The 56,568-nt window shown below is 67.0% G+C and carries 48 protein-coding genes and 1 tRNA gene (1 of these 49 cut by a window edge); 25 read left to right on the forward strand and 24 right to left on the reverse strand.

Going from position 1 to position 56,568, the window contains the following annotated elements; all coding sequences use genetic code 11:
• Nucleotides 1–880: the 3' end of a heavy metal translocating P-type ATPase gene (locus tag ACN6PJ_RS04975; RefSeq protein WP_427994790.1), read on the forward strand. 1,598 nt of this gene lie to the left of the window's left edge; the window shows 880 of its 2,478 coding nt (coding positions 1,599–2,478); its start codon lies beyond the left edge, outside the window; its stop codon occupies nt 878–880.
• 27 nt (nt 881–907) lie between these two features.
• Here the strand turns inward: ACN6PJ_RS04975 and ACN6PJ_RS04980 are convergent, their stop codons facing one another.
• Nucleotides 908–2,446 (reverse strand): argininosuccinate lyase, encoded by a 1,539-nt coding sequence (locus ACN6PJ_RS04980; RefSeq protein WP_427994791.1) that lies wholly within the window; start codon nt 2,444–2,446, stop codon nt 908–910.
• Nucleotides 2,447–2,683: 237 nt separating this feature from the next.
• Here ACN6PJ_RS04980 and ACN6PJ_RS04985 point away from each other — a divergent pair, with 237 nt between their 5' ends.
• Together ACN6PJ_RS04985 and ACN6PJ_RS04990 are read left to right on the forward strand one after the other, a co-directional pair.
• Nucleotides 2,684–3,892, forward strand: a complete 1,209-nt coding sequence (locus ACN6PJ_RS04985) for a benzoate/H(+) symporter BenE family transporter (protein ID WP_427994792.1) — start codon at nt 2,684–2,686, stop codon at nt 3,890–3,892.
• Nucleotides 3,893–3,935: 43 nt separating this feature from the next.
• Nucleotides 3,936–5,234 (forward strand): serine hydroxymethyltransferase, encoded by a 1,299-nt coding sequence (locus ACN6PJ_RS04990; protein WP_427994793.1) that lies wholly within the window; start codon nt 3,936–3,938, stop codon nt 5,232–5,234.
• Here the strand turns inward: ACN6PJ_RS04990 and ACN6PJ_RS04995 are convergent.
• From ACN6PJ_RS04995 to ACN6PJ_RS05005, 3 genes are all read right to left on the reverse strand, one after another.
• Entirely contained in the window at nt 5,228–6,763 is a 1,536-nt protein-coding gene (locus ACN6PJ_RS04995) for a PLP-dependent aminotransferase family protein (protein WP_427994794.1), read from the reverse strand. The two genes, ACN6PJ_RS04990 and ACN6PJ_RS04995, sit on opposite strands and share 7 nt — an antisense overlap.
• 87 nt (nt 6,764–6,850) lie before the next feature.
• Nucleotides 6,851–7,678 carry a YggS family pyridoxal phosphate-dependent enzyme gene (locus ACN6PJ_RS05000; RefSeq protein ID WP_427994795.1) on the reverse strand — a complete coding sequence of 276 codons (828 nt, stop codon included), beginning with the start codon at nt 7,676–7,678 and terminating at the stop codon, nt 6,851–6,853.
• 123 nt (nt 7,679–7,801) lie between these two features.
• Nucleotides 7,802–8,668 carry an AraC family transcriptional regulator gene (locus ACN6PJ_RS05005; RefSeq protein WP_427994796.1) on the reverse strand — a complete coding sequence of 289 codons (867 nt, stop codon included), beginning with the start codon at nt 8,666–8,668 and terminating at the stop codon, nt 7,802–7,804.
• Between the two features lie 121 nt (nt 8,669–8,789).
• Between ACN6PJ_RS05005 and ACN6PJ_RS05010 the strand changes: the two genes are divergently transcribed.
• Entirely contained in the window at nt 8,790–9,335 is a 546-nt protein-coding gene (locus ACN6PJ_RS05010) for a carboxymuconolactone decarboxylase family protein (RefSeq protein ID WP_427994797.1), read from the forward strand.
• Here ACN6PJ_RS05010 and ptsJ read toward each other — a convergent pair.
• Together ptsJ and ACN6PJ_RS05020 are read right to left on the reverse strand one after the other, a co-directional pair.
• Nucleotides 9,332–10,627 carry a transcriptional regulator PtsJ gene (gene ptsJ, locus ACN6PJ_RS05015; protein ID WP_427994798.1) on the reverse strand — a complete coding sequence of 432 codons (1,296 nt, stop codon included), beginning with the start codon at nt 10,625–10,627 and terminating at the stop codon, nt 9,332–9,334. The genes ACN6PJ_RS05010 and ptsJ overlap by 4 nt on opposite strands.
• Before the next feature lie 98 nt (nt 10,628–10,725).
• A complete protein-coding gene (locus ACN6PJ_RS05020; protein ID WP_427994799.1) occupies nt 10,726–11,805 on the reverse strand; it encodes a sensor histidine kinase in 1,080 nt (359 codons plus the stop codon).
• Nucleotides 11,806–11,933: 128 nt separating this feature from the next.
• Between ACN6PJ_RS05020 and ACN6PJ_RS05025 the strand changes: the two genes are divergently transcribed.
• Nucleotides 11,934–12,620, forward strand: a complete 687-nt coding sequence (locus ACN6PJ_RS05025; RefSeq protein WP_427994800.1) for a LytR/AlgR family response regulator transcription factor — start codon at nt 11,934–11,936, stop codon at nt 12,618–12,620.
• Between the two features lie 7 nt (nt 12,621–12,627).
• On the opposite strand, the gene ACN6PJ_RS05030 is transcribed toward ACN6PJ_RS05025, so the two are convergent.
• The 3 genes from ACN6PJ_RS05030 to ACN6PJ_RS05040 form a co-directional block, all read right to left on the reverse strand.
• Entirely contained in the window at nt 12,628–18,846 is a 6,219-nt protein-coding gene (locus tag ACN6PJ_RS05030) for an autotransporter outer membrane beta-barrel domain-containing protein (protein ID WP_427994801.1), read from the reverse strand.
• Nucleotides 18,847–19,168: 322 nt separating this feature from the next.
• Complete coding sequence (locus ACN6PJ_RS05035) at nt 19,169–21,526, reverse strand: mechanosensitive ion channel domain-containing protein (RefSeq protein ID WP_427994802.1); 2,358 nt, start codon at nt 21,524–21,526, stop codon at nt 19,169–19,171.
• 249 nt (nt 21,527–21,775) lie between these two features.
• Nucleotides 21,776–22,216 carry a hypothetical protein gene (locus ACN6PJ_RS05040; RefSeq protein WP_427994803.1) on the reverse strand — a complete coding sequence of 147 codons (441 nt, stop codon included), beginning with the start codon at nt 22,214–22,216 and terminating at the stop codon, nt 21,776–21,778.
• A 370-nt stretch (nt 22,217–22,586) separates the two neighbouring features.
• Between ACN6PJ_RS05040 and ACN6PJ_RS05045 the strand changes: the two genes are divergently transcribed.
• The gene (locus ACN6PJ_RS05045; protein ID WP_427994804.1) at nt 22,587–23,714 is read left to right on the forward strand and encodes an AraC family transcriptional regulator ligand-binding domain-containing protein; all 1,128 of its coding nucleotides are present in this window, start codon (nt 22,587–22,589) and stop codon (nt 23,712–23,714) included.
• Between the two features lie 38 nt (nt 23,715–23,752).
• On the opposite strand, the gene ACN6PJ_RS05050 is transcribed toward ACN6PJ_RS05045, so the two are convergent.
• The 8 genes from ACN6PJ_RS05050 to ACN6PJ_RS05085 form a co-directional block, all read right to left on the reverse strand.
• The gene (locus ACN6PJ_RS05050; RefSeq protein WP_427994805.1) at nt 23,753–24,547 is read right to left on the reverse strand and encodes an SDR family NAD(P)-dependent oxidoreductase; all 795 of its coding nucleotides are present in this window, start codon (nt 24,545–24,547) and stop codon (nt 23,753–23,755) included.
• A gap of 20 nt (nt 24,548–24,567) precedes the next feature.
• A complete protein-coding gene (locus ACN6PJ_RS05055; RefSeq protein ID WP_427994806.1) occupies nt 24,568–25,074 on the reverse strand; it encodes a 2,4'-dihydroxyacetophenone dioxygenase family protein in 507 nt (168 codons plus the stop codon).
• 28 nt (nt 25,075–25,102) lie between these two features.
• Entirely contained in the window at nt 25,103–26,122 is a 1,020-nt protein-coding gene (locus ACN6PJ_RS05060) for a substrate-binding domain-containing protein (RefSeq protein ID WP_427994807.1), read from the reverse strand.
• 62 nt (nt 26,123–26,184) lie between these two features.
• The gene (locus ACN6PJ_RS05065) at nt 26,185–26,715 is read right to left on the reverse strand and encodes a VOC family protein (protein WP_427994808.1); all 531 of its coding nucleotides are present in this window, start codon (nt 26,713–26,715) and stop codon (nt 26,185–26,187) included.
• Nucleotides 26,716–26,727: 12 nt separating this feature from the next.
• Nucleotides 26,728–27,492, reverse strand: coding sequence for an SDR family NAD(P)-dependent oxidoreductase (locus tag ACN6PJ_RS05070; protein ID WP_427994809.1), 765 nt, complete (start codon nt 27,490–27,492; stop codon nt 26,728–26,730).
• 58 nt (nt 27,493–27,550) lie between these two features.
• The gene (locus ACN6PJ_RS05075; protein ID WP_427994810.1) at nt 27,551–28,510 is read right to left on the reverse strand and encodes a Bug family tripartite tricarboxylate transporter substrate binding protein; all 960 of its coding nucleotides are present in this window, start codon (nt 28,508–28,510) and stop codon (nt 27,551–27,553) included.
• 64 nt (nt 28,511–28,574) lie between these two features.
• Nucleotides 28,575–29,015, reverse strand: a complete 441-nt coding sequence (locus ACN6PJ_RS05080) for an ester cyclase (RefSeq protein ID WP_427994811.1) — start codon at nt 29,013–29,015, stop codon at nt 28,575–28,577.
• Nucleotides 29,016–29,231: 216 nt separating this feature from the next.
• Nucleotides 29,232–30,314 carry a flavodoxin family protein gene (locus ACN6PJ_RS05085; protein ID WP_427994812.1) on the reverse strand — a complete coding sequence of 361 codons (1,083 nt, stop codon included), beginning with the start codon at nt 30,312–30,314 and terminating at the stop codon, nt 29,232–29,234.
• 217 nt (nt 30,315–30,531) lie between these two features.
• Here ACN6PJ_RS05085 and ACN6PJ_RS05090 point away from each other — a divergent pair, with 217 nt between their 5' ends.
• The 4 genes from ACN6PJ_RS05090 to ACN6PJ_RS05105 all read left to right on the forward strand — a co-directional run bounded on the left by ACN6PJ_RS05090 (nt 30,532) and on the right by ACN6PJ_RS05105 (nt 34,203).
• Nucleotides 30,532–31,365 (forward strand): alpha/beta fold hydrolase, encoded by an 834-nt coding sequence (locus tag ACN6PJ_RS05090; RefSeq protein ID WP_427994813.1) that lies wholly within the window; start codon nt 30,532–30,534, stop codon nt 31,363–31,365.
• Nucleotides 31,366–31,392: 27 nt separating this feature from the next.
• Nucleotides 31,393–32,310, forward strand: a complete 918-nt coding sequence (locus tag ACN6PJ_RS05095; protein WP_427994814.1) for an MBL fold metallo-hydrolase — start codon at nt 31,393–31,395, stop codon at nt 32,308–32,310.
• Between the two features lie 67 nt (nt 32,311–32,377).
• Entirely contained in the window at nt 32,378–33,127 is a 750-nt protein-coding gene (locus ACN6PJ_RS05100; protein ID WP_427994815.1) for an SDR family NAD(P)-dependent oxidoreductase, read from the forward strand.
• Nucleotides 33,128–33,240: 113 nt separating this feature from the next.
• Nucleotides 33,241–34,203, forward strand: a complete 963-nt coding sequence (locus ACN6PJ_RS05105; protein ID WP_427994816.1) for a GNAT family N-acetyltransferase — start codon at nt 33,241–33,243, stop codon at nt 34,201–34,203.
• 50 nt (nt 34,204–34,253) lie between these two features.
• Here ACN6PJ_RS05105 and ACN6PJ_RS05110 read toward each other — a convergent pair whose 3' ends face one another.
• Nucleotides 34,254–35,207, reverse strand: coding sequence for a DUF72 domain-containing protein (locus ACN6PJ_RS05110; protein WP_427994817.1), 954 nt, complete (start codon nt 35,205–35,207; stop codon nt 34,254–34,256).
• Between the two features lie 909 nt (nt 35,208–36,116).
• On the opposite strand from ACN6PJ_RS05110, the gene ACN6PJ_RS05115 reads away from it, so the two are divergent.
• Nucleotides 36,117–37,391, forward strand: coding sequence for a hypothetical protein (locus ACN6PJ_RS05115; protein ID WP_427994818.1), 1,275 nt, complete (start codon nt 36,117–36,119; stop codon nt 37,389–37,391).
• A complete protein-coding gene (locus ACN6PJ_RS05120; protein WP_427994819.1) occupies nt 37,388–38,185 on the forward strand; it encodes a hypothetical protein in 798 nt (265 codons plus the stop codon). The genes ACN6PJ_RS05115 and ACN6PJ_RS05120 overlap by 4 nt, the downstream gene beginning before the upstream one ends.
• A gap of 632 nt (nt 38,186–38,817) precedes the next feature.
• Here ACN6PJ_RS05120 and ACN6PJ_RS05125 read toward each other — a convergent pair.
• A tRNA-Gly gene (locus ACN6PJ_RS05125) sits at nt 38,818–38,891 on the reverse strand.
• A gap of 159 nt (nt 38,892–39,050) precedes the next feature.
• On the opposite strand from ACN6PJ_RS05125, the gene trmB reads away from it, so the two are divergent.
• The 5 genes from trmB (at nt 39,051) to lysM (ending at nt 42,143) form a co-directional block, all read left to right on the forward strand.
• Nucleotides 39,051–39,884 carry a tRNA (guanosine(46)-N7)-methyltransferase TrmB gene (trmB, locus tag ACN6PJ_RS05130; protein ID WP_427994820.1) on the forward strand — a complete coding sequence of 278 codons (834 nt, stop codon included), beginning with the start codon at nt 39,051–39,053 and terminating at the stop codon, nt 39,882–39,884.
• Nucleotides 39,884–40,822: a prolyl aminopeptidase gene (gene pip / locus ACN6PJ_RS05135; protein ID WP_427994821.1), complete on the forward strand. Its 939-nt coding sequence runs from the start codon at nt 39,884–39,886 to the stop codon at nt 40,820–40,822. The genes trmB and pip overlap by 1 nt, the downstream gene beginning before the upstream one ends.
• A 17-nt stretch (nt 40,823–40,839) precedes the next feature.
• Nucleotides 40,840–41,040 carry a sulfur carrier protein ThiS gene (gene thiS / locus ACN6PJ_RS05140; protein ID WP_427994822.1) on the forward strand — a complete coding sequence of 67 codons (201 nt, stop codon included), beginning with the start codon at nt 40,840–40,842 and terminating at the stop codon, nt 41,038–41,040.
• Between the two features lie 295 nt (nt 41,041–41,335).
• Complete coding sequence (locus tag ACN6PJ_RS05145) at nt 41,336–41,653, forward strand: hypothetical protein (protein WP_427994823.1); 318 nt, start codon at nt 41,336–41,338, stop codon at nt 41,651–41,653.
• 43 nt (nt 41,654–41,696) lie between these two features.
• The gene (gene lysM, locus ACN6PJ_RS05150; RefSeq protein ID WP_427994824.1) at nt 41,697–42,143 is read left to right on the forward strand and encodes a peptidoglycan-binding protein LysM; all 447 of its coding nucleotides are present in this window, start codon (nt 41,697–41,699) and stop codon (nt 42,141–42,143) included.
• Between the two features lie 329 nt (nt 42,144–42,472).
• On the opposite strand, the gene ffh is transcribed toward lysM, so the two are convergent.
• Nucleotides 42,473–43,879 (reverse strand): signal recognition particle protein, encoded by a 1,407-nt coding sequence (ffh, locus tag ACN6PJ_RS05155; protein ID WP_427994825.1) that lies wholly within the window; start codon nt 43,877–43,879, stop codon nt 42,473–42,475.
• Between the two features lie 106 nt (nt 43,880–43,985).
• On the opposite strand from ffh, the gene ACN6PJ_RS05160 reads away from it, so the two are divergent.
• From ACN6PJ_RS05160 to ACN6PJ_RS05175, 4 genes are all read left to right on the forward strand, one after another.
• Nucleotides 43,986–44,828: a cytochrome C assembly family protein gene (locus ACN6PJ_RS05160; protein ID WP_427994826.1), complete on the forward strand. Its 843-nt coding sequence runs from the start codon at nt 43,986–43,988 to the stop codon at nt 44,826–44,828.
• A 1-nt stretch (nt 44,829) separates the two neighbouring features.
• Nucleotides 44,830–45,093 (forward strand): PP0621 family protein, encoded by a 264-nt coding sequence (locus tag ACN6PJ_RS05165; protein WP_427994827.1) that lies wholly within the window; start codon nt 44,830–44,832, stop codon nt 45,091–45,093.
• Between the two features lie 75 nt (nt 45,094–45,168).
• On the forward strand, nt 45,169–45,747 hold the full coding sequence (gene ampD / locus ACN6PJ_RS05170) for a 1,6-anhydro-N-acetylmuramyl-L-alanine amidase AmpD (RefSeq protein ID WP_427994828.1): 579 nt from the start codon (nt 45,169–45,171) through the stop codon (nt 45,745–45,747).
• A 17-nt stretch (nt 45,748–45,764) separates the two neighbouring features.
• Nucleotides 45,765–46,385: a glutathione S-transferase family protein gene (locus tag ACN6PJ_RS05175; RefSeq protein ID WP_427994829.1), complete on the forward strand. Its 621-nt coding sequence runs from the start codon at nt 45,765–45,767 to the stop codon at nt 46,383–46,385.
• 19 nt (nt 46,386–46,404) lie between these two features.
• On the opposite strand, the gene ACN6PJ_RS05180 is transcribed toward ACN6PJ_RS05175, so the two are convergent.
• Nucleotides 46,405–47,223, reverse strand: a complete 819-nt coding sequence (locus ACN6PJ_RS05180; RefSeq protein WP_427994830.1) for an IclR family transcriptional regulator — start codon at nt 47,221–47,223, stop codon at nt 46,405–46,407.
• Between the two features lie 311 nt (nt 47,224–47,534).
• Here ACN6PJ_RS05180 and ACN6PJ_RS05185 point away from each other — a divergent pair, with 311 nt between their 5' ends.
• The 4 genes from ACN6PJ_RS05185 to ACN6PJ_RS05200 are packed head-to-tail and all read left to right on the forward strand — an operon-like array spanning nt 47,535 to nt 51,689.
• Complete coding sequence (locus ACN6PJ_RS05185; protein ID WP_427994831.1) at nt 47,535–48,542, forward strand: 2-dehydro-3-deoxygalactonokinase; 1,008 nt, start codon at nt 47,535–47,537, stop codon at nt 48,540–48,542.
• Between the two features lie 9 nt (nt 48,543–48,551).
• A complete protein-coding gene (locus tag ACN6PJ_RS05190; protein ID WP_427994832.1) occupies nt 48,552–49,205 on the forward strand; it encodes a 2-dehydro-3-deoxy-6-phosphogalactonate aldolase in 654 nt (217 codons plus the stop codon).
• On the forward strand, nt 49,202–50,350 hold the full coding sequence (gene dgoD / locus ACN6PJ_RS05195; RefSeq protein WP_427994833.1) for a galactonate dehydratase: 1,149 nt from the start codon (nt 49,202–49,204) through the stop codon (nt 50,348–50,350). Before ACN6PJ_RS05190 ends, dgoD begins: the two co-directional genes overlap by 4 nt.
• 28 nt (nt 50,351–50,378) lie before the next feature.
• Nucleotides 50,379–51,689, forward strand: a complete 1,311-nt coding sequence (locus ACN6PJ_RS05200; protein WP_427994834.1) for an MFS transporter — start codon at nt 50,379–50,381, stop codon at nt 51,687–51,689.
• A 66-nt stretch (nt 51,690–51,755) separates the two neighbouring features.
• On the opposite strand, the gene ACN6PJ_RS05205 is transcribed toward ACN6PJ_RS05200, so the two are convergent.
• From ACN6PJ_RS05205 to hydA, 3 genes are all read right to left on the reverse strand, one after another.
• Entirely contained in the window at nt 51,756–53,357 is a 1,602-nt protein-coding gene (locus ACN6PJ_RS05205; RefSeq protein WP_427994835.1) for an ABC transporter substrate-binding protein, read from the reverse strand.
• Between the two features lie 72 nt (nt 53,358–53,429).
• Entirely contained in the window at nt 53,430–54,869 is a 1,440-nt protein-coding gene (locus ACN6PJ_RS05210) for an amidohydrolase family protein (RefSeq protein WP_427994836.1), read from the reverse strand.
• Nucleotides 54,870–54,890: 21 nt separating this feature from the next.
• Nucleotides 54,891–56,363 carry a dihydropyrimidinase gene (gene hydA, locus ACN6PJ_RS05215; protein ID WP_427994837.1) on the reverse strand — a complete coding sequence of 491 codons (1,473 nt, stop codon included), beginning with the start codon at nt 56,361–56,363 and terminating at the stop codon, nt 54,891–54,893.
• Nucleotides 56,364–56,568: the final 205 nt, after the last annotated feature.

Raw genomic sequence — 56,568 nt, forward strand, 5'->3', positions numbered from 1 at the left:
CGCGGTGCTGGGCAAGGTCGCGACGGTCGAGGCCAAGTCCGAGCACCCGATCGCGCAGGCCATCGTGGAGGCCGCCCGCGAGCAAGGCATCGCCCTGGGCGCGATCGCGGCATTCGAATCCGTCACGGGCTTCGGGGTGAAGGCCATCGTGGACGACGCCCGGGTCGAGATCGGCGCCGACCGCTACATGCGCAAGCTCGGCCTGGACGTGGACGCGTTCAGTTCGGATGCCGCCCGGCTGGGCGACGAAGGCAAGACGCCGCTGTATGCCGCGATCGACGGCCGGCTGGCCGCCATGATCGCCGTGGCCGACCCCATCAAGGAAACCACTGCCGCGGCCATACGCGCCCTGCACGACCTGGGCCTGAAGGTCGCCATGATCACCGGCGACAACCGCCGCACCGGCGAGGCCATCGCGCGCCAGCTCGGCATCGATGAAGTGGTCGCGGAAGTGCTGCCCGACGGCAAGGTCGCGGCCGTGCAGCGGCTGAAGCAGCAATACGGCCCGATCGCATACGTGGGCGACGGCATCAACGACGCGCCGGCGCTGGCCGAGGCCGACGTGGGCATGGCCATCGGCACGGGCACGGACATCGCCATCGAGGCCGCCGACGTCGTGCTGATGTCCGGCGACCTGGGCGGCGTGCCCAACGCCATAGCCCTGTCCAAGGCCACGCTGCGCAACATCAAGCAGAACCTGTTCTGGGCGTTCGCCTACAACGTGGCGCTGATCCCGGTGGCGGCGGGCCTGCTGTACCCGGTCAACGGCAGCCTGCTGTCTCCGGTGTTCGCGGCAGGCGCGATGGCCCTGTCCAGCGTGTTCGTGCTCAGCAACGCGCTTCGGCTGCGCCGCTTCGCGCCGCCCTTCGCGGCCGCCTGAGGCCGGGGCCCGGGGCCCCGGCGCTCCTTACTGGCTTTTTTCCTTCGGCGCGCTGGCCACCAGCGCGTCGAATTGCTTGTCCAGCTCGGCCATCGAGTCGCGGATATGGGCGCGGCGCGCCTTGATCCAGGCGTCCTGCGACGCGAGCTGCGCGCGCGCCTCCTTGATCATGCGGTCCATCTCCGCCGGCTGCGGGCCGCCGCTGGTGGCGCGGTTCTTCACGATGGCCACCGGATCCAGCGTGGAGCGGAACTCCGCCTCGCTCATCGGCAGATCGGCGCCGTACTTCGAATCCTTCATCGCGTCCGCGTAAATGCGCCGCGCCTGTTCGTAGGGGAAGTCCAGCGGCTTGATATTGTTGGCCTTGGCGTAGCTCACGACCTCGGACGCGAAATGGTGCCCGTCGCGAAACGGCAGCTTGTATTTGCGCATCAGCACGTCCGCCAGCTCCTGCGACGCCGTCCAGTCGCTATTCAGCTCCTCCAGCGCGCGGTCGGGGTTGATGACCATGGCCTTCAGCACCCGGTTCCAGCGCTTCAGCGCAGAGATCCCGGCGTCCACCATCGCGGAGTTCTGCTTCACGTCCTTGGGATCGCTCATGCCCGGCGTGATGTTGTGCGTCTGGATGACCGGCCCCATGGCCAGGGTCACGGCGGTGGACGCGTCGCTGCGGGTGTCGTTCAACAGCCCGGGATTGCGCTTTTGCGGCATGGCGCTGGACACGTAGGTATTGCCGCCGCCTTCCTCCAGCAGGATCCACGGACGCGGCTGGGCGTACTGGGTCATCACGTCTTCGACGAAATTCCCCGTGCGCAGCGCGATGCTCGTGACGATGGAGCCCACCTCGACGGGCTGGTCCATCGACGAAATCTGCGAGGCGTCGTAGGCGTTGTCGACCAGCGCCTCGAACCCCAGGTATTGCGCCATGCGCTTACGGTCCAGCGGCCAGCTGGTGCCGTTGAGCACCGTGGTGCCCATCGGCGAACGGTCGATGCGCGCGTAGGCCTCGCGGATGCGCTGGGCGTCGCGCGCCAGGCCGGCTGCCTGCCCCAGCAGGTAGTGCCCATAGCTGTTCGGCTGCGCCGCCACGCCGTTGGTGTAGTTCGGCACGATGGTGCCCGCGTGCTTGGCGGCCAGTTCCACCAGCGTGGTCGACGTGGCATTGAGCTGGTCGGCCAGTTCCAGGAGCTTGTCGCGCAGGATCGCGCTGCGGTAGGTGGCGTGCATGTCCTGGCTGGATCGGCCCGCGTGCAGCAGCGTCACGTCCTCGCCCGCCGCCTTGATCAGCAGCGGCTCGAAGGTAATGACGCTGGACGGGCGCTTGGCGCCGGGCTGATTGCCGTCGGCGATCACCTTGGCCACGCCCGCGGCCAGGCGCGGCGCCATGGACTTGTCCAGCAAGCCCTCGTCCGTGTTGATAACGGCGGTGGCCTTATTGATCTCGCCCAGCCAGAAGAACGGATCGCGCGGCGCCGGCGCCGCGCCCTGCGCCTGCTGGGCCGACGCCGCCTGGGCGCCGAGCGACAGGGCAAGGGCCGCGCCCAGGGTGGGAAGGAGATGTCTCATGGCGTTCTCGTTATGGAATGGGAAAACGCAGTGTATCGGCGCGGCCGCCGGCGGAACATACCGGATTTCACGGAGAGGCCGGGCCAGGGTTAGGGCTGGATCCAGGTCCCGGGTGCCCCAAAAGCGGTCTGGCCGTCCCATCGAATGTGGCATGAACGAACCGGCCGCCCCGGTCCTAGACTCCCCGTTCGCCCCGCTGGTCGTTCAGCCGGGCTTCAGACGAACGCGGAGTTACCCATGAGCGCATCGCCGGCCGGCCTTCGACCCGCCGATTTTTTTTCCCCCACCGTCGCCGCCCTGATCTCGGTACTGGTGAACTACGGGGGCACCTTCGTCCTGGTGTTCCAGGCCGCCGAGCTTGCCCGGCTGTCGCCGGCCCAGACCGCGTCCTGGGTATGGGCGGTATCCATCGGCGTCGGCGTCACGGGCGCGCTGCTGAGCTTGCGCTACAAAGCGCCCATCATCACGGCGTGGTCGACGCCCGGCGTGGCCTTTCTGGCCACCGTGATGCCCTTCACGCCCTACGGCGAAGTCATCGGGGCGTACGTCATCTCGGCGCTGGGTTTCATCGTGCTGGGTCTGTCCGGCGCCTTCGATAAGCTCGTCCGCATGATTCCGGGCGGTATTGCCGCCGGCCTGCTGGCCGGCATCCTGCTGCAATTCGGCGTCAACGCCTTCGGCGGCGCCAGCATGGACCCGGTGCTGGTCATCGTGCTGGTGATCTCCTATGCGCTGCTCAAGCGCTACACCTCGCGTTTCGCCGTGGTCGGAATTCTCGTCGTCGGCGTAGGCCTGCTCATCGCGCAGGGCAGGATCGATTTCTCGGCCATCCACCTGAGCCTGGCCGCGCCCGTGTTCGAAATGCCCCGGTTCTCGCTGCAGGCCCTGCTCGGGGTGGCGCTGCCGCTCTTCGTCATCACGCTGACCGGGCAGTACATGCCGGGCATGCTGGTGCTGCGCAACGACGGCTACCGGATCAGCGCCAACCCCATCCTTGCCGTGACGGGCCTCGGGTCGCTCGTCATGGCGCCGTTCGGCGCGCATGCCTTCAACGTGGCCGCCATCACCGCGGCGATCTGCACGGGCAGGGACGCGCACGAGGACCCCGCCAAGCGTTACGTGGCGGGCCTGGCCTGCGGAATGTTCTACATCCTGGTGGGCACCTTCGGCGTCACGCTGGCGACCTTGTTCATGGTGCTGCCCAAGGCGTTCATCACGACGCTGGCCGGGCTGGCGCTATTGGGCGCCATCGGTGGCAGTCTGGCCAACGCCATGGCCGACGCCCGCACCCGCGAAACTGCGCTCATCACCTTCCTGGCCACTGCCGCCAATGTGACGATGCTGGGCGTGGGCGGCGCGTTCTGGGGCCTGGCGGCCGGCCTGACGGCGCACGTGCTGATCCACGGCGGCCAGCCGCGGCTGGCCGACAACCCCGCCAAGCCCTAGCGCCCTCTTTTCCCCATATCTTCCCGAAACAGGAGCCACCACCGTGACCGAACCTGCCCTCCCCGACGGGCTCGCGCAGCCCGTCGTCAGCCCCTTTCCCCTGCAACAGGCGGATCCCGACATCTGGGCCGCCATCGACGCCGAGCGGCATCGCCAAATGCGCTCGATCGAACTGATCGCCTCCGAGAACTTCGTCAGCCGGGCCGTGCTCGACGTCCAGGGGTCGGTGCTGACCAACAAGTATGCGGAGGGCTACCCGGGCCGCCGCTATTACGGCGGCTGTCTTAACGTGGACGTCGCCGAGCGCATCGCGATCGAACGGGCGCAACGCCTCTTCGGCGCGCGGCACGCCAATGTGCAGCCGCACTCCGGCAGCCAGGCGAACCAGGCGGTCTACCTCGCCCTGCTGGCCCCGGAAGACAAGATCCTCGGCCTGGACCTGAGGGCCGGCGGGCACCTGACCCATGGCGCCAAGGTCAATCTGTCCGGGCGCTGGTTCCAGGCCCTGAGCTATGGCGTCGATCCGCGGACGCAGCGGGTGGACATGGACGAGGTCGAGAGCATCGCGCGCAAGGAGCGGCCCCGGCTCATCGTGGCGGGCGGGTCGGCCTATGCCCGCACGTACGACTTCGCGCGTTTCCGCGCCATTGCGGACGAAGTGGGCGCCATTTTCATGGCCGACATGGCGCATTTCGCCGGGCTGGTCGCCGGCGGCGTGTATCCATCGCCCGTGCCTCACGCCCACGTCACGACCACCACCACGCACAAGACGCTGCGCGGTCCGCGCGGCGGCATGATCCTGACGAACGACGGCGATATCGCCCGGAAGATCGATTCCGCCGTCTTTCCGGGCCTGCAAGGCGGACCGCTGATGCACATCGTGGCGGCGAAGGCCGTGGCCCTGGGCGAAGCGCTGCAGCCCTCGTTCCGAGCCTACGCCCGCGCGGTGGTCGACAATGCGCAGACGCTCTGCCGCCGCCTGGCGGAGGGCGGGTTGTCCATCGTTTCGGGCGGCACGGACTGCCACCTTGGCGTGGTCGATCTGCGGCCTTGGGGGCTGGCGGGCAATGTCGCCGAACAGGCGCTGGAGCGGGTCGGCATCACGCTGAACAAGAATGCCGTCCCCCACGACGAAGCCAATCCGACGGTCACTTCCGGCATCCGCGTCGGCAGCGCCGCCTGCACCTCGCGTGGCATGGGCGCCGATGAATTCCAGGAAATCGGCGACATGATCCTGGCGCTGCTGGGTGGCCTGCGGGCCGGCACGGCGGACCCTCGCGCGGAAAACGCCATCCGCGAAGGCGCGGCTGGACTGGCAAGGCGCTTTCCCCTGCCCTACTGAGACCGCCCCGCCCGGCGGCCCCGGCCCGGCGACGGCCTGCTGCCCAGCGCGTTGGCCAGGCGCAGCATGGCGGCCTCGATCTCGTAGGTCGTCAGCGCCGCGTAGCCCAGCAGCCAGCCTTGCCGCTGCGGCGCGCCGGCGTACAGCCAGCCCAGCCCCGCCAGCTTCACGCCGGCCGCCGCTGCCAGGCGGATGGTTTCCTCTTCCGACCATCCGCGTTCCAGCAGGCAGGGCACCTGCAATCCGCCCGGCGGCCGGATGGCCGTCGCGACGCCTCCGAGATGCCTGCCTATCGACTCGAAAAGCGCCTCCCTGCGCCCGGCGTAGAGCTTGCGCATCGCCCGGACGTGGGCGTTGTAGTGGCCGTCCTCCATGAAGCGCGCCAGCGTCAGCTGCAGGATCTGCGGGGTATGGCCGTCCATGATGCTGCGCGCGCGGGAAAAGGCGCCCATCAGCTCGCGCGGCAGCGCCATGTACCCCATCCGCAGGCCGGGATAGAGCGTCTTGCTGAAGGTGCCGAGATAGATCGTCCGCTGGTGCCGGTCCAGGCCTTGCACGCACGCGGTCGGCAGGCCGTCATAGTGGAATTCGCTGTCGTAGTCGTCCTCGATGATCCACTTCCCGTGCGCGGCCGCCCAGCCCGTCAGATCCAGCCGGCGCGCCAGCGACAGCGTGGCGCCCGTCGGATATTGGTGCGAGGGCGTGACGTAGACGCAGTTCGCGCCGCTGCGGTCCGCCCGCAGCAAGTCCGTGCGGATGCCCTGGGCGTCCACGTCGATGGGCACGATCCGGACCTCCGCCGACTCGAAGGCCTTCCTGGCGCCGAAGTAGCCGGGATTCTCCATCAGGATGGGCTTGCCCGCGTCCACCAGCAGTTGCGCGCACAGGTACAAGGCCTGCCGCGTGCTGCTCAGGACCAGGATCTGTTCCGGCGCAACCTTGGCTCCGCGCTCCAGGTTCAGGTAGGCGGCGATGGCCCTGCGCAACGGCTCGGCGCCTTGGGGGTCGCCATGGAGCAGCACACTGGCGCGGAAGTCCCTCAACACCTGGCGCTGCAGGCGCTCCCAGACGTCGACAGGGAAGTTCCGGGTTTCCGGCAGGCCGGTGGCGAATGCCTTGATCGTTTGCTGGTCGGCGATCCCGCCGCTGTCCAGGATCATCCTGCCGCGCCGGCTAAGGCCCGCGCCCGGCTCCGCGGCGCTGTGTGCCGGATCCGGGCGCGCCCGCCGGCGCGCCGCGCCGCGCAACTGCGCGCCCACCGAATCGGACACGTAGCTGCCCGAGCCTTCGCGGCGCACGATGTAGCCGTCCCGATGCAACTGCACGTAGGCATTCTCGACGGTATCGCGGGCAACGCCCAGCGACTTGGACAGGACCCGGGTCGCGGGCAACTTCACGCCTGGGCCCAGCGCGGCATCGAGTATCAGCGCGCGCAGCGCCCGCTGGATGCGCTGGTTCAGGTCCAAGCGCTGGAAATCCGCGTCGTTCAAGCGGATCTTCAGCGTCTCTAGCTCGAAAGTCTTGGCCATGCGGTCTGCCCAGTAGGATCAAACTAGCCGGTAAGGACCGGCCATTCTATCCATGGGCCCGCGCCGGCGATACCCCCCTTGCGGCCTTCAGGCCGCCGATCCCGCGCTCGGCTCCGCCGGCCAATAAAACGAATCGGGCGTGTTGCGGGCGCCGAAGATCGCCTGCCCGACGCGGACCACGGTAGCCCCTTCCTCGATGGCGATCTCGTAGTCGCCGGACATGCCCATCGACAGCTCGTCCAGGCCGACGCCGTCCGGGGCTGCCTGACGCAGCCGGTCGCGCAGCGCGCGCAGCAGAATGAAGCACTGCCGCACGCGCGCGGCTTCCGCGGAGAACACCGCCAGCGTCATCAGCCCGCGCACGCGCAGCGCCGCAAAGGCGGGCAGTTCCCGCAGGAAGGCCGCCGTTTCGTCCGGATGCAGGCCGTACTTGCTGGCCTCGCCGGAGGTATTGACCTGCACGAATACATCCAGCGATCGCCCTTCGGCCTGCAGCCTGCGGTCGAGCGCCTCGGCCACCCTCAGACTGTCCAGCGCCTGGAACTCCGCGGCGTAGCGCGCCACCAGCTTGGCCTTGTTGGTCTGCAGGTGGCCGATCACCGACCACTTCAAGTCGGCCAGGTCGGCCATGGCTTCCCACTTCCGCGACACTTCCTGCAGTTTGTTTTCGCCGAGGTAGCGGCACCCCGCCTCGTAGGCGAGCCGGATGCGCGCCTCTTCCACGGTCTTGCTGACCGGCAGCAGGCGCACACTCGCGGGATCGCGCCCGGCGCGTTGGCATGCCGCCGCGATGCGCGCATGCACCGTGTCCAGGTTGCGGCGGAAGTCCTCGACCGTTTCGGCCTTCGGCCAGCGGCCGTGCTGGTCATGCTGCGTCTGGGTGTCGCCGCCCAGGTCCTGGATGTCTTCGCTCATGCCTGTACCTCGCGTAGAAGCGGAACGCGGGAGGAACGCGATCCGCGCCCTTCCCTATTTTGTCATAGGTCAAACAATATAATGACCTATCAATATGAACGCAACCCGTGCGAGCGCGCCGCGCTAGTCCCGGGCGGCCAGCCATACGCGCGGGGAGGCTCCCAAACGCTGCCTGAACACCTTGGACAGGGAAGACGCGCTGGCGAAACCCAGCTCCGCCGCGACCTGCTTCACCGGCCTGCCCGAACGCATCATGGATGCCGCAAGACTCAAGCGCCAGTCCGTCAGATAAGCCGCCGGCGTGGCGCCGGTGGCTTGCTTGAACGCCGCCGCGAAGGCGCTGCGCGACATGCCCGCGACCTCCGCCATTTTCTCAAGCGGCCATTCGTCGCAAGGCGAGCGGTGCACCGCCACCAGCGCCCTCGCCAGGCGCGGGTCCGACAGGCCCATGATCAGCCCGCTCGTCACGCCGGCCTCCTCGGGATGATCCACGATCCACCTGAGGAGCTGGATCAGCACGACCTCGAACAGCCGGTCGGCCAGCAGGCGCGAGCCGCAGCGCACGTGATCGGCTTCGGCGAACAGCAGGTCCAGCGCCGGCCGCAGACCATCGACCGCGTCCAGCGGCACGCGGATGAAAGGCGGCAGCGACTGCACCAGAGGGTTGCGTTCGCCGCCGTCGAAGTCGAGCGCCGCGCAGGTGAAGTCGGGGCCGTCCACGGGCGGATTCACGAATTCATGGCGCAAGGCGCGCGGATAGAACAGCAAGGTCGGCTCTTCCAGGCGCAGGCGCGGCACGGCGGTTTCGCCAGGGCGGTGCCGCAGCTCCATCGCGCCGCGGCGCAGCACGTGCAGGAAACCGCGCCCCGGCACCGCCTCGAAAGCCTGGGCGCCGCAGAGCGCGCCCGTATGGAACAGGGTGGCCCGCACGCGGAAGCGATCCAGGAGCGCCGACAGCCGGTCTACCTGGGGAATGGCTGGATCGTTCATGTTTTGGACGAATAGACATTTTTTATGGAAATTAAAGCACTTATCGTCCAGGAATACTACGTACGATTCCAATCAACCACCCGACACGGATGGCCTCTTCCTCATTCCAGGAGTTACCGACATGTCCCGAGTCCCTCTTATCGATGCCGGCACCGCCACCGCCGACCGCCAGGCCTTGCTGGCGCAAATCCACGGCGCCTTCGGCGCCACGCCCAACATGTTCCGGGCCGTCGCCAACTCTCCGGCGGCGCTCCGGAGCATGTGGGGCGCGTTCGGCGCGCTGGGCGCGGGCGTCATACCCGCCAAGCTGGGCGAGCAGATCGCCGTGGCCGTGGCCGACCGCAATGCCTGCGAATACTGCCTTGCGGCCCACACCGCGCTGGGCCGCAAGGCCGGCGCCAGCGCCGAGGAAATGTCCGCCGCCCAGGCCGGCAACGCCGCCGATCCCAAGACCGCCGCTGCCCTGCGTTTCGCGCTGCAACTGGTGGAAGCCCGCGGCCAGGTGAGCGACGCCGACGTGCAGGCCGTGCGCGCCGCGGGATTCAACGACCAGGAGATCGTGGAGATGCTTGCGCACGTGGCGCTGAACCTGTTCACCAACTATGTCAATGTGGCGTTCGCCGTGCCGGTGGATTTCCCGGCGGTGAGGCTGCGGCGCGCCGCCTAGCCCAGGCTGGCCCGGATATCGCGCGCCAGGTCCTGGCACTGGCTGGGCTGGAGACCGGATACGGTGATGCGCAGGCCCCTGACGGGGTCCTGGACGCCGAAGGCGTCGCCATTGCGCACCAGCCAGCCCCGCTGGGCCAGGGCCAGGGCCGCGGCGTGGCCGTCGGTGTCCAGCGGAATCCAGAGATTGAGGCCATCGCCCGGCGCCGCGCAAGGAACGCCGTGCTTGCGCAGCGCCTCCTCCAGCGCCTGCCGGCGCCGGGCGTAGTCCTCTCGGGCTCGCGCGATCTGACTGGCGACCTCGGGCCGGCCCAGCGTGACCTCCACCATGTCCTGCAACAGATGGCTGACCCAGCCCGTGCCGGAGGCGAGCCGCAGCCGCAGCTGCCGGGACGTCGCGGGATCGCTGGCGACCATGGCCACGCGCACGTCCGGCCCCAGCGCCTTGGTCAGCGACCTGACCAGCGCCCAGCGTTGCCCGCCCGCCGGCAGCGCCGAGCGGTAGTCCACGCACGACAACAACGCGAAATGATCGTCCGCGATCACCATGGCGTGGGGATGCTTCGCCAGCACGCGCGCCAGCGCCCGCGCGCGCTTCGCGCTCAGGCTGCAGCCGGTCGGATTGTGCGCGCGCGGCGTCAGGATGACCGCCCGCGCGCCCTTGCCCAGCGCGTCCTCCAGGGCCTGGACCTGCATCCCTTCGGCGTCGACCGGCACGCCGACCGCCTGCAGGCCCGCAATGCGCAGCATATTGATGCTGCTGAGAAAGCAGGGGTGTTCGACCGCCACCTTGTCGCCCGGCACCAGGTGCGAGCCGAGCAGCCGTTCAATGGCGTCCACCGCGCCATGGGTAAGGTTGACCTCGAACGGCGCGGGGCAATCGGGCGCGAACCAGGCCCGCGCATAGGCTTCCAGGCCTGGGTTGACGGTGGGTTCGCCGTAAAGCCGGGGCACGTAGGGCCGGATGGCAAGCGCGGCGGTGAGGTCCGGCAGCCAGGCCCGGCCTGGATTGCCGCTGGCCAGATCCACGAGCGGCGAACCGGCCAGCGCGCCCTCCTGTTCGCCGGGGCTGGACGGTTCGCGGATGAGGGTGCCCAGCCGCCCCTGCGTCACGGCGATGCCCGCGGACGCCAGGCGCTTATAGGCCGCGGCGACGGTGTTGCGGTTGATGTCCAGTTCGGCCGCAAGGTCGCGCACGGGGGGCAGCGCCTGCCCCGGCCGCAGCTGCCCCGATTGCAGCAGCGCGCGCACGCAGTCGAAGATCTCGGCGGCGGTCTTTCCTTGTATTTTCATATCGTCCCAAGACAATGCCGTTCCAGGCGAAGGCAGCCCTGAGGCCTGATCGAGCCAATGCGCGAGTTTGACACGATTGCATGGCCGAAGAAAGCGCGCTACAGGGCGTCCGGGCTACCCTTGAGCCTGATCTCCGCCACGGTCCTCTCGCCCCGCTGCTCCAGCGAGAACGCGTACCTGTCCGCGTAGCGCAGCGCCAGCCGGCGGCAGAGGTTCCCCAGCCCGCCGCCGCCCTTGGCGAGATCGAAGGGCGCCTGCAATTGCCCGGGGTTGTCGACCTCGATGATCAGCTCATCGCCCGCCAGCCGGGTGCGGATCCGGATCTGGAACCTGTCGTGCTGGGACCGCATGCCGTGCTTGATGGCGTTCTCCGCAAGGCCCTGCAACGTCATGCGGGGGATATTGATTTCCAGGGTGGCCGGATCGATCTGGCAACGGCATTCCAGCCGCTTGTCGAAGCGCAAGGCCTGGATGCGGATGTAGGCCTGGGCGGCCTCGATTTCCTCCTCCAGCCTGGACAGCCCGCGCCCGCGCCTGTCCAGCGAATAGCGCAGGTAGCCGGCCAGGCTGCGCGTCATGTCCTCGGCGATGCCGGGCCGCTCGGCGATCTCCGCGACGATGGTATTGAGCGCGTTGAAGAGGAAGTGCGGCTCGATCTGCGACTGCAGGTGTTCGAGCTCCAGCCTCAGGGAACGCGTTTCCGCCCGCATCTTGGATATGCGCTCGGTGCGCGCCGCAAGCTCCGCCGAAACGCCGAAATAGATCAATGTCCAGATGGACAGGATCCCCATGTAGTAGATGAAACCCAGCCGGTATTGATTGCCGGGAACCACCCTGATGGCTTCCGACGCGAACAGGCCGTGAATGGCGTAGGCGATCAGCGCCAGCAGCGCGGACGCGGCCAGGCACAGCAGCACCGCGCAGGCCAGGACCAGCAGAGGCGCGTCGGCCTTGTCCGAACGCCGGCCATGCAGCACCGCGGCCGCGCTGGTCATCGCGAACGCCAGCGGCTCCAGGCCCAGCGTGAGCCAGAACGCTACGACCGCATTGCCGAACACCGCCAGGCGGATGAAGAACCCCACGAACGCCAGGAACATCCATCCCACGATCTGGGCGCGCCAGAACCCGGGCGCGGAATCGCCCTGGCTGAGTTCCTGGCTGACGGATGTGAAGATCATGGACACCCCCTCCCGAAGCCGTATTCCCGCGGCGAACAGGGTTCACCGGACACCGCATATGGCCTTATATTTACCCGCGTGCTGGACCGGAAAACTATACCCGCCTCGTCCGGGCGGCTGGGAGGAAAATGCTGCGCGTGCTGATCGTCGACGATGAAGCCCCCGCGCGGCGCTATCTGCGCCGCCTGCTCGAAGCCGCGGGCGAGGTCCAGGTCGCGGGCGAAGCCTCCACCATCGAGGAGGCGCAGACCCTGCTGCGGCAGCTTCGTCCCGACGCAGTGTTCCTGGATATCGAACTGACGTCCGGCAGCGGATTCGACCTCCTGCATGGCCCCGGCCCCGCGCCGGCGGTAGTGTTCGTCACCGCGCACGACGATTACGCCGCGCGCGCCTTCGACGTCGAAGCGGTCGACTACCTGCTCAAGCCCGTGCGCCCCGACAGGCTGGTCCAGGCGTTGGCGCGGCTGCGCCCCCGCACCGCGGGCTACCTGTCCATGCGGACGAAGGCCGGCACGAAACTCATCAAGGTCCAGGAGCTGACGCTCGCGCAGGCCCAGGGAGACTACGTGCTTCTGTGCGGCGCCGACCGCGCGAACGAGCTGATGCACATCACGCTCAAACGGCTCGCGGCGCAGCTTCCGTGCCCGCCCTTCTGCGCCCTGTCCCGGTCTATCATCATCAATCTCGAACATATCTCCCATCTGTCGCAGCTTTCCGGCTCCCAGACCGAAGTGGCGTTCATCAATGACGTCGCGCCCGTCGTCCTGGGCCGCGTCGCATCGCTGCGCCTGCGGCGGGCCGTGGCGCGGTCCTGAGCGGCGCTCAGAACGGCACCATCACCTTCAGCGTTGCGCTGTTGCTGCGCACGTGCTCGGAGAACTGCCCGTCGTACTGCAGGCGGAAGTCCACGCCGCCCGCGTTCATCACCTGCAGGCCAGCCCCTACCTTGCCGACCACATCGTCGATGGGCAGCGTGGTGCCGAACGATCCGGTGCCCGCCGGGGCGCCGCGCAGGCGCGCGCTCGACGTCCAGTCGTCCTGGGACAAGAAGGAAACGCCCGCGTACAGGAATGGGCGCAGCATCGCCCCGTTCTTCAGTTCCGAGCGGCCGCCGAACTCGATCATGGGCGACACGCCCATGATGAAGCGGTCGCTGCTGTCGACCGACAGGGCCAGCGGATTGGAGCCCGATTCCGTGTATGCGGGCATGCGGCTGTAGCTGAAATCCAGATCCATGTAGGGTTTCACGTACACGTTGCCGTAGGCGAACGTGCGCGCCGCGCGCAGGCGCGCATTGAAACCGTAGACGTCCGGCCGGCTGGTGAGCGTGTCCTGGTAGCCCGCGATGTCGATGTCTCGGTCCATGCGGTAACCGCCGTAGCCGCCGCCAAGCCCGGCGGAAAACACCCACGGCCCCTCCTCCCGCTTGAGCACCACGCCAGCGTAGCCGCTGTCGCCGCTGCCCCGCACGCTGCCGTCGCTGGCGCGCACGTGGCTGTTCTCGTAGGCCACGGAGCCGCCCAGGAACCAGCCGGGGCTGACCTCGCGCTGGCCGCCGAACTGGTACGTGACGGTGTCGTAGTCGAAACCCGCCGTGCCCCGGCTGCCATCCTGGTTCGTGGCGCGGCCGGTGACCTGGCCCCAGAAGCAGTTCTGCTCTCCGGTCAGCGCATCCACGCCGGTGAAGGTCGGGCACGACATCATCGCCCCGGTGAACTGGCCCAGGTTCGCCGCGGATTGCACGGCCGGCGCGATGGTCACGCCCGGAGACAGGTTGGCGACGCTGCCTCCGTACGCGTCGGCGCCCTGGCGCGACGCCAGGTCCAGCTGCGCGAAGAGCGGCGCAAGCGCCGAGTTTCCGCCCGCGTCCCAGATGCGCTGCAGATGGCCGGCGACCTCGCTCTGGTTCCCCTTCAAATCCATCGAAGGCGCATTGAAATTGGCAGACGCGACGCGAATGCGGGTGTCCGGCCCGACCTGGCGCGCCTCATAGTCATAGACCGGGCTGTCCACCGCGGTGAGCGCCCCCTGCGAGTTCCCCCGCACCGTCAGGACCGAAAGCTCGCGATTGGGCAGCAGCGCCTGCGGCAGCACGTCGATGCCTCCCGCCAGGCTGGCATCGCCCTCCACGACCATGCGCGAGGACCGCCATTGATCGAAGTCCACGTCCGCGCGCAGCACGCCGCTGCCGGACTGGGTCAGGCTGCCGCTGACCGTAAGCGTCTGGAACTGGCCGGGCTTCCCGATCACGATCAGCCCGTCGTTGTGAACGTCGGCATTGTAGGTAACGGCATCGGTCGCCACGGCGCCGGCCTGGTTGTTCAGAATGCAGGCGTTGTCGCCGTCGGCATTGCTGCACAGCGTGCTTCCGGCCAGCCTGCCAAAGTTGTTGATGGTCAGCTTGGACCCCGAGGAGGCGCCGTACCCGTTGTAGCGCACGGCCACGTCCGACAGGGCGCCCAGCGAGGCGCCGGCATTTACCGTCAATTGGTTTTCCTTGCCCGCGGCGATCCACACGCCGCTGCCCGATCCCGAACCGCCCTGCACATCTCCGTTGACGGTGACCGTAACCCGATCTACCCAGGCCGCGCCGTCGCTTTGCGCGAAGATGCCCGCCGATCCCGCGCCGGTCGCGTTCAAGGCGCCCCATTGCTCGACGGAGACGGTGCTCGCGGTGCCGTTCTGCCCGGACGCCCCGGCGAATCCGCCCTGCGGGCCGCCGGCAAGCCCCCCGCCGCCGCCGACGGATTGCGCGACGATGCCGTGCGCATTGGCGCCGGTGGTGGTCAGGGAGCCATTGAAGGAAACGTTGACGGTGTTGCCGCCGCCGCCATCGGAGTTGACCGACACCGACTGCCTGTTGAAACCCTGCGGATTGAACTGGATGGCTTGCGATACGTCGCCGATGATGCCCCCGCCCCCGCCGATGGACTGGGCGACGATGCCGTGAGCGCCGGCCCCTCGCGTCGTCACGGTGCCGCTCAGATCGAGGTTCACGCCGCTGGCATTGGCCCCATAGGTGCTATTGCGCTGGCTGCCCAGTTGGAGCGACCCCACGCCGTCCGCCCAGCCAGAGGTCGCGATGCCGCCGCCCGCGCCAATGGACTGCGCGATGACGCCCATCGCCCTGTCGCCGTAGGTGTTCAGGTTCAGGCCCGCTGAAATCGTGACGGGGCTGCCATAGCCGCCTCCGTCGCTATTGCCCGCGACCATCCCGAACTGCAGGCTGCCGGGCGTTGCCGCGGAACCGGCGCTGCCCGCCATGGCGATCCCGCCGCCGCCCCCGATCGATTGCGCGACCAGGCCATAGGCGCTGTCGCCCTTGGTTTCGATATTGGCCCAGCTGCCCGGAGTAATGGTGATGCTTTCTCCGTACTCGTTCGTGCCGCCCAGCAGCAACTGGCCGCTCGCCCGCGGGGATCCGGATCCCGCCATGCCGCCGCCCCCGCCGATGGACTGCAGCACGATGCCCGCCGCGCCGTAGCCGGCGGTGTTGAAAGCATTGCCGCCGTCGTCATTGAGCGCGGCCGTGATGGCGCCTCCCGAACCGCCGTTGCCGCCGCGGCCGCCGACTGCCAGCGTCACATTGGACATGGAAAGGCTGGACGACACCGTGGAGGCGCCGCCCGCGCCGCCGCCCCCGCCAATGGATTGCACCACCGCCGCGTCCGCGTAGTCGCCATAGGTCTGGGTGTATGCGCCCAGGACAGCGGGCGCGCTGCTGCTGCCTATGGCGCCGCCATTACCGCCCGCCCCGCCCGTCCCGCCCACGTAGACGTGGAATTGATAGGTGGTGCCGGAATCGTTCACCGACGGCAGCGGATTGGCCGTGGCGCTGTTGCCGCCCACCGCGCCGCCCAGGCCGCCGGAGCCGCCGATGCTCTGCACCAGCAGACCGTCCGCGTCGGCGCCATAGGTGGTGATCTTGCCGTCGCTTTTCAGGTCGATCGCGCCGCCATTGCCGCCTCCGCCGCCGCCGCGGCCGACTTCCACGGAACCGTTGAAGTCCGTGGTGCTGTCCTCTTGGGTCGCCTGGACTTCCAGGCCCACCTGGCCGCCCTGCGATGCGCCGCCCCCGCCGCCGATGGATTGCACCAGCACGGCGCGCGCGCCATCGCCACTCGTGGTCACGGAGCTGGCCGAATCGATGGTCAGGCTCGCAAGGCCGCCGTCGCCGCCCGAGTTGCCCGTGCCGCCCAGCGCCATCGAGATCGATACATTGGCATCGGTATTGGCGCTGCGGCCCGTGGCCGATCCGACGCCTCCGGCTCCGCCGCCGCCGCCCACGCTCTGCACCAGGATCCCGTTGGCGGAGTCGCCCGCGGTGGTGATGTTGCTGCCGATCATGGCCAGCGTCGCGCTGCCCCCCGTGTTGCCGCTGCCCCCGCTGCCGCCCAGAGACGCCTGCAGCGACCCGCCGATGGAGTCGCCCGTGCCGATGACCGTCGACGTGGCGGACGCGCTGCCGCCCATGCCGCCGCCGCCACCGATGGCCTGCACGATCACGCCCTGCGCGTTCGCGCCCTGCGTCGAGACCCCGGCATTGGTCAGCGTTGCCGTCGCCGAGTTTCCGGCGCCGCCCGAGCCTCCCGTGCCGCCCATGGCGAAACTGACCGCCACGCCGAACGAGACGTCCTCCGCGGGCACCGCGATGGTCATGGCCTGGGCCACCGACGCGCCGCCGGCGCCGCCGCCTCCGCCGATCGATTGCGCGATCACGCCATGCGCGTCGCTTCCGATGGTCTTCACGCTGGCGTTGCTCACGTTGGCCTGCGCCACCCCGCCGGCGCCCCCAGCGCCGCCCGTGCCGCCCACCGCCACCGCCATGGAGAACCCCACGCTGTCATCGTAGGCCGAGGCCGCTCCGCCCGTCCCGCCGCCACCGCCGATCGCCTGCGACACAATGCCATAGGAATGATCGCCGCCGGTGGAGACCGCATATCCGTTCAGATTGGCCGTCGAATTGCCGCCCGCTCCCCCGCCTCCGGCCGTGCCGCCGATCACCGCCACGCCATTGGCCCCGCCCCCGTCCCCTCCCCCGCCGCCAATGGATTGGGCCAGTATGCCCATGGCCGCGGAACCCGAGGTGCCCAGGCTGCCGTCCTGATTGACGGTCACCGTGCCGCCGGCGACCGCGCTTCCGCCCGCGCCGCCCACCGCGATGATGCCGCTGCTGGGCCCCGCCGTGCCGCCGCCTCCGCCAATGGCTTGCGCCGCGATGCCGTGCGCCGAATCGCCGAACGTCGAAATGGCGGTGCGGCTGTCGATATAGACGGCGCCGCTGGCGCCGCCGCTGCCGGCATTGGCCCCGGCATCGCCGAACAGTTCGAAATTGCCGGTGGTGGTGCCACCGATGCCGCCCATCGACTGGCCCAGGATGCCGATCGCATTGGATCCCTGCGTCTTGATCGTGCCGCCGGCCGTATTCGTCGAGGCATCTCCGGTCGTCACCGTGACCGTCCCGCCCGCGCCGCCGACGCCTGCGTTCTCCGGCGTGAAATCGACAAGGCCGCTGCTGGTCAGCACGCCCCCGCCTCCGCCGCCGTAGCTGCGCGCGGCAATGCCATGGGATTGCGCCCCATAGGTCTCGATGGCGGCGCTGCCGCTCATGCCGATCTGAACGGGGCCGCCCTTGCCGCCGTCGGCGCCATTGCTGTCTTCGCGTCCCGCCCCGCCGTTGCCGCCCTGGCTGACCACGCTGACCCCGGGCAGATAATCGCCCGAGGTCGTGATCGACGACCCGTTATTCAGCGTGACGCTCGCCACGTAATTGGATGTGCCGCCCACGCCGGCGATCTCGCCGGTGGTATTGGTGATGGTCTGGGGGCCGTCGCCGCCGTCGCCGCCCAGCCCCACCACCACGATGCCGCCGGACAGGCCGGCCAGCGTGGTCGGCGCCGGCACCGAGTAGCTGGTGACCGAGATCTGGCCGTTATTGACGGCCGCGACCGTGCCGAACCCGCCCCCCGCGCCGCCGTTGTCGCTGCCGTCGCTGGATGTGAATCCGGCATTGCCCTGGCTGGTGGCATACAGCCCGCGCACCCCGTTGGTCAGGAGATTGCTGGTAGCGCCCCCCGGGACTTCGACCTGCACGTCCACCTTCCCGTTGTTCGTGACGATGGTGGCGCCGGCCGGGTTCCCCCCGCCGCCCGTGCCGCCCCAGCCGTTGGCCACGCCGCCGGCGCCGCCGATGGACTCCGCGCCGATGCCCCAGGCATAGCGGCCCGCCTTGTCGGACGATACCGAGACCGAGCCGCTATTGGTGATGTTGACGATGTCGCTGTTCCCGCCGTTGCCGCCCACCTGGTCGCTCGTCGCGGCGCTCATCTGGTCGGCGCCCAAGCCGCCGATGCTGGCCCCGTAGATGCCCGCCCCGCCGTAGGGCAGGCTCATCAACGTGACGCTCCCGTTATTGCCGATGGTGACCGGCGAACCGTTGCCGCCGCTGCCGCCGCTGCCGCCGCCGACGTCGTCCGGCGGCGTGCCTCCCGTGCCGCCCACCGAGGCGCCGTAAATGCCGAATTGGGCGCTGCTGTCGTCCCAAATGCCCGGCGCGGTGCCTTGCGCTGCCTCCGTGGGCGTTCCATTCGCGTCGATCGATTGGTTGTTGGTGATGGTGATCGTGCCGCCCCAGCCACCGAACGTGCCGCCGCCGTCGCCGTCGGGCGAACCGGTGCCGCCTTTCAGGCGCACGAGCAGCACCGCCTGCTGCGGACTGGGGCCCAGGTAGCCATTGTTGACCACGATGTAATTGCCGCCATAGCCGCCGCCGTTGGTGCCGGTGCCCGTGGCGCCGGTGTAATCGACGGTCAGGTTGCCGCTTGCGCTGGCATCCGCGGTGCAGGTGGTGGCCGAGGAAGTCGAGGAATTGGGCGGCGGGCAAGAGACGTCCGCCATTGCCGGCTGGGCCAGGATCAGCCCCACCGCCGTAACCGACATGGAGGAAAGCAGGCTGAAATGCGGCCGCGCCGGCCTGGGGTCCCGTCCGAATGCCGTCGCTACATTCCGGCGCGTCGCCAGGCTGGCCGTCAGCTTCTTCATCGCTAATCCTTTGCGGACAACTCCGGCCATCGCCATCAGCCGGAAGCTGTTTCGGTTCCAATCGAAGAGGTTTCGATTTTTATCACCGCCTCAAAAGACAACGCAGCGTTTTTCGACGAAACGTGTATTCGGCTCGACAAAACGGCGTGCCACCGCCTGCCGAACGGCATCCAAGCCTGCGCTTGAGAGGAATTGTTTCATTTGAACGGCGGGCAGACGTAAGCGGATGCGCCGTCACGCAAGGCCGACGCAGTCGTCTCCCGCCCGTCCCACAGCGCGGGGGCCGCCAAATCCGCCGTCCCCGCGCCTGCCCCGCGTATCGCTACGCGCGCGGCGCGTCGGACTCCTCGCGCGCCTCCAGCTCGTTGCCCAGCACCTCCGCCGAATCCCCGCTGGGCGCTTGCGGCTCCAGGCGGCGGCGCGTGTGCCCGGCCGCGCGGGCATCTTCGCCCTCGTCGGGACGTTCCGCCTGCAACGTCACGTTGGCCGCCGGCGCGAACCCGCGCTTGTCCTGGCCGAAGTACACCACCGTGTGCGGATACGGCAGCTCGATGCCCGCGGCGTCGAAATGCTTCTTCAACAGCCGGTTGTAGCCGCGCTGCACGGCCCACTGCATGCCGGGCGTGGTCTTGATCAGGATCCGGATGGTCACGCCCTTCTCGTTGACCGCCGTGACGCCAGCCACCGTCATCTCTTCCAGGATCTCGGGCCCCAGCACCGTATCGGTCATCAGTTCGGCGAAAGCCGCGCGCAGGTGCACGATCGCATCGTCCACGCTTTCGCGGTGGGCGATGGTGTATTCGCCCAGGTGGTACGAGAAGTCGCGCATGTGGTTGGCCACCACGTCCACCGAGGAGAACGGCACCAGATGGTAGCCGCCGTCCAGCGTGCGGATGCCCACGGAGCGTATCGTCATCTTCTCGACCGTGCCGAACACGCCCGCCACCTGCACCACGTCGTTCTCGTTCATGCCGTTCTCCAGCTGGATGAACACGCCGGTGATGATGTCCTGCACCAGCTTCTGCGCGCCGAAGCCGATGGCCAGGCCCACCACCCCGGCGCCGGCGATCAGCGGACCGACGTCGATGCCGATCTGCGACAGCAGCACCATCAGCGTCATCGTGACGATGACGATCAGCGCGGCGTTGCGAAACAGCGCCAGCAGGGTGCGCTCGCGCGCGCTGGGCAGGCCGCGCCCTTCGCTCTGGCTCAGGCGGTGCTCGATCACGCTGGCGATCACGGTCCATGCCAGCGCCGCGATCAGCAGCACGATAGCGATGTTCAGCACCATCTTGATGGCCGCGCCCCCGGCCTCCGACGCCAGCCAGCTCGACAGGTCGAAGGCGTGCCAGGCGTCGAGGACCAGCAGCACCAGGACGATGCGGATGATCAGGCCGGTCAGCTTCAGCATGGCCGGCACGTAGGCGTTGACCCGCGCCTCCAGCAGCGGCAGGCGCTGCCGCAGGTCATCCGGCAATCTGATCGGCTTGGCCAGCACGGCGTTCAGCAGCAGGATCAGCAGGCTGCCCACGCCGATGACCAGAAGGGTCTGCGCGGTGGCGCGGGCCATGAAGGGCAGCGCGTTGGTCGGATCTATCTGGCTGACGACCAGCAGAATCGTGAAATAGCCGATGCCCAGCACGTGCCACACGCGCGACAGCACGTGCAGGCGCGATCCCATGAACGTGGTGGCGCTGGCCGCGCGGCGGTCCAGGCGTTCGCGCACCGTCTGGCGGTTCCGCCAGATGACGCGCACGGCGTATGCGTAGACCGCCAGCATGATGATCAGGTTGGCCAGCCTGCCCAGGGCGGGCGACAGCGAAGCCGACACCACGGGATCGACCAGGAGCGTGCCGTAGCCGGCCGCCACGACGATGCGCAGCAGCCATGCGTTCCAGTATTTGGCATGCTCGTCGGACATGGGCAGCAGGCGCAGGTGCGGATGCTTCACGGCGAATACCGTGCGGACCGCCACCTTGACGATCTCCACCGACACGAAAGCCTTCAGGAACACGGCTGCCAGCGTATCCAGCACCCCGCGCCCCGGCGTGCCCCAAAGAGCGGCGGCTCCCCCCGCCATGGCGGCAAGCACCACCACGCCCACGTCGATGCCCAGCGCCCCCACGATGGCGCCCGCGCGCCGGTACAGCACGCGCATGGAGGCCGGCGCGCCGCGTTTCGGCGGCGCCTCGGGCGCCCGCCCCTGCTGGGCCACCCAACGGTCGATGCGCGTGTAGACGTACATGGCGATCATCCGCAGCAGGATGAAGGCAATGATGGTGACCGCGGCGGCCAGCGCCAGCGGCAGCAGGGCATTGCCCGCGGTGCCGCGGTCCATGCGCAGGCTGCGTCCCGAGGCCAATGCGCGCATGTCCTCCACGCCCTGCCCCATGTCCGTGGCCAGGCCGGTCAGGAAGCGCTGCACGTCGTCGGCCATGCGTTCCCGCAGTCCGGGCTCCGCCGGCTGCGCGGGACGTGCGGCCGCGGCCGCCGGGCGGGACGCGGCCGGCTTCGCCCCGGACGCCTGCGCCCGCAACTGGTCCACCAGCGCCTTGCGCGCCTCGGGGTTCTCCAGCAGGTCGGCCAGCGCGGCCGGCGTCAGGCCGGAGGCTGGCGCGGCCGACTCTTGCGGCAGCAACGGCACCGCAGCCACGGCCTTGGCCTGCCAGGCGAACGACATGCAACACAGCATCGCCGCCAGCAGCAGGGCCGCCAGCCAGGGCCTTTCCCGCCGGCGCCGCCAAAAGCTGGCGGCATGAGCGTGGGGCAGAAAAGAAATCGATGCTGTCGTCGCGGATCTAACCACTAAAGAGTCTCCTTTACGATCAAGGCCCAGGAAGCGGCGCGCGGCCCGGGTCGCAAGGCCGCCGCAGGTCCGATGATAAAGGCCACCCGCCCGCGGCTCCGATTTCGAGGGAAAAAAAGGGTGTCAGACTGAACCCGCGCGCGTCGAGTTTCTCGACCGGCCGTTCTGGATCGCGGCGAAGAAGAATGCGGTGGTAAGGCCGAACAGAACGAGCCCGTTCACCGCTTCGATGGCCCCCACGAGCCGCCAGTGAGGCGGCAGGAAGGCCGGCGCGTGCCCATAGCTGGTTATCGCCTCCAGCGAATAGAGAATCGCCTCGGCAAGGCTGGGCACGGCGCCGATATGCACGTACAGGAATGCCCAGGCCAGCGCCTCCAGGGCATGGAGGACGGCGGCAAACAAGGCAAAGAGCGCAACGGAGACGCCGAACAGGATTTTGCTTTGGGCCAGATGGGCGGGGGCGGCGGCCAGCATCCGGGCCATCGCCAGAAACGCCGTTACGTGCACGACGATGGTGGCGACGAACAATGGCAGGCCCCACAGCCAGTCATCTTCCCAACTCATGCGATGCCTCCTGGCCCTGGGAGGGGCCGCAGCAGCCGGCTCGACGCGCAAGGCCTCCATTCAAACGAACAGGAAAGTGTAAAGGCGATTTTTGCGAGCGTCTGTTCACCTTTCGGGTTAAACCGCCCCGCGCCCTCCTTGCCTTCGCGGAGAACACGCTACGGGATCTCCCTCGGCAGGCGCTTGCGTTGTGCACAGCACCAAGACCTGTGTCCCCGGCCCGGCCCCTTCCGCCGGTGTTGTAAAACGGCAGCACAGGCAACCGGTTCGCCCGGGCGCCTGTAATATCGACCCACCAAGAAAAACCGGCTTCTGCAAGGCAGAAACATGCCCGCAGATTCACGCAACGACAGGCCAAGGGTAGTCAGAAGTGAATCACGCCGCCACTCATTTGACGCCGCCGCCCGCCCGGCCGGACCTGCATTTTGGAACGCGCGCGCCGCCGGTCATTTCCGTCACCACCTTGGCTGGCATATCGGGGCTGGTGCGACATGCGTTCGGCGAGAAAATCCTGCGGCACGCCAAGCAGGCCGTGATGCTTGATTTCGAACTGATCGAAAACCACGAATGCTTCGTGCCCCAGGCCCTCATGACCGATTTCCTGTGGGAAATCGAGCGGCGCTCCGGCGGCGTGAACCTCGGGCTGTTTTCCGCCCCGCACCTGTCGCTGACGACCTACGGCCGCTGGGGCGAATATGTCCTGGCCGCCGACAGCCTGGGCGAAGCCCTGACCCGGGCGGCCTCCTCCCTGGGCTATCACAGCACCGGCGACCGGATGACACTCTCCGTCGAAGCAGGCGTCGCCCGGGCCAGCTATTTCAACGCCACGCGGGGCCGCCGCGGTTACGTGCACGTGGCGAGCGGCACGGCGGTCGTTTTACTCAGCATTTTGCGCGCCTATCTGGGGCCGGGCTTTCTCCCGGCCTGGATTGAACTGGACATCCCGCGACCGGTGGCCGCGGCCCCGTTCGAGGACGTATACCAGTGCCCGGTCGTGTTCGGGACCAACGCCGTATCCGTCTGCATCGACGCCCGTCTGCTTGAACGCCGCGCCGATGGCCGGCACCAGCCTCGCCTGCTGACGGTCGAGGACGTGGAGCGCGCGATTTTCGAACCCGCCGGCCTGGGCAATTTCCTGGGAGTCGTCGTGGCGCACATCCACGCTCAGGTTCAAGCCGGCTCCGTGTCCATCGACAGCACCGCGCGCGCGCTCGACACCAGCGTGCGCACGCTGCAGCGGGTGCTGCGCCGCGATAGCGGATCCGACTTCCGCGAGCTGGTGAACGTCATCCGCATGCGGCGGGCCAAGGAATTGCTCGCCGGAACCCGCGCCTCGATCACGGAAATCGCGATGGAATTCGGATACTCCAGTCCGGCGAACTTCGCCCGCGCATTCCGCAACGCCGCCGGGCTGGCCCCCCATGAATACCGGCTGAGCCTGGGTTCGTCGCGGGGCAGGCCGCCGGAATCCCTGCCTCGCGGCGGCCCGGACGCTTGACGATGTACCCAGCCGGGCCCGCCGCCAGGCACGGCGGGTTACAGGCTTGCGCCGCCGTCGACGACCATCAGGCACCCGGTCACGTAGGCCGCCTCATCGGAAGCGAGGAACAGCGCCGCGTTCGCGATATCCCAGGGGCTGCCCTGGCGCCCCATGGGGCAGCGGGCGTCCCGGATCCGATGGCCTTCCGCCGCCTCGGCCTCGCCGGCATAGAGCGCATCGGCATGGGGCGTGCGTATCATCCCCGGAACAATGCAATTGCAGCGCACCTGCTCCGCGGCGTACTGGCGCGCGATCACGCGCGTCATGTGGTTAAGCCCCGCCTTTGCCGTGCTGTACGACAGGAACTGCATGGGGCTCCACTTCAGGCTGGCCGTGGAAGAAACGTTGATGATGGAACCTCCCCCGCGGGACCGCATGGACGGCACTATTGCCCGGGACATCGCCATGGCGCCCCGCAGGTTCACCGCCATGACCTGGTCCCAGGCCTCGTCCGTGACCGCCAGCAGGTCGCCCTGGATCTCGATGCCAACGTTATTGTGCAGGACGTCCACGCCGCCGTGGCGGCGCAAGACCTCCTCTACCACTGCCTCTATCCGCGGCGTATCGGTGACGTCGAGCTCGAAAGCTTCCGCCTGACCGCCCTCCTTGCGAATCATGGCGGCCGTCTCCTGCGCCGCGGCAAGGGACCTGTCGGTGCAGACGACCAGGGCGCCCTCCCGCGCGAACCGGATTGCACAGGCGGCACCGTTGCCGACCTGATCCGCGGCGGAAAAGGATTTCTTTAGCGTCCCCGCTCCGGAAACCAGGGCAATCTTGGATGCGAGCCTCATGCTCTCGAGCTCCGTCTGGTTCAGTCGCGCGTAAATTCGGCGCCGCCTTTCGGGCGGATGTAGCGCGGCAGCGGAAGGCCAGCTTTCCTGGCCGCCTGGATGATCGAATCCTCGATCGCGCCGGCGTCCCGTATGTTGGCGAACTCGCCGTCCACGAAGTTGATGTTGGCGCCGAACACGACCATGAACCCTTCCGCGGGCTCGGCCGCGCTCTCCGGCACCGAAAAGGTGTGGACGGAACCGCCGGGCTCGTACAGGTAGCTGCCTGCCGTCTGCGGATCGTCGGGATACTCCAGGTAGTTCCATTCCCCCTTGGTGGTGAAGAAATGCACCACGCCGGTATGGAAGTGCGTGGGCAGGCGCGTACCGGGCGCAAACTTGCCGTACAGCACCCAGACACCGTTCTCGCGATCGAGGAACAACGGGATGATGGAGGATCCCGGCGCGGCGCCGGGAAGCTCGACTCCATCTTCGATATTGACCGTCAGCAGGCGGTCCTGGTGGGTAATGGTGTAAGGCGTTGCCATGGCTACTCCTGGTGTCGAATTCACCGATTCAAGTGGGGGCGGCGGGGCCGCAGGATTCGCGCAATATCAGCTGTGTCTTGATGACAATGCGCTCGTTGTGCGCGGGCGCGGTCTGGCGATCGAGCTGCTTCAGCACCAGTTGCGCCGCGCAGGTTCCGACCACCTCCAGGTCCCAGCTCAATGAGGTGATGGTCGGACTGAAAAGTTGGGACAGATCGGTATCGCCGATGCTGATCACGCTGACATCGCGCGGCACCGAATAGCCCGTGTGGCGGATGGCCTGGAGCGCGCCCGACAGGATTCTCGTTCCCAGGCAGATGAAGGCGGTGGGCCGTTCCGCGTAGGACAGCAGCGACATCGCTTCCGCAAAGGCGAACTGCATCGCCGAATGCTCCGCCCGAATGAAGGCCGGCTCCGGTTCCAGGTTGCGGTCTTCGAACGCCTTGCGGAAGCCGGCGATTCTTTCCTTGCCCGTCCGCAGCTCGGTTCCCGGCGTGAGCAGCGCGATGCGGGTATGGCCCAGGTTCAACAGGTATTGCGTCGCCTGGAGCGCGCCCGAGAAATGGTCGACCAGTATCCCCGCGCAGCTTGCGCCGAAATCCCGGTCCAGCGCCACGACCGGGATCTCGCGGGACAGCTTCTCGATCAGTTCGGCGGATTCCTTCTCGCACGGCCCGAGAATGAGCGCGTCGACGCGACGGCCGCGGAAGATCTCGATCAACGAGTCCTCGCGCTTGCGCTCGTTGTGCGTGCTGGCGACGAGCAGCGAATATCCCTCTGCCTGCAACGCCGCCTCGGTAGCGGTGATAATGCGTGCATACAACGGGTTGGCCAGATCCGAAACGAGAAGGCCGATGACGCCGGACGAGCGCGTGCGCAGGCTGCGGGCGACGGGATCCGGCTTGTATTCCAGTTCGCGGGCGGCCTGTTCGACGGCGGCGATGGCGGCATCGCTGACCCGGCCCGTGCGATTCAACGCGCGCGAGGCCGTGCCCAGGGATACGCCCGCCTTCCTGGCGACGTCACGGATGGTGATTCGGTCTTTCATGGTCGGATCTTTGCCTGTGCCAAAAGGGCCTAACATACACCGTCTTCCGGCCCCGGCCGCGATCAGGTCCGAGGCCGGATCGGCGCGGTTCCATCCCATGTTTCGCTGGCCTTCCTGATTTCGGCGAAGTATTCGCCCTTCCCGCCCTTCATCTCCGAAATTTCGATCATTGCGCTGGGGAGCTCGGGATGAACGAAGTAGGCGAAGCGCCCGCGCAGACCCATCCGCCCGCCATGGCCCTCGACGTACCCGCGTTCCAGCAGACGCGCGGTGAACTCGTCGAAGCGGTCCAAGGTCCAGAACGCAATGTGCTGAGCGCATTCGCCGGCGCGGCTCAGCGAATCCAGATACAGCGAGGGCGCATCGTCGCGCTGCTGGATCAGCTCAATCTGAAGATCGCCGGAATTGGCCAGGGCGATGGACAGCTTGGGCGGCCTGGACTCCCGCCCCTGGTAACGGAACTCGGTCGTGCCCACGTCTTCTTTGTAGAACCATGGCCCCACGCCCAAAACGCCGGACCAGTGCGCCATCGCTTTTTCGATGTCTCGCACCACGTAGCCGACCTGACGGACTCCCCCCAGGAAAATGCTCATCTTTGCTCCCGCTCAGTTCATGTGCGCGCCGCCGTTGATATCCAACGTGGTGCCCGTGATGTAGCTCGCCAGATCGCTGGCGAGAAAGAGACAGCCGCTAGCGACTTCCTGCGGCCGTCCGGCGCGCCGCAACGGCCAGGCCTGCGCAAGTTCGTCCTTGCTTTCGTCGGAGCGGCCGGTACGCGAGAAATCCGTGGTGATCAGCCCCGGCGCGATGGCGTTGGCGCGTATGCCGCAGGGGCCGAATTCCTTGGCAATCGCGCGAACCATGCCCTGGACTCCGGCTTTCGCGGCGCAATAATGCGCGCCGCCGAAGATGCCGCCGCCGTTCTGCGCCGACAGCGACGATATGCAGATGATGCTGCCGGCGCCCCGCCCGGCCATGTACGGCACGGCGGCCTGGCTCAGGTTGAAGACGCCGCTCAGGTTCACGCGCAGGATGCGGTCGAAGTCGCCTTCCGTAATTTCCCGGAAACCGGCCTTCTGCGTGATCGCGGCATTGTTGACGAGTACGTCGATCCGCCCCTCGGACCACTTCGCAACCCGCCGGACAGCGCCGCGGCACTGCCCCGCGTCGCCGACGTCGCACCGCAACGCCAGCAGCCGGGAAGGCGGCGCGCCGATGTCCGCGGCGCTCTGCCGTATGCCTTCCTCGTCCAGGTCGAGGATCGCCACGCGCGCGCCATGTTCCAGGAACAGCCGCGCGGCGGCCTTGCCGATGCCCTTGGGATGGGCCGCGCCCGAGATGATGGCGACGCGGTCTTCGAGCAATGTCATGGAAGTCTCGTGTTCAGGAATGCGGGCGGGAGGCCGCCCGCTACCGATGGAAAGGGCATTACTGCGGTTTGATGCCGGCGTCGCGCGCGATCGCCTTCCATGCATCGATGTCGGCGATGCTGGCCTTTTGATGCGCGGGGCCCGGCACGTACTGCGCGGTAATACCCAGCCCGAGCAGCTTCTCGACCACGTCCGGCTCCTTGAGCACCTTTTCCAGCGTGCCCGACAGCCGGTCGACGATAGCCGCCGGCGTGCCAGCCGGGACGTACATCGCCCAGTTCAGGTCCCGGTCGAAATCGATGCCCTGCTCCTTGTAGCTGCGGATATCGGGCACGCTCGGAGATCTCTTGGTACAGGCGGCCAGCGCCTTGACCTTGTGCTGCGCGATCATCGGCGTGGCGGTCGCCATATCGACGAATCCTAGGTCGACATGGCCTCCGATGACGTCGGTGATGATCTGGGTGGTGCCCTTGTAGGGCACGTGCTGCAACTTCACGTCGCCCTTCTGGACCAGGACCTCTCCGCAGAAATGGCCGGTCGATCCGATCCCCCAGCTGCCGTACTGCACGGGGTCTTTCCGCGACGTCGCCAGCTTCCTGACGCCATCGATATCGTCGGCGGGGAAATCGTTGTTGGCGATGACCATGATCGCCGAGTTGCCGATGGCGCCCAGCGAAGCGAAGCTCTTGATTGGATCGTAGGGCAGGTCCTTGTAGACCGAAGGGGAAAGAATGTGGGTCGTCATCCCGCCGATCGTGATGGTGTAGCCATCCGGAGCCGATCGCGCGACGGAGGCGATGCCTATCGTTCCGCCCGCGCCGGGCTTGTTCTCCACGATGACGGGCTGTTTCAGCTCCGCCGAGAACCGCTCGGCCAGGATGCGGCCCAGCGTATCGCCCCCGCCTCCCGCGGAGAAAGGCAGCAGCATGCGGATGGGACGGCTGGGATAGTCGTCGGCATGGACCGGCGCCGAGACGAGCATGGCGAGCAGCGTCGCTGCGAAGGACAGCGTTTTCATTTTTGTCTCCTCTGAAGTGGCCTCCTGATTCCGGCCCGGTCAGGGGCCGTTCAGGATTGTTTTGCTACATCAACCCGAGCGATCGCAGCTTCGCGTTCTGGCAGGTGTAGGGGCGTTCGCAGATGATCTTGTTGGAATTCGGCGCGAACTCGAAGCTTGCCGCCATGCGTACACGGAACCGGCGTCCGGTGGGCTCATAGGTTTTGCCATCCACGGAGAATGGCCCGGCGTGCGTGCCGGAGAGCCAGAACTCGACCAGGACCGTATCCGTGTCGTCGGCCGCGGCCACCGCGATGATCTCGTTCTTCAGGTCGGGGAAGGATGCGCGCGAAGAATGGAAGTAGCCCATCACCTCGTCCACGCCCTCGAACGTCGCGCCGCTGGAGTGCATTTCGTAACGGGGATGCTCGAAGGTATCGATCACCTTGTCCCATTCCTGGACGCACTCCAGCGCCATGTGATCGATGACGGTCTGGACCCGCGCGGCTTGAAGCTCCTTGCTCATGGTCAGCTTTCTCTCTGATGTGGAAACGTTTCCGCAAATTATGCGGGGCATTTCTTACGAAGAAAGCTAGGGATAACCATAATTTGTGGAAACGATTCCCTTCTGCAATCGCGCGTGCGTGGAATATGCATCGCGTCGCGGGCGGCAGGAGGACGCGCCCTGCCGCTCAGACCAGGAAGATGCCGCTATTTCGGGGCTCGATAAGCCCCCGCGCCTTCATTTCGGCCTGGGATCCCTGATCCCCCGAGCCGGCTCCGTCAGTTCTCCCCGCCGCAGCCGCGGCAGGCAATTGACCATGGCGCGCGCCACGTTGCGCACTTCCTGCCGCACCGCCCCATCCTGGTCCAGCTCATCATGGCTCGTGGCATAGGGGCGGTAATAGCCGATATACCGATCCAGCCGCGAGGCCGCGCCGGCATCGATCAGCCCCATCCAATCGAGCCAGTCGCTCAGGGCGCGCCGTTGTCCTTCGATGCCGGCCACGTCGCCATGCACGACCAGCCCGTAGGCCCGGCCGGCCAAATGCTTGGGGTACGGCCAGCCCGCCAGTTCGACCTGCTTGGCCTTGAGCGGATCCTTGCCGCCGGTCAGTGTCGGATCGGGATTGCCGCCATCGGCGCACACCAGCCGGTCGATCATCAGCTTCAAAGGGCTGGGCGACTGGTACCAATACGTGGGCGCGACCAGAATCACGCCGTGGGCCGCCACCCATTGCTCGTAGATTTCCGCCATGGCATCGTTGTCCTGGCCCAGCGAATGATTCGGATAACAGCTGCAAGGCCAATGGCAGAGCGGCATCGCGGTCGAGACGCAGCCCTTGCAGGGGTGGATCTGGCACTGGTATTCGTACACCAGGCGGCTGAGGTCCAGCATATCGGCGTGCACGCGTGCCGCCTGCAATTCCTCCACTACGATGCGGGCCAGCCGCCAACTCTTGGAGACCTCGCCCGGACAGGTGCCGTCATTGCGCGAAGCGCCGACGATCACCAGGACGCGCGATGGCGTGTCCGGGTCCTGCTGCACCCGCGCGGCGCGCGCCAGCCGGTCGCGCGTTTCCTTCCATTCGACCGACAGGTCGAAACCCGGATCGGAGAATTCCGGCCCCGCCTTCACGGTAACGGGCGACTTGCGGCCCTGTACGTAGGCCTCCCAGGCGATCGCCTCCAGGCGCTCCAGAGCTTCCCGCTCGGCCTTGAAGGCCGGGTCGTAGAAGCGCCGCATGAAGCGCTCACGGAAAGTCTCGCGCGCGAGCGGGCCCGGGTATTGCCCCTTGCGCACCGTTGGCGTCGGGTTTTTCATGCCGGCGCGGCGAAACAGGCGTTCGAGTTCGGCATGTCGATCCTCCCTGTCCAGACAGACACCGCGAGCAGCAAGCGGCGTGCCCGGCCCGGGCGCGCCGCTATTGGTGCGCGCAGCACAACAGAGTGCTTCCGGCGCCGGGCCTACCGCGCGCAAGTCGCCAGACCTACGATGCCTTCACCATCAGCGCAGTCCTCTATCCAACCGGAGCACACTCATGACCAGGCACACCATCACCACCACGGACGGTACGCAGATCTACTACAAAGACTGGGGCGTAGGCCCTGTCGTCACTTTTTCTCACGGCTGGCCGCTGAACGCGGACGCCTGGGACGGGCAGATGCACTTCCTGGCGCAGAACGGCTTTCGCGTCATCGCGCACGACCGCCGCGGGCATGGACGTTCGTCGCAACCCTCGGCCGGCAATGACATGAACGGCTACGCCGACGACCTCGCGCAGCTGATCGAAGCGCTCGATCTCAAGAACATCACGATGGTGGGCCACTCGACCGGCGGCGGCGAAGTGGTGCGCTACATCGGCCGCCACGGCACCGGACGCGTAGCCCGCGCCGTGCTCATCGGCGCGGTGCCGCCGGTGATGCTGAAGTCGGCCGCCAATCCCGAAGGGCTGCCGATCGACGTCTTCGACGGCATCCGCAGCGGCGTGGCGGGAGATCGCTCCCAGTTCTACAAGGACCTGGCCATTCCCTTCTATGGCGCCAACCGCGCCGGCGCCAAGGTCTCGCAAGGCATGCTGGACCAATTCTGGCTGTGGAGCATGCAAAGCGGCCAGAAGAACGCCTATGAATGCGTGAAGGCCTTCTCCGAAACCGACTTCACCGAAGACCTGAAGAAGGTCGACGTGCCGACGCTGTTCATGCATGGAGAAGACGACCAGATCGTGCCCGTGCACGATTCCGCGAAAAAGGCCGCGCGGCTGGTGAAGCACGCCAAGGAAATCTATTACCCCGGCGCTCCGCACGGGCTCACCGCCACCATGCAGGACCGCATCAACGCCGACCTGCTCGCCTTCCTCCGCACCCCGGCCTGACCGCCTCAATTTCCTGGAGATCCCGCCATGCTTGCCATAGACCACGCCTTGCCCCCCAACGTAGAACGGCCCATCGATCTGGTCCCCTCCCGCTACGCGGTGCAGATCGGAGAGATCGATGCGCTGGTGGTCAGCGACGGAGTGCTGCCGCTGCCGACCTCGACGATGGCCACGAATGCCGATCCGGCCGATCTGGCGAACTGGCTTGAACATATGTTCATGCCGCTCGACGCGTTCGATTGGCCCCTGAACGTGATGGTGGCCCGCAGCGGGAACCAGACCATTCTTATCGACGCCGGGCTGGGCGGACAGTTCGCGGGTTTCCCGCGCGCCGGGCAGTTCCCTCAGCGGCTGGAAGCGGCCGGCATCGCGCTGGAGTCCGTGACGGACATCATCATCACCCATATGCATATGGACCACGTGGGCGGGCTGCTCGTGCCCGGCGTCAAAGAACGCCTCAGCCCCGACGTGCGCATCCACGTGTCGGCGACCGAAGTCGAGTTCTGGACCTCTCCCGATTTCTCCCACACCGTCATGCCCAAGCCCGTGCCGGCCGTGCTCCGCTCCACCGCCACCAGCTTCTACAACGAATACCGCGATCAGTTGCGGATCTTCCAGGACAAGCACGAGGTCGCGCCGGGCGTGATCGTCCGCCTCACCGGCGGTCACACCCCGGGGCACAGTGTCGTCGACCTGGTGTCGGGCGGAGAACGGCTGACCTTCGCCGGCGACGCCGTGTTCCCGGTCGGCTTCGACCACCCCGAGTGGCACAACGGCTTCGAGCACGACCCCGTGGAATCGGCCCGCGTCCGCATCGCGCTCTTCCAGGAACTGGCGAAGAACCGCGGGCTGCTGGTGGCCGCCCACCTGCCGTTCCCGTCCGTCGGGCGGGTGGCGATCGACGGCGACGCGTTCCGCTGGGTCCCGGTCATCTGGGACTACTGATCGATACACCGCTCGCGCGGCGGCCGGCTGCGGCAGCGTCGGCCGACGCGCCCATTAAGGAATGCAGATGCAAAAACTCTCAGGCAAGACCGCTGTCATCACCGGCGGCAACAGCGGCATCGGCTTCGCCGCGGCCCAGGCCTTCGTGGCCGAAGGCGCGCGCGTCATCATCGTCGGGCGGCGGCGGCAGGCCGTGGACGAGGCGGTGGCGCGGTTGGGCGCGTCCGCCCTCGGCGTGGTGGGCGACATCGGCGACCTGTCCACCCACGATCGCCTGCTGGCCGAAGTCCGCGCGCGCTTCGGCGCCATCGACGTCTACATGGCCAACGCCGGCATGAACAACATCGAGCCCTCGCTGTCCGTGAGCGCCGACAGCTACGACACCCAGTTCGCCACCAACACGCGGGCCGTGTTCTTCGGCGTGACCAAGGCTTTGCCCCTGATGCGGGACGGCGCCTCCATCATCCTCACCGGTTCCATCGCCAGCGCCAAGGTGCTGGAAAACCACGCGGTCTACGCCGGCTCCAAGGCGGCGATAGGCGCCTTCGCGCGCGCCTGGGCGCTGGAATTCAAGGCAAGAAGGATACGCGTCAACGTGCTGAGCCCGGGCCCCACCGACACCCCCATCCTCGAAAAACTGGGCGTGTCCGAATCGGACCGCCCCGCTTTCGAGCAGGGCATGGCCTCGGCCATCCCCCTGGGACGCCTGGCGCATTCGGACGAGCTGGCGCGCGCCGCCGTATTCCTGGCTTCGGACGACAGCAGTTTCGTCACCGGAGTGGACCTGCGCGTCGATGGCGGGATCGCGCTGACGTAAGGCCGGGCCTACCGTTCGGAAACGCTCGCGCAGCAGCTGGCAGCCGCTTCCCGTGCTGCCAGGCATCCGCTCGCATTCCGTCCTAAAATGGCGGTTTTGCCGAAAGAACCGTCATGGCCATAGCCATGAAGGGCTTTCATCCTTTACAAATAAGTGTGGTGAAGATGAACAAGCCTTTCATTTCGCTGTGCCCAGAAATCACCCGGGCGCACGCGCTGACTCTGATGGATTGGTTGGAAGACGAGCGCGTCACCTGCTATCTGAGTGATTCGCGCCATGTCTCCCGCTTCATCGAGCAAGCCATCGATCGGACCCAGCTGCCGATCTTGACCCATCTATTCAACCAGGGCGGCCGATTCTTCATGGCCTATGACCGGGACGACGTCCCGGTGGGCTTCGTCCGCCTCGTCAAGACCGGCCCGGACTGCGAGATCGTCCTGGTCATCGGAGACTGCGACAACTGGGGCCGAAACCTTGGCGCCAGCACGATCCGCGAAGGCATGAAGCTGGCCTTCCTCGACATGCGGTCCGAGAAGCTCATCGCCAAGATCCATCCGGATAATGCGCGCTCGCTGAAGGCCTTTCTGCGCATCGGCTTTCTGCCTGAAGGCGAAACGCCGACATTGAAGTCACTTTCCATGACTGCAGGGCGCTATCTGCGGCTTCTGCGCGAAGGCGCCGTCGGCGACTCCACCGATATCTACATTACCGAGATCGACAAGGCCCGGCTCAAGAGCCTGATCGAGCTCGAACAAGGCCCCGCTATCGTCGAACTCGAGCACGAGCTCGAGCGGGCCATTGTCGTCAAGCCGCAGCAGGTGGCGCGCAATGTCGTCACGATGAACTCCAGGGCCTTGCTGCAACTGGACGATGAAGAAATGGAAGTGGCCCTGGTCTACCCTGAAGACGCGGATAGCAGCGCGGGGAAGTTTTCCGTGTGCTCCGACGTCGGGGCCGCCATCCTGGGCTATCAGGAGGGAGACGCCATCGACTGGCGGATTTCGGACCGGACCCGCCGGATCGGGATCAGGAAGGTGCTTTACCAGCCGGAAGCCGCAGGGGATTTCCACCTCTGATGGTGTGCGCGCGGCGGCATGCCCAGCGGAGGCAAACGAGCAGGCCGGCCCTACGCCGCAATGGCCTGGGCCAGCATCTGGATGGACAGCGGCGCGCAGCCCTCGGCATCGTTGCTGATCGTCACGTAGGCCGGCTGGCCCGCGCCCGTGATTCCGCGGATCGTGCGCGCCAGCACCGTTCGGGTAGGGAGATCCTCGCTGAGAATGGCATTGAACGGATCGTGCTTTTTCTGCGCGTCGGCATAGCCATACGCGCCGAAAATCCGGTTCAGGTTCCACCGGCAGACCAGCGGCCCCGGCCATAGTGCGCGCAGTATCGGCAGTTGCGCGTCGATGGGCGGCATCTTGCCATGCAGGCCCAGGCAGAAAGTGGCCCCTTGCGCCTTGAGCGTATCGACCAGCGGCCGAACCAGCAGTTCAGGGTCCCGCACTTCCACCGCGACGATCACCGCGCCATGCCCGGACAACGCCTCCCGGACCGCCGCCAGCATGCGGCCCAGCTTCTCGAACAGCGCCGCAGGGCGGCTCAGCCACCCCCAAGGCAGCGGACTCAGCTGGAACACCAGGACGCCGAGCTTGGCGCCCAGGCCTTCGAGCGTCGGCCGCACGAATTCCTCGACGACCAGCGATGGATCGAGAAAAGCCGGGTTGGCCGCGCGCGCCCTGCCCTCTTCGCCACGCGCCTGAGCGTCGGTAATGCTGGCGGGACACTTGACGACGAAACGGAAGTCGTCGTCGACCTGCCCCGCGTAAGCGGCGTACTGGCTTGCCGTCAACGGGCGCCAGAACGTGCGGTCCACGCAGACCGTGCGCAACAGCGGATGCTGATGGTAGGCGCCAAGACCATGCTTGGACAGCGTGCTCGAATCGTATTCTCCATCCCAGACCACCCCTTCCCAGCCTGGGTATGACCAGGTAGAGACGCCAAAGCGCAGCTGCGCCGGAAGCTGCTGCGCGAGCGCGCGCCACTCCTGCGCCGCGGGCGCGGGAAGCACCTTGGCCATGCTCCGCAGGATGGAAAAGTCCGGCTGGGCTTCAGAGGCAGCCTGATTCGAGGAGTGGGAAGGAGGCGGGAGCAGCGCATCTCCGAAAAGATCGTCTTGCATACTTGTCATATGGCACGGGGCAGGCTAAAGGGTACCTGAATAGCGCCGGATAGGCAGGCCATCTGCGGCCCCCTGGCGCCCAAGCCGAACGCCGTGATGGCCGGGGGATCTTTGCGCGACGGGCCTTTCATGACACTCGATAATCACGAGGCCGGTCCGCCGGAGGTGGCGCGGCGCTCGGCGTTGCCCGGCGCGCCATCCCTCTCAACGACGCCCGTCGCGCTTCCCGCTCTCTTGGCCGCGCGCCTGCGCCGATGCGTCTCGTTCTTGATCTCCTGCCGCGGCCGGTAGCGCTCGAGCGCCTCCTGCCTTGAAGCCGCGTCATAGAGAGTGCCCGCCTTCCTATAGCCAAGACGTTCCAGTCGGCTCTTCTGTTGTGGTCAAGTTTTAGTGGACAACCTGACAGGTAGTTTTTGGCGCTCGTGATCCGCTTGGGTCTCTTGGACAGCGTCGATGTTAGTGACCGGGCCGTCATGAGCCTCCGACTTGCTGTCGGGGGCTGTATTTACGGGCAAATTCGCCCGTGTCCGCCATGGCTGGCCAGCGTGATGCGGTTCCCGCTGACCCGCAGCGTGATCCTGACCGAGAAACGTGCACGCCTGTTTCGGAAGAGGTTGGACGTGCGAGGCGGGATCGCACGCGGCGTATCCAAAGCCAGGTTCCGATAGGTGACGGGAAGGCTTTCGGAACTTTCTTAAGCTGCTCACGGGGCATCTCGTCTAGACTGGGCGGCTTTGTTCCACGGGCATCGCACCCATGATCCGTCTATCCGCCTCCAACCGCCTACGGCGACGCGCCCTTCTACTGATGCTGTTGACCGCGATCTGCGCCGAGCTGCATGCCGGCGGCCGAGTCACCGTCGTGGAAGCTGCGGACCTCCACCTGCACGCCTATCTCCAAGCAGAGACGCAACAAGTGGAGCGGCTCTCGGCATATCTTCGAACCGAGACGCCTTCGCCCTGCCCCGAGAGATGCGATATCCCTTCGCTGCCCGAGACGGCTATCCAACATCGCCTGCACAACGAACTGACCGAACGCGGAGTGGCGCAGACGCCGGCGCTGAACGCCCGCATCGGCGTGATCGCACAAGCGATGACGAAGGCGGTGCGCCGGTCGCGCTGCCAAGCGCGGTCAGCCAGCCCATTCTTCAGCATCGAACCACTGGAAGACGCTGACGAAGCCATCGTCCGCCTGCGTTGCGATCTTCCCGACGCCGCCGTTGCGCTGCGCCATGCGGCCACCTTGCGGGAACAGGGTGAGCGCGTATCGGTGGACACGCTGATGCACGCGCACCAGGCGGCGGCGGAAGCCCTGCGGCAGGCGCCGCTGCGCACCGCCGAGGTGGAGATGCTGATGTACCGCGACACCGGCGGCGTCTGGCGGCTGATGCAGCCGGCCAATTGGATGGCATATTTCCTGAGCCTGCTGGAACGTGCCGATGCGCCGGCCACCGCGGTACCGGCAGCCAATCTGTATCTCCGGGCATATCTGGGCTTCGCCGCCGCAGATCGGCAACGGCAGGAGGATTATCTGCAATCCGCGCGGGACCCCATGTGGGACGGCCCGGACGCCACGCTGGCGGATCTGCTGACCTCGCTCGGCCAGGACAGCACATGGGGCGAGGAGACATCCATCGCCCGGCTGACATCGACCTTCGTGATCAACCATAGCGAAGACAACCGACTCATCCGCCTGTTCGACGGAATATCCGGGCAGCGCATCCGCGCGCTCTCCCAGCAGATGGTCGCCGTCATGAAGGCGGCACAATGCACGGCCACGCAGGTGGACGCGCTTCCGCTGGACCACAGTCGTAACGTGCGCGTGTCCGTCCGCTGCCAGCTTCCGGACATTTCCGCGGTCAACGCCACGATCCAGCAACGTGTCGACGCCGGAGTCCCGGTCACCGAGGAGGACGTGAACGCCTTGATCGCTGCGCTTGCGTCGCCCATCCGGCATGCCCGCACCAGCTCACTGGAATTGGCCCTCATCGGCGCGCGCGGAGATACGTGGTATGTGCCGCCGAGCAAGGTTTCCGACATGGGACTGACGATGCTGTTTTCTGGAGGCCAGGACGCGCCATGACTGCCCGCAAGCGATTTTTCGTTCCCGTGAGCGCACATGCCGTCCCGCGTTCGCGCATCTTCGCACGCACACTTTTCTCAGGAGCGCTATTGGTCTCCGTTTTCCTGGCAACGAGCGCGCACTGCACCTCATCGACGTCGGAGAAGGACCCGGCGGAAGTTACCCGCCTCTACCTTGCGACTTACCTCAACGGAGATGTCGACAGCGCACGCGCACTGCACGCCTACCTGCACGGTGGCACGGCGGGATTCGAGTCGTCGGATGAGTACCGCACGGTCAAGGCCAAGCAGGACATGCTCTCGCAATTGCGGGAGCTGCCTCTGAGCGACCTCTTACAGATGAGCGGGACGACGTTTCCGGAGGGCCATGACGGCGAACAATTCGAGCCCAGCCTGCGCCGTGCCTATGAACAAGCCGCGCAACTGTTGTTCGGAGCTTCTTGCGACATTCTCGGGCACCGCATCGATCACATGCCGGGAAAGCCTCCGGTGGCATCCGTGCCCTTTGATTGCGTCTTTCTGCAGCCCCCCTCACTGCCGGATACAACGATAGCCACCGCGCGGGAGCTCACCGCCATCCTGGACCAGTACGCAGCATCAATGACACGCAAGGCTAACCGGCGTGAATGGTATTTCAGCTTAGTGCTCCGGCAATCGGCTGACGGGCGCTGGCGCTCGGACGACGATGCAACCGACGCTCTGCTGATGCGCTTGGCACTGTCTTCCACGGAGACCTACGATAAGACGCCCAACGATCTGCGCGGTCCGCAGGCGTCTGATTCCAGGTCGCCTTGATACCGGATACCCGGAGCGGTTCAAGGGGCAGGCCCACCGTCCCCTCATGTACCAGATCCTCAAGTCGTAGCCTGTGGAAATAATCGCGTTCCTTAGTGTTGCGATCCAGCGGATGTCCATGCGTGTGTCTTTCTCCCGAGGGGGGGCTGACCGGTATCCGCGTCTAAATGGGTACCGAATCGAGTGCACCTAATTAGCTGCTAGCTGAATAGTCACGATAAATTTCCCTAGGCCCTTACTTGCCTCTATCAGCTTCCCCGAAGCATCCGCAACGGCCTTCGTAGCTTTCGCAACGTCTCGTGTGGTTTCAGGGCCCGGACTCATGTCGGTCCTTGGTGGCTTAGGTTGCTCGGCAGGTGTGCATCGCTGGCCGCACTCGTTCAGTGCCATCACTTTGCTGATACCTGAGGTCGCCCGCTGATCGGTTGGGAAGCTGACGGAGCCCCCCTGCGAGGGAAATTCCGGCGCGTGCAAGACGTGCTACCCCTGCGGAAAATCGCAGCGAAATTTGGCTTCGGGCGTCCGGAACACTTGGGGCCAATTCTGGGACACTGCGCCCTAGAATCGGCCACCAACCGTCTGCATGCCCCTCGGACGGACACGCGGAAACGACTTGATATTCTGGTGGAAAGTGGAGCGGGTGATGGGAATCGAACCCACGCTTGAGGCTTGGGAAGCCGCCGTTCTACCATTGAACTACACCCGCTCGGGTGTCGTGCCCCGGCGCGAAGCCGAAGCAGAGGCGGCGATTATAGCGCGGGTTTTTCCTTGCCGGGCAGGCGGCGCGGCCGCCGACTCAATGCGTCCCTAATTTAGTGCGTTTGGGCGACACCGGCCCGCCGGGCCTGCCACTACAATTCGGGCTATGAATACGAACACCCCCGAAAATCCTCCCGCGACGCCCGCGCCCGCAGCGGCCCCGGCTTCGGCGCAGCGCCCCGAAACGCCCGAGGGCCGCGGCGCGCCCGCCGCCGTTTCCCCCCAGACGCAGGCCGCCCTGGCGAGCGCCGCGCACGCGCCCAACAGCCCGGGCGCCACGCATATCCGCAGCTTCGTGCATCGCCGCGGCCACATCACGCAGGGCCAGTTGGCGGCGCTGGAGCGCCTGATGGGCCAGTGGTCCATCCCCTACGCTCCCCGCCGGCTGGATCCCGCCGCGGCCTTCGGCCGGCAGGCGCCGACCGTGCTGGAAATCGGTTTCGGCATGGGCGAAACCACCGAGAAGATCGCGCTCGCCCGTCCCGGCGACAATTTCCTGGGCGTGGAAGTGTTCAACGCCGGCGTGGGTTCGTTGCTGCGCCGCATTGAAGACTCCAACATCCAGAACCTGCGCATCATCCAGCACGATGCCGTCGAGGTGGTGCGCGACATGATCGCGCCCGACTCGCTGGCGGGCGTGCACGTCTATTTCCCGGATCCCTGGCCGAAGAAGCGGCACCACAAGCGCCGCCTGCTGCAACCCGCGTTCGTGTCGCTGCTGGCCAGCCGCATCGCGCCGGGCGGCTACATCCATTGCGCGACGGACTGGGAAGACTACGCGGTGCAGATGCTGGAAGTGCTGAGCAACGAACCGCTGCTTGCGAACACCGAGGACGGCTACGCGCCGCGCCCCGACTACCGCCCCCTGACCAAATTCGAGACGCGCGGCCTGCGGCTGGGCCACGGCGTCTGGGACCTGATCTTCAAGCGAGTCGCCTAATGCTCTACCCTCCCATCGAACCCTACCGCCAAGGCACGCTGGATACCGGCGACGGCCACCAGATCTATTGGGAACTCTGCGGGAACCCGCAGGGCAAGCCGGCCGTATTCCTGCACGGCGGCCCGGGCAGCGGCTGCTCGCCCGTGCACCGCCAGCTGTTCGATCCGCAGCGCTACAACGTGCTGCTTTTCGATCAGCGCGGTTGCGGCCGCTCGCAACCCCATGCCAGCCTGGAGAACAACACGACCTGGCATCTCGTGTCGGACATCGAGCGCCTGCGCACCGAAGTGATGGGCGCGGAAAAGTGGCTGGTGTTCGGCGGGTCGTGGGGGTCGACGCTGGCGCTGGCCTACGCGGAAACGCACGTGTCCCACGTGAGCGAGCTGGTGCTGCGCGGAATTTTCGGCCTGCGCCGCGCCGAGATCCAATGGTTCTACCAGGAAGGCGCGTCGTGGCTGTTCCCCGACCGCTGGGAAGAATACCTGGCGCCCATTCCGGAAAGCGAACGCGGCGACCTGGTGGCGGCATACCACAAGCGTTTGACGGGCGACGATCCGGCCGAGCAGCTGCGCGCCGCCAAGGCCTGGAGCAAGTGGGAAGACAGCACCATCACGCTGCTGCCCAGCCCGCGCCATCAGCAAAGCCACGCCGCCGACCGCGCGGCGCTGGCCTTTGCCCGCATCGAAAACCACTATTTCGTGAATGGCGGCTTCATGGAGGAAGGCCAGTTGATCCGCGACGCCCACAAGCTGCGCGGCATTCCCGGCACCATCGTCCAGGGCCGCTACGACGTATGCACGCCCGCGCGCACGGCGTGGGACCTGCACCGCGCCTGGCCCGAAGCGGACTTCCACCTGGTCCCGGACGCGGGCCATGCCTTTGATGAACCCGGCACGTTGGCGCGGCTGATCGGCGCCACCGACGCCTACGCGCGATAACTGGCAAGGAGACCTGCATGCACATCACCCTGAACGGAGACGCACGGGAGTTTCCCCTGGACACGACCGTGAACGAACTCCTCGAGACCCTGGGCTATGCCGGCAAGCGCGTGGCCGTGGAGCGCAACGGCGAGATCGTTCCCAAGAGCCAGCACGCGCAGACCTCGCTGGCCGATGGCGACCAGATCGAGATCGTGGTGGCGGTGGGCGGGGGCTGAAGGCCGCGCCTCACGCGCTTGACCGAGCGCCGACGCATCGCAGACGAGGGCCGCTGACATAGCGGCCCTCGTCGTATGTAGACCGCTGTCCGATGCGGTTTAGGTCCGGGGATGCGCATTCCCGGCAAAGTGGCCAGCATTCTTGCGTAGTCTGCCAACAGGCTAGCAACCTGTTACACGTTAACCCCTCGTCGCATGGGGAATCTGCGAGTCATAATCGTTCCTGCTGGTTTCGCACTATTGTCTTGCTGTTGTTCTAGCGTTGCACATCGCCCCACAGGGCAGAGGAGGCATCATGGACACCGCAGTCATTGTCAACCTGATCATCCAGCTTGTCGCCGGCGCCGCCGGCGGCAACGGGCTGGGGAAAATGCTTCAGCAGTTCAATCTGGGGCCATTGGGCAACACCATCGCGGGCGCCATCGGCGGCCTGGCTGGCGGTTCCTGGCTGGCCCCCATGATCACCGCGGGAGCCGGGGCGGTTGCAGCGGGCAATACGGGGCTGGATCTTTCAGCGATAGCCGGTAGCGTGGTCGGCGGCGGCGTCGGTGGCGCCGTGCTTACCTTGATCGCCGGCATCGTGCGCAAGATGTTCGTGGGCCACAAGCCCTGATCGCACTTTGTTTTCTCACCGCAACATAGATAAAGGAAACACTATGGGTCTGCTCAATTTCATTAAGGACGTCGGGGAAAAGCTCTTCGGTGCCAGCGAGGCCAAGGCCGCGACGGCAGACGAATTGAAGAAAGAGCTGGATAAGCACGGCCTGAATGCCGATGGCCTGCAGATCTCGGTCGACGGCGACAAGGTCACGGTGGCGGGCGAGGCCCTCAGCACGGAAGCGGCCGAGAAGATCGCTCTTGCCCTGGGCAATACCGTGGGCGTCGCCCAGGTGGACAACCAACTGAAAGTGAAGCAGGCCGCGCCCGAAGCCAAGATGTACACGGTGCAGAAGGGCGACAACCTGTGGAAGATCGCGGAAGCGCAGTACGGCAAGGGCCAGGGCGCGAAAAATACGCTGATCTTCGAAGCCAACAAGCCGATGCTGACCAGCCCCGACAAGATCTATCCGGGCCAGGTCCTGCGCATTCCGCCGTTGGCCTGACGTCCGACACGAACAAGCCGGAAGGCACCCATGCGCTTTCCGGCTTGCATCGCGGCAGCGCCCCCTGCTTGCCGCGATCACTTGGCCAGATGCAATGTCTGGCCATTTTTTTCGCCGCCGTATCCCCAATGAAAAATGCCCCCGGAGGGGCATTGCGGACCGACGCAAGAAGGCCTTTTCCCGCCGGGCCGTCTCAGGGAGAGAAAGCGCCCCCTAGGGAAACCGCAAGCGAGCGGGGCGTGGGGCCCTTTTTCCGCCGGGCCGCCCCCAAGGAAAAAGCGCCCCCTCGGGGGGCAGCAAGCGAGCGTAGCGAGTGCGGCGTGGGGGCCTCACTTCATCCCGAAGCGGCCCAGGCCCTTCATGCCGCCCATGGCGCGCATCATCTTGGCCATGCCGCCCTTCTTCATCTGCTTCATCATGCCCTGCATCTGGTCGAATTGCGCCAGCAGGCGGTTGACCTCTTGCACGGGCACGCCGGAGCCCGCGGCGATGCGGCGCTTGCGCGATGCCTTGATGAGTTCGGGCTTGGCGCGTTCGGCCGCCGTCATGGAGTTCAGGATGCCTTCGGTGCGGCGCAGCTGCTTTTCAGCCTGGCCGCCCTGCAGCTGGCCGGCGGCCTGCTGAAACTGGGCAGGCAGCTTTTCCAGCAGGGAGCCCATGTCGCCCAGCTTCTTCACCTGGCCGAGCTGGTCGCGGAAATCGTTCAGGTCGAACTTGTTGCCCGACTTGATCTTCGCGGCCAGCTTCTGGGCTTCGGCGATGTCGATGTTCTTCTGCGCCTGCTCGACGAGCGAGACGATGTCGCCCATGCCCAGCACGCGCTGCGCCATGCGCTCGGGGTGGAAAGGCTCCAGGCCGTCCAGCTTTTCCGACACGCCGACGAACTTCAGGGGCTTGCCGGTGACGTGGCGGACCGAAAGCGCGGCGCCGCCGCGGGCGTCGCCATCGAGCTTGGTCAGGACCACGCCGGTCAGCGGCAGGGCGTCCGCGAAGGCGCGCGCGGTGTTGACCGCGTCCTGGCCCTGCATGGCGTCCACGACGAACAGCGTTTCCACCGGCTTGACCAGGTCATGGAGCGCGCGGATTTCGCGCATCATGGCCTCGTCGATGCCCAGGCGGCCGGCCGTGTCCAGGATCAGCACGTCGTAATGGTGGCGGCGCGCGTGGTCCACCGCGTTGCGGGCGATGTCCTCGGGCTTCTGGCTGGGGTCGGACGGCAGGAAATCCACGCCGACCTGCGCCGCCACGCTCTTCAGCTGGTCGATGGCGGCCGGGCGGTATACGTCGGCGGACACCACCAGCACCTTCTTCTTGCCGGTCTTGCGACCGTGCTGGGTATGCTGGCCTTCGGTGAGCCAGCGCGCCAGCTTGCCGGTGGTGGTGGTCTTGCCGGCGCCCTGCAGGCCGGCCATGAGGATCACGGCAGGCGGCTGCACGGCCAGCGAGAGCTCGCCGGAGTCGGCGCCCAGGTCGCCGCCCATGAGGGCGGTCAGTTCCTTGTGGACGACGCCCACCAGGGCCTGGCCCGGGCTGAGGCTGCCGGCGACTTCTTCGCCCAGCGCCTTTTCCTTCACCCGCGCGACGAATTCGCGCACGACGGGCAGCGCCACGTCGGCTTCCAGCAGCGCCATGCGCACTTCGCGCAGCATCTCCTGGGTGTTGGCCTCTGTCAGGCGGGCTTCCCCTCGCAGCGTCTTGACGACGCGCGACAGGCGTTGAGTTAGGTTATCGAGCATGAGAGGCGTTTCCGCTTAAACTAGTTGATTGAACGGTGGCCGCAGGCGCGGATTTCGCGCTTTCGGGTGGCACGCACCCCCAGGCCCCATCCAGACAACGGTTTCTATGTCACTAGGCATTGTATTTCACACGGCGGCTGCCTTGGCGTACGCAGTGCTCGGGGGGTCGCTTTGGATCCGCCTGGCCGGCGCCGGCGGCGTGGAACAGACGGGCAGGGTCGCCCGGATGTGCCTGCTGGGAGCCCTGGTCCTCCAAGGAATCGGGCTGCAACAAGCGATGCTGGGCGCCCAGCACCTGTTCATCGGGTGGGCGCTGGCCCTGTCCGCCGCCATCTGGCTGGGCATGGTGGTGTTCTGGCTGGAGAGCCTGGTGGTGCGCATAGACGGCCTGCAATTGCTGCTGCTGCCCGCAGCCACCCTCGCCAGCGGGCTGGCCGCCCTCTTTCCCCAGGGGCAGTACGTGCCCCACGCCAACGACGCCTGGCTGCGCGTGCACCTGCTGATCGCGCTGGCGGCCTATGGCCTGATCACCATTGCCGCCCTGCACGCGATGCTGATGGCGCTCCTGGACCGCCACCTGCACCGCCCGCTGGACGCGCCGGCCGAGCGCAGCATCGTGGGCCGCGTCCTGGATTCCCAGCCGCCGCTGCTGGTGCAGGAACAGCTGCTGTTCCGCATTATCTGGATCGGCTTCGTCGTGCTGACCCTGGCCGTGGCCACGGGGTCGGTGGCGTCCATGAAGCTGACGGGCAAGATCCTGCCATTCGACCACAAGACCGTCTTCACGCTGCTGTCCTGGCTGACGTTCGGCGTGCTCCTGGCGGGCCGCCACGTCTGGGGCTGGCGCGGCCGCGTCGCCCTGCGCTGGACGCTGACGGGCTTTGGTTTCCTGATTCTGGCCTACACCGGCAGCCGGTTCGTGCTGGAAATGATTCTGCACCGAGGTTGACGTGGGCAAGTTGCTGTTCTGGATTTTTCTGGTCATCGTGGTGCTGTTCGCCGCGCGCATCGCCGGCCGCATGGCGGCGGCCAAGCAGGCCGGCGCGCAAGGCGGGCGCGCCGCCCGCGGCCAGGCGCCGCAGCCCCGGCAGGTGGAATCCATGGTGCGTTGCGCCCACTGCGGCATCCATCTGCCGCGCTCCGAAGCCCTGCTGCAGGGTGGCCAGACCTGGTGCAATGCGGAACACGCGCGGCTGGGGCCCCGCAAGCACTGAGCCTGGCGCCGCATAGAAGCCTGCCTTTTCACACGGCATAATGCATGTTGAATTCCATACACATGCTCCCTTCCCATGGCCTTGCTACTGGATCGTCATGGCTGGCTGGCGCCGGCCCCGGGTGTTTCGCTCCTGCCCTCCCCCAATCGCGACGAGCGGCCCGCGGGCGCGCAGGTCTCGCTGCTCGTGCTGCACAACATCAGCCTGCCGCCCGGGCAATTCGGCGGCCCTGAAGTCGCCGGCCTGTTCCTGAACAAGCTGGACTACGGCTCGCATCCCTGGCTGGAACGCCTGCGCGGGCTGCGGGTGTCGGCGCATTTCTTCATCCGGCGCGACGGCGGCATCGTCCAGTTCGTGTCCACCGACAAGCGCGCCTGGCACGCGGGCGTATCGCGCTATGCGGGCCGCGAACGCTGCAACGACTTTTCCATCGGCATCGAGCTCGAAGGCACCGATACCCTGCCCTACGCCGACGCGCAGTACCTGGCGCTGCGCAAACTGACGCCCGCGCTGCGCGCGCGCTACCCCCTGGCCGCGGCCTGGGGCCACGAACACATCGCCCCGGGGCGCAAGACGGACCCCGGGCCCGCTTTCAACTGGACGCGCTTCTCGCGCGATTGCGGTTTTGCGCGGCGGCAATTGCCGCCCGCCTGATACCAAAAGGACTGGTTATGTTGAAGATCTGGGGACGCCTGACTTCCGTCAACGTTCAGAAAGTCATGCTGGCCGTGCGCGAACTCGCGCTGCCGCACTCCTTCACGCAGGCCGGCGGGCCGTTCGGCGTGGTCGACACGCCCGAATTCGCCAGGCTCAACCCCAATCGCACCGTGCCCGTCATCGACGACGGCGGCTTCGTGCTGTGGGAATCCAACGCCATCGTGCGCTACCTGGCCTCGCGCTACGGCGTGGGCACGCTGTGGCCCGAGGACGCCTGCCTGCGCGCGGATGCCGATCGCTGGATGGACTGGCAGGCCACGGAATGGCAGGGCGTGATGGGCCCGGCCTTTCTGGGCCTGATCCGCACGCCCGAAGGAAAGCGCGACAAGGCCGCCATCGAAAATTCGGTGAAGCGCTCGAATGCCCGCGCCCTGATCCTGGACCAGGCCCTGCAAGGCCGCGAATTCATCGCCGGCCGCCACCTGACCATGGGCGACATCGCCCTGGTCTGCTCGGCGCACCGCTGGCTGGCGCTGCCGATCGAACGCCCGGACACGCCCGCGCTGTCCGCCTGGTACCGCCGCGTCATGATGCGCCCCGCGCCGCAGGGCGTGCTGACGTTGCCGCTGGAGTAAGGCCTCCTGGCGCGCGGAATCAGGCGCGCGCCACCTTCCACCCCAGTTCCGCGGAGATCCCCGCCGCCGCGTCCTGAACGACGGCGACCATTTCGCGCATGCGTTCCAGCGACATGTACGGCACCGTGCTGGACACGCTGATCGCCGCCACGATGCCGCTGGATGCGTCGCGCACCGGCGCGGCCACGCAGCGGATCGACGGCTCGTTGTCTTCGAGGTCGAAGGCGTATCCATTCGCCGCGTACTCGCGCATCCGCTCGCGGAAGGCTTCCCAGGTCTGGCGGCCGCCAGGCGCGCGCGACGATACCGGCGCGCCGATGCGGTGCAGCGCCTTCCATTGCGGCTCTTCGGCATCCAGCAATAGCGCCTTGCCCACGCCGGTGGCGGCCAGCGGCATGCGGTGGCCCACGCGCGAGCGCATTTCCAAGCCCTTCTTGCCGGGGATCTTCTCCAGGTACAGCACCTCGTCGTTGTCGCGCACCGCCAGGTGGATGGTGTCGCCCGTCAGTTCCGCGAGGCCGTCCAGGTAGGGGCGCGCCAGCGTCGCCATCGGAAAGGCCTCGCGCGCCTGGAACCCCAGTTCGATCAGCTTGGGCCCCAGCACATAGCCCACGCCCGGCAAGGAACGCAGATAGCGCTCCTGCACCAGGCAACTGGCCAGCCGGTGCGTGGTGCTGCGCGCCACGCCGATGCGGGCGCAGATCTCCTTCAGGTCGCGCGCGCCTTCCGATACGGCCTGCACAACGGCCAGGCCGCGCATCAGCGTCTGCGTTCCGGCAGGCGCGGCGGCATCGGGGTCCAGGGTGGGGGCGGGATCGGAGGCAAGCGTGGTGGTCATGAAAGTCAGGGCTGCGCGGCAAGCAAGGGACGAAGCATACCCGGCGCGGCCGGGCGGCCATGCGGGAAAAAAGACGCCATTTCCGGGCGATACCCGGACTGGCGGAGAGGAGCGTACCGCAGCGCCCTTCATTTTTGTTCCCTGTATGTGGGATTTAATTCTATATTTTGAGATTTTTCAAGCGCTGATCTAGAATTTTTCCCATCGCCCGCCCGCGCCAGCCCAGCGCGGGCGGGCCTCAGACAACAAGGTCCGCAGAACCCTGCCGCAGCGGCAGACGGATCCGCGGCCAGAGCCGAGACAGATCTCTGATGACTACCGGATCGCCCGCCCGCGCGGCGCTCATCGCGCTGGACTGGGGCACCTCATCGTTGCGCGCCTACCGCCTGGACCACGCCGGCCGCACCCTCGACACACGCCACCTGCCCTGGGGCATCATGCGCCTGCCGCAGCCGCTGCAGGACGGCGCGGCCACCACCGCGCTGTCGGGCTTCGAGCTGGCCTTCGAGCAGGCTTGCGGCGACTGGCTGCGGTCCGAGCCGTCGCTGCCGGTGATCGCCTGCGGCATGGTGGGCAGCGCCCAGGGCTGGAAGGAAGCCGCCTACCTGGACGTGCCCGTCGACCTGGCGCGCATCGGCACGCTGCTGACCGTGGTGGAACGCAATGGCTCCACTCCCGTGCACATCGTGCCCGGCCTGATCCAGCGCCATGGCCTGCCCAACGTGATGCGGGGCGAGGAAACCCAGGTTTTCGGCGTGCTGTTCGACCAGGCGGAAGCAGGCGCGGACAGCGTGCTGATCGGCCTGCCGGGCACGCATTCCAAATGGGTGAACGCCCGCCGCGGCCGCGTCACGCATTTCGACACGTTCATGACGGGCGAGGTCTACGCCGCCTTGCGCGGCCACACCATTCTGGGCCGCACCATGGCGGACGCCGCCAGCGCCGACATGGCCGCCTTCGAACGCGGCCTGAAAGTGGCCGGCGCCCCCGCGGGCCGCGCGGGGGTCCTGTCCACCATCTTCAGCACCCGGGCGCTGGGGCTGACCGGCGAACTTGCGCCCGAATCGCAGGCCGACTACCTGTCGGGCCTGCTCATCGGCCACGAAGTCGCCGCGCTGGCCGACATGCTGCGTCAGCAAGGCGAGCTGCCTCGCATCGTGCTTTGCGGCGAACCCGCGCTGTGCCAGCGCTACATACAGGCCATGCGGCATTACGGCCTGGGCACGCCCGGACAGGCCCAGGACGCCACCGAACGCGGCCTGTGGCACCTGGCCGTCAGCGCCGGGCTGGTCGCCTCCCCTTCAACGGCCAACGCCTAGGAACCGAACATGAACCACCCTGGTCTGCAAACCGCCATGGCCCACTGCGGCCTGATCGCCATCCTGCGCGGCATTACGCCCGCCGAAGCCGAGCCCGTCGGCCAGGCGCTGTACGCCGCGGGCTTCCGCCTGATCGAAGTGCCGCTGAATTCGCCCGACCCGCTGGACAGCATCCGCGCCATGCGCGCCGCCCTGCCCGCCGATTGCCTGATTGGCGCCGGCACCGTGCTGAACCCCGACGACTGCGCGCGCATCCGGCAGGCGGGCGGAGAACTCATCGTCATGCCGCATAGCGACGCCGCCGTGATCCGCGCCGCCAAGCAGCTGGGCATGGCGTCCTGCCCCGGCGTGGCCACGCCCACCGAGGCCTACGCCGCGCTGGCGGCCGGCGCCGACGTGCTGAAGATGTTCCCGGCCGAACAACTGGGCCCCGCCGTGCTGAAGGCGTGGCGCGCCGTGATGCGCCCGCCCATCGCGCTGGTGCCCGTGGGCGGCATCACGCCCGACAACCTTTCTTCTTACGCCCAGGCGGGCGCCAGCGGCTTCGGCCTGGGCTCCGCCTTGTACAAACCCGGCCTGTCGGCCAACGAAGTCGGCCAGAACGCGCGCGCTTTCATCGCCGCCTGGCAACGCGCCCATTCCGCCCAGGAGACCCAAGCATGAAGATCACCAAGCTCACCACCTACATCGTGCCGCCCCGGTGGTGCTTCCTGAAGATCGAAACGGACGCCGGCATCGTCGGCTGGGGCGAGCCCGTCGTCGAAGGACGCGCGCACGCCGTGGCCGCCGCCGTCGAAGAACTGTCCGACTACCTGGTCGGCAAGGATCCGCGCAACATCGAAGACCACTGGACGGTGCTGTACCGCGGCGGCTTCTATCGCGGCGGCGCCATCCACATGAGCGCGCTGGCCGGCATCGACCAGGCGCTGTGGGACATCAAGGGCAAGCACCTGGGCGTGCCCGTATCGCAGCTGCTGGGCGGCAACGTGCGCGACCGGATCCGCGTGTATTCGTGGATCGGCGGCGACCGCCCCGCCGACACCGCCGCGGCCGCCAAGGGCGCGGTCGAGCGCGGCTTCACCGCCGTGAAGATGAACGGCACCGAAGAACTGCAGTACATCGATTCGTTCGACAAGGTCGAGAAGTGCCTGGAGAACGTGGCCGCGGTGCGCGAGGCCGTCGGGCCCAACGTGGGCATCGGCGTGGATTTCCACGGCCGGGTGCACAAGCCCATGGCCAAGGTGCTGATGAAGGAGTTGGACCCGTTCAAGCTCATGTTCATCGAAGAACCCGTGCTGAGCGAGCACTACGAGGCCCTGAAGGAACTGGCGCCCCTGACCTCCACGCCGATCGCGCTGGGCGAACGCCTGTTCTCGCGCTGGGACTTCAAGCGCGTGCTGTCCGAGGGCTATGTGGACATCATCCAGCCCGATCCGTCGCACGCCGGCGGCATCACGGAGACACGCAAGATCGCGGCCATGGCCGAGGCCTACGACGTGGCGCTGGCGCTGCATTGCCCGCTGGGTCCCATCGCGTTGGCCACCTGCCTGCAGATCGACGCCGGCTGCTACAACGCGTTCATCCAGGAACAGAGCCTGGGCATCCATTACAACGCGGCGAACGACCTGCTGGACTACGTCAGCAACCGCGAAGTCTTCGCCTATGAAGACGGCATGGTCGCGATTCCCCAGGGTCCGGGCCTGGGCATCGAGGTCAACGAGGAATACGTGAAAGAGCGCGCCGCCGTGGGCCACCGCTGGCGCAACCCCATCTGGCGCCACGCCGACGGCAGCTTCGCCGAGTGGTAGGTCGATAAAGAGAAAGAGGAGACTTCCCTTGTCCACCGCTACCCACGCCGGCTTGCAGGGCGCCCAGCGCCCCACCCGCAGCCGGTACCTCATCATGGTGATGCTGTTCATCACCGTAGTCATCAACTACCTGGACCGCAGCAACCTGTCCATCGCCGCGCCTGCCCTGAAGGACGAGTTCGGCCTGGACACCGTGCACGAAGGCCTGATCCTGTCGGCCTTCGGCTGGACCTACGCGGCCATGCAGATCCCCGGCGGCTGGCTGGTGGATCGCGTGTCCCCGCGCGTGCTGTACGCGGCCGCGCTGATCCTGTGGTCTGCGGCCACGTTCTTCATGGGCTTCGCCGGCAGCTTCGTCATCCTGTTCGTCCTGCGCCTGGCCGTGGGCGCGCTGGAAGCGCCCGCCTACCCGATCAACAACCGCGTCGTCACGACGTGGTTCCCCGAACGCGAGCGGGCCACCGCCATCGGCTTCTACACCTCGGGCCAGTTCGTCGGCCTGGCGTTCCTGACGCCCGTGCTGGCCTGGCTGCAGCATCACTACGGCTGGCACATGGTGTTCGTCAGCACGGGCCTGCTGGGCATCGTCTGGGGCGTGCTGTGGTTCATGGTCTACCGTGAACCGCGCCAGTTCAAGGGCGCGAACGCCGCCGAGATCGAACTGATCCAGCAAGGCGGCGGCGTGGTCGACCTGGACCGCCGCGCGCGGGAAAAAAAGGCCCCGTTCAGCTGGAACGACCTGGGCCTGGTAATGAGCAAGCGCAAGCTCTGGGGCGTGTACCTGGGCCAGTTCTGCCTGACGTCCACGCTGTGGTTCTTCCTGACCTGGTTCCCCACGTATCTGGTGAAGTACCGCGGCATGGACTTCATCAAGTCCGGCTTCCTGGCGTCGGTGCCGTTCCTGGCGGCCTTCATCGGCGTGCTGTGCTCGGGCGTGCTCTCCGACTTCCTGATCCGCCGCGGCGCCACCGTGGGCCTGGCGCGCAAGCTGCCCATCATCCTGGGCCTCTTGATCTCCACGTCCATGATCGGCGCCAACTTCACGGACTCCACGCCCTGGGTCATCTTCTTCCTGGCCGTGGCGTTCTTCGGCAACGGACTGGCTTCGATCACGTGGTCGCTGGTGTCGACCCTGGCGCCCGTGCGCTTGCTGGGGCTGACGGGCGGCGTGTTCAACTTCGTTGGCAACCTGTCGTCGATCTGCACGCCGATCGTGATCGGTTTCCTGGTGACGAAAGACAGCTTCGCGCCGGCGATCGTGTACGTGTCTTCGCTGGCCCTGCTGGGCGCGCTGTCGTACATCCTGCTGGTGGGCAAGGTGGAGCGGATCGAAGCCTGACGCCGCGCGCGGGGAAAAATTGGGCGCCCGCGTGGCGCCCAATTTTTCTGCGGCCGCCCTGCCAGCCTATTTGCCCGCCTTCTTGATGTTCCAGAAGACCGGCGCCGGCGACTCCAGCACGCCCGACAGCCTATTGCTGTAGGCGGCCGCCGTTTCGATCTGGCCCAGGGTGATCGCCACGCCTTCGTCCAGCATCACGTCCTGCAGCTGCTCGGCCAGCTGCTTGCGCTCGGCGTCGTTGCCGGCGACCAGGAACTTGTCGCGCAGCGCCTCCACCTGCGGCACGGTCGGCCAGCCGAACCAGGCCTTCTCGCCGTTGGCCGACACGCCGTAGTTGCGCAAGGGATCCATGATTTCGCTGACGTGCCAGGTGGTCACGAAAATGCTCCAGCCGCCCTTGGCCGGCACGTCGCGATTGGCGCGGCGCGACAGCATGGTCATGAAGTCCATGGCCTGCAGCTGAACATTGAAGCCCGCCTGCCGCAGCTGCTGCGCCATCACCACGGGAATGGCCGACGCCATGGCGATATCCGTCGCATGCAGGATCGCCACCGGCGCGCCGTCGTACTTGGCCTCCTTCAGCAGGGCCTTGGCCTTCTCGATATTGGACGGCACGATCATGTCGGCGCGCGTGTTGCTGGAATACGGCAGATTGCAGCCGAACACCGCGCCGCAGGTCTTGAAGAATTCCGGGTCGCCCACCTGCGCCTTCAGGATATCGTCTTGCCCCACCGCGTACATCGCCGCCTGGCGCACCAGCTTGTTGTCGAACGGCGCATGCAGCTGGTTGAAGCGGTACATGGGCTGGTAGCCCATCTTGTCGAGCACGCGCAGCGTCAGGTCCGGCGCGCTCTTGACCATGGGTATTAGGTCGAATGGCACGGTCTCGATGTAATCGACCTCGCCTTCCAGCAGGGCATTCACCGTGGTCATCGGGTCCGCCATGGCCACCCATTCGACGCGGTCCACGTTGACGACCTTGCCGCCCGCGGTCCAGCTGGGCGCTTCCTTGCGCGGCACGTAGTCGGCGTTCTTCTCGTACACGGTCTTCACGCCGGGCTGGAATTCCTTCTGCACGAACTTGAACGGGCCCGAACCGGTGTAATCGGTGATGGCCTGCGCCACCGGCGTCTGCGCCACGCGCTTGGGCATCATGAAGCTGGGCAGGCCGCTGGGCTTGCCCAGCGCCGACAGCACGTCCGCCGGCTGGCTCAACACGATCTTGAACGTCTTGTCGTCGATCACGTCCATCGACGACACCAGGGGCATCAACTGGCGGCCTGTCTTGTCCGACTGGGCCCAGCGCTGGATGGAGGCCACGCAATCCTCGGCCTTCACCGGCGTTCCATCGTGCCATTTCAGGCCATCGCGCAACGTGAACGTGTAGGTCTTGCCGTCCGGCGAAATCTCCCACTTGTCGGCCATCTGCGGCTGGATCTTGTTGTTCGCGTCCGTCGCCAGCAGCGTGTCGTAGATCATGTAGGCATGATTGCGCGTCTGGTGCGACGCCGTCAGCACCGGGTCCAGCACCGTCAGCTTGCTGGCCATGACCACCGTCAGCGTTTCCGCCTGGGCGGGCGCCCAGGCCATCGCGGCGGCGCAGGCCGCAGCGCCCAGGCCGCCCAGCCGGAAGCGGTCGGAGAGTCTTTCCGGAAAGAAGTAAGCCATGTCATTCCCCTTGTATTGGTATAGCGGGGCGAGCCGTTGTCCGCCCCGGATTTGCCGCGGATAACCCTGCGTTCAGACGACGTCGAACGACAGCGGAGACATCTGATCGGCGCTACGCCCCGCAACCAGATCCCTGGACGGCACCAGCGCTTCGGCGCGCCGCTGAGCCTCGTCCACCTGCTCGGCCGCCTTCCGGTAATCCAGCGAATGCACCTGGCCTTCGTGCACCACCCGCCGGCCGTCGACGTACACGGTATGCACGGCGCGGTCCGCCGCCGCATAGACCAGGCTGCGCACCGGGTCGCGCGACGGGCGCATCAGGTGATGGGTCATGTCGACCATCACGATGTCGGCCCGCGCGCCGACGGCGACGCGGCCCAGATCGTCGCGGCCCAGCGCCTTGGCGCCGCCGACGGTGGCGGCATGGAACACTTCGCCGGTCGTGACGGCGCGGGGCGTCTGCGCCATCAGGCGGGCCAGATACCCCACGTGGCGCATCTCCTCGATCATGTTGTGCGGATACGTGTCCGTGCCGATGCCCAGGTTGATGCCGGCGCGGCGATAGCGTCCGAAGTCGCGCAGCGCCATGCCTCGGCGCAGGAACACGGTGGGACAGTGCGCCACGCTGGCGCCCGTCTCGGCCAGGATGGACAGATCCGTGGCGGTGTTCCAGTGCGTGTTCGGATGGTCGTCCACGAAGATCCCATGGCCGACGATGCTGTCCTGGCCCAGCACGCCCAGGCTGTGCAGCCACTGCACCGGCGTCAGGCCGTGGCGGCGGGTGATTTCGTGGAACTCGGGCAGGGACTGCGCGGCGTGGGTCTGCCAGACCAGGCCCCGGCGCTGCGCCTCCTGGTAGCTGGCCTTGAGCAGTTCCGGCGTGCAGGTATCGATCTGCGCCGGCACCAGCATGCCGGTCAGCCGGCCGCAGGCATGCGCCTCGGCCTTGTCGATGAGCGCCAGCGCGCGCTCCATGCCGGCCTCGCCCGCCTTTTCGTTCCACTCGTATTCCACGACATGGCCGTTGCGGGTGAACCAGCGCGCCGAGCGGAACATGGGGGCAATGTAGGCGCGCAGCCCGCTTTGCACCATGATGTCGATCCACTGTTCATGGGCGACCGACATGTCCACCACGGTCGTCACGCCGGACATCAGCAGCTCGGCCGCCGCCAGCGTCAGCTGCGCCGGGGCGGCTTCCTCGTCGCCCTCCATCGTGGGCATGTACTCGTACAGATTGGAGTTGTACAGGCCGGCGGATCCGGTCTCGTCCGTGTAGCCCTTGTTGATGGGCTCGTGCACCAGGTGGCTGTGGATGTCGACCAGGCCCGGCATCACCATCATGCCGCTGCCGTTGACGATGTCCGCATCGGGCGCCGCCTGCGCCGCCGCGCCGATGTGCGTGATGCGCCCATCGGCGAAGGCCACGTCCGCGTTCTTCATGTACACGTGGCGCTGGCGCGCGTCATCCCAGGCGACCACCACATCGGCGTTCTTGATTAGCGTGCTTTTCACTGCAAGATCCTCCTGAATTGATCACTGGATTCCGTGTTGCGCGTCCTGGCGCCACGCCGGCTGCGCATTCCTGCGGGCGCTGGGCGGCGCGAGGCTGGGCAGCCCTCGCCGCAGGAACCGGCCCTGCCCGGCCGCGCCCGTGAAGCGCGCGCCATCCCAGACGACCTGCCCGCGCAGCAAGGTCATGGCCGGCCAGGCCCGCAGGGGCATGCCCGCGTAGGGGGTGTAGTCCGCCGCGTGATGCAGGTGTTCGTTTCCAAGAATGAAGTCGCGCGCTTCCCATATCACCAGGTCCGCGTCGCTGCCGATGGCCAGCGTGCCCTTTTGGGGATAGAGACCGTATGCCCGCGCCGGCTGCGTGGCCGTCAATTCCACGAATCGATTCAGGCTGATGCGGCCGCCCAGCACCCCTTCGGAATACAGCAACGGCATGCGCGTTTCGATGCCCGGAATGCCGTTCGGGATATGGCGGAACGCCACTTCCCTGCCGCCCGGCGTCTTGCCGTCGTCCCCGTTGAGGTTGAAGGGCGAGTGATCCGACGAGAACACCGTGAACAGGCCGTCCGCCAGGCCCTGCCAGATGTCTTCCTGGCTGGACTTGTCGCGCGGCGGCGGACTGCACACGCAGCGCGCGCCGAAATAGCTATCGTCCATCCCCAGGTCCGCCGCCGTCAGCAGGAGGTATTGCGGACAGGTTTCGGCATAGACGTTCAGGCCCTTGGCCCGCGCATCGCGGATCTGGGCCACGGCCTCGCCGCCGGAAATGTGCACCAGCAGGATCGGCACGTCGACGAGTTCGGCTAGCGCGATGGCGCGGTGCGCGCCCTCGCGCTCCACCAGCGTCGGGCGCGACACCGCATGAAAGCGCGGCGCCGTGCGGCCCGCGGCCTCCAGCCGCCGCGTCAGCCACGCGATGCAATCCGAATTCTCGGCATGGATCATCGCCATGCCGCCATGGCTGCGCGCCGTGTCCAGCACGTCCAGAATCTGGCCGTCCGACAGCTTCAGCGCGTCGTAGGTCATGTACAGCTTGAACGAGGTGTAGCCCGCCTCGATCAAGCGCGGCAGCTCGTCGTGAAGCACCGCCGGGGTGGGATCGGTCAGGATCAGGTGAAAACCGTAATCCACGCAGGCGTGTCCCTCGGCCCGCTGGTGGTAGTCATCGATCGCCGCCTGCAGCGTGCCGCCCTTGCGCTGCGCCGCGAACGGGATCACGGTCGTCGTGCCGCCGCAGGCCGCCGAACGCGTGCCCGTGTGGAAATCGTCGGCCAGCTTCACGGGCGGCGCCATCGGCTGATCCAGATGGCAATGGGCATCGACACCGCCGGGCGTCACAACCCGCCCCGCCACGTCGATTTCGCGCAGGCCCGGCGCCAGGCCAAGGCCGATCTGCACGATACGGCCGTCCGCAACCGCCAGGTCCGCGCGGCAGGTATCGCCCGCGGTTGCCAGAACCGCGTCGCGGAGCACCAGATCAAAACCCTGCTTCGTCATATGCGTCAGCCCGTCTGATCCGCCCGGCCTCCGGGCCGCAGGATGGGCCGGACGAGCAGGTTGTGAGCGGATTCTAGGCTGAATGCAAAAATGATTACGCTAGTGATTACCCTGAAATATACATTTCCGCCTATCGATTGTTAACATTATTTTCGACACCTCGCCGCAACGCCTGACCGCAGCGGCAGGCGATCGGGTATCTTCT

This window comes from Achromobacter sp., assembly GCF_050285585.1.
GTDB lineage: Bacteria > Pseudomonadota > Gammaproteobacteria > Burkholderiales > Burkholderiaceae_B > Achromobacter.

Excerpts from the sequence above, each read along its gene's own strand:
- ACN6PJ_RS05075 (WP_427994810.1), bottom strand. The coding sequence starts at position 28,510 with ATGAAAACGCTGTCCTTCGCAGCGACGCTGCTCGCCATGCTCGTCTCG.
- ACN6PJ_RS05185 (WP_427994831.1), top strand. The coding sequence starts at position 47,535 with ATGACTACCGGATCGCCCGCCCGCGCGGCGCTCATCGCGCTGGACTGG.
- hydA (WP_427994837.1), bottom strand. The coding sequence starts at position 56,363 with ATGACGAAGCAGGGTTTTGATCTGGTGCTCCGCGACGCGGTTCTGGCA.
- ACN6PJ_RS05070 (WP_427994809.1), bottom strand. The coding sequence starts at position 27,492 with ATGACATTGCTCGAAGACCGCGTCGCCATCATCTCGGGCGCGGCCCAT.
- pip (WP_427994821.1), top strand. The coding sequence starts at position 39,884 with ATGCTCTACCCTCCCATCGAACCCTACCGCCAAGGCACGCTGGATACC.
- ACN6PJ_RS05010 (WP_427994797.1), top strand. The coding sequence starts at position 8,790 with ATGTCCCGAGTCCCTCTTATCGATGCCGGCACCGCCACCGCCGACCGC.
- ACN6PJ_RS05190 (WP_427994832.1), top strand. The coding sequence starts at position 48,552 with ATGAACCACCCTGGTCTGCAAACCGCCATGGCCCACTGCGGCCTGATC.
- ffh (WP_427994825.1), bottom strand. The coding sequence starts at position 43,879 with ATGCTCGATAACCTAACTCAACGCCTGTCGCGCGTCGTCAAGACGCTG.
- ACN6PJ_RS05030 (WP_427994801.1), bottom strand. The coding sequence starts at position 18,846 with ATGAAGAAGCTGACGGCCAGCCTGGCGACGCGCCGGAATGTAGCGACG.
- ACN6PJ_RS05145 (WP_427994823.1), top strand. The coding sequence starts at position 41,336 with ATGGACACCGCAGTCATTGTCAACCTGATCATCCAGCTTGTCGCCGGC.
- ampD (WP_427994828.1), top strand. The coding sequence starts at position 45,169 with ATGGCCTTGCTACTGGATCGTCATGGCTGGCTGGCGCCGGCCCCGGGT.
- ACN6PJ_RS04985 (WP_427994792.1), top strand. The coding sequence starts at position 2,684 with ATGAGCGCATCGCCGGCCGGCCTTCGACCCGCCGATTTTTTTTCCCCC.
- ACN6PJ_RS05205 (WP_427994835.1), bottom strand. The coding sequence starts at position 53,357 with ATGGCTTACTTCTTTCCGGAAAGACTCTCCGACCGCTTCCGGCTGGGC.
- ACN6PJ_RS05080 (WP_427994811.1), bottom strand. The coding sequence starts at position 29,015 with ATGAGCAAGGAGCTTCAAGCCGCGCGGGTCCAGACCGTCATCGATCAC.
- ACN6PJ_RS05065 (WP_427994808.1), bottom strand. The coding sequence starts at position 26,715 with ATGAGCATTTTCCTGGGGGGAGTCCGTCAGGTCGGCTACGTGGTGCGA.
- ACN6PJ_RS05060 (WP_427994807.1), bottom strand. The coding sequence starts at position 26,122 with ATGAAAGACCGAATCACCATCCGTGACGTCGCCAGGAAGGCGGGCGTA.
- ACN6PJ_RS05085 (WP_427994812.1), bottom strand. The coding sequence starts at position 30,314 with ATGAAAAACCCGACGCCAACGGTGCGCAAGGGGCAATACCCGGGCCCG.
- ptsJ (WP_427994798.1), bottom strand. The coding sequence starts at position 10,627 with ATGAAAATACAAGGAAAGACCGCCGCCGAGATCTTCGACTGCGTGCGC.
- ACN6PJ_RS05040 (WP_427994803.1), bottom strand. The coding sequence starts at position 22,216 with ATGAGTTGGGAAGATGACTGGCTGTGGGGCCTGCCATTGTTCGTCGCC.
- ACN6PJ_RS05105 (WP_427994816.1), top strand. The coding sequence starts at position 33,241 with ATGGCCATAGCCATGAAGGGCTTTCATCCTTTACAAATAAGTGTGGTG.
- ACN6PJ_RS05175 (WP_427994829.1), top strand. The coding sequence starts at position 45,765 with ATGTTGAAGATCTGGGGACGCCTGACTTCCGTCAACGTTCAGAAAGTC.
- ACN6PJ_RS05090 (WP_427994813.1), top strand. The coding sequence starts at position 30,532 with ATGACCAGGCACACCATCACCACCACGGACGGTACGCAGATCTACTAC.
- ACN6PJ_RS05050 (WP_427994805.1), bottom strand. The coding sequence starts at position 24,547 with ATGAGGCTCGCATCCAAGATTGCCCTGGTTTCCGGAGCGGGGACGCTA.
- ACN6PJ_RS05160 (WP_427994826.1), top strand. The coding sequence starts at position 43,986 with ATGTCACTAGGCATTGTATTTCACACGGCGGCTGCCTTGGCGTACGCA.
- ACN6PJ_RS05020 (WP_427994799.1), bottom strand. The coding sequence starts at position 11,805 with ATGATCTTCACATCCGTCAGCCAGGAACTCAGCCAGGGCGATTCCGCG.
- ACN6PJ_RS05055 (WP_427994806.1), bottom strand. The coding sequence starts at position 25,074 with ATGGCAACGCCTTACACCATTACCCACCAGGACCGCCTGCTGACGGTC.
- ACN6PJ_RS05035 (WP_427994802.1), bottom strand. The coding sequence starts at position 21,526 with ATGTCGTTCGCCTGGCAGGCCAAGGCCGTGGCTGCGGTGCCGTTGCTG.
- ACN6PJ_RS05115 (WP_427994818.1), top strand. The coding sequence starts at position 36,117 with ATGCTGTTGACCGCGATCTGCGCCGAGCTGCATGCCGGCGGCCGAGTC.
- ACN6PJ_RS05110 (WP_427994817.1), bottom strand. The coding sequence starts at position 35,207 with ATGGCCAAGGTGCTTCCCGCGCCCGCGGCGCAGGAGTGGCGCGCGCTC.
- ACN6PJ_RS05180 (WP_427994830.1), bottom strand. The coding sequence starts at position 47,223 with ATGACCACCACGCTTGCCTCCGATCCCGCCCCCACCCTGGACCCCGAT.
- thiS (WP_427994822.1), top strand. The coding sequence starts at position 40,840 with ATGCACATCACCCTGAACGGAGACGCACGGGAGTTTCCCCTGGACACG.
- ACN6PJ_RS05095 (WP_427994814.1), top strand. The coding sequence starts at position 31,393 with ATGCTTGCCATAGACCACGCCTTGCCCCCCAACGTAGAACGGCCCATC.
- ACN6PJ_RS04980 (WP_427994791.1), bottom strand. The coding sequence starts at position 2,446 with ATGAGACATCTCCTTCCCACCCTGGGCGCGGCCCTTGCCCTGTCGCTC.
- ACN6PJ_RS05005 (WP_427994796.1), bottom strand. The coding sequence starts at position 8,668 with ATGAACGATCCAGCCATTCCCCAGGTAGACCGGCTGTCGGCGCTCCTG.
- trmB (WP_427994820.1), top strand. The coding sequence starts at position 39,051 with ATGAATACGAACACCCCCGAAAATCCTCCCGCGACGCCCGCGCCCGCA.
- ACN6PJ_RS05025 (WP_427994800.1), top strand. The coding sequence starts at position 11,934 with ATGCTGCGCGTGCTGATCGTCGACGATGAAGCCCCCGCGCGGCGCTAT.
- ACN6PJ_RS05120 (WP_427994819.1), top strand. The coding sequence starts at position 37,388 with ATGACTGCCCGCAAGCGATTTTTCGTTCCCGTGAGCGCACATGCCGTC.
- ACN6PJ_RS04995 (WP_427994794.1), bottom strand. The coding sequence starts at position 6,763 with ATGGCCAAGACTTTCGAGCTAGAGACGCTGAAGATCCGCTTGAACGAC.
- ACN6PJ_RS05000 (WP_427994795.1), bottom strand. The coding sequence starts at position 7,678 with ATGAGCGAAGACATCCAGGACCTGGGCGGCGACACCCAGACGCAGCAT.
- dgoD (WP_427994833.1), top strand. The coding sequence starts at position 49,202 with ATGAAGATCACCAAGCTCACCACCTACATCGTGCCGCCCCGGTGGTGC.
- ACN6PJ_RS05100 (WP_427994815.1), top strand. The coding sequence starts at position 32,378 with ATGCAAAAACTCTCAGGCAAGACCGCTGTCATCACCGGCGGCAACAGC.
- lysM (WP_427994824.1), top strand. The coding sequence starts at position 41,697 with ATGGGTCTGCTCAATTTCATTAAGGACGTCGGGGAAAAGCTCTTCGGT.